This is a genomic window from Pseudomonas sp. (assembly GCF_030684895.1).
In the GTDB taxonomy this organism is placed as follows: domain Bacteria; phylum Pseudomonadota; class Gammaproteobacteria; order Pseudomonadales; family Pseudomonadaceae; genus Aquipseudomonas.
On sequence record NZ_JAUXXP010000010.1, the window covers coordinates 1 to 55,487 of the forward strand.

Here is a 55,487-nt window from a genome sequence, read left to right on the forward strand (position 1 = left end):
CCCGAACTCAGTAGTGAAACGATGCATCGCCGATGGTAGTGTGGGGTTTCCCCATGTGAGAGTAGGTCATCGTCAAGCACCTATACCAAAACCCCCGATCAGGAAACTGGTCGGGGGTTTTACTTTGTGCGCCGAAAACAAACCACGCACAGGTGAGCCTTTGATAGGCAACTAAACAGCGCGTGGCTATGATGCCTGGACGCACTTTTATCAGGGTTCTTCTATGGCTGGTCCGGCACTCTCGGAGCCAATTTCCGCACTTGAGCTTAAGCAGCTGATTGCTTGTCATGAGTGCGATCTGCTGTTGCGCAGACCTGATGCGGGCGCAGGTGAGCGGGTTGAGTGCCCACGCTGTGGCTATGAGCTGTACACCCATCGTACACAGGTTGTGCGCCGCAGCATGGCGTTGGTGGTTGCGGCGTTGTTGTTGTATGTGCCGGCCAATTTCTTGCCGATCATGCAGCTCAACCTGCTTGGGCAGGCGACTGAGGACACCGTCTGGACGGGCGTGCTCGGGCTGTATAACAGCGGTATGCAGAGTGTCGCCGTGGTGGTGTTCCTCTGCAGCATGGCGGTGCCGCTGCTCAAGCTGTTGTGCCAGTTCGCTGTGCTGTTGAGTATCCGTCTGGATATTGGCCGCAGTTATGGTCTGCTGCTCTATCGCATTTATCACCATATGCGTGAGTGGGGCATGCTTGAGGTCTACCTGATGGGCATCCTGGTGGCGATTGTGAAGCTGGTCGATCTCGCCGAGCTGAGCATCGGTCTGGGGCTGCTGTGCTTTGTTGCGCTGTTACTGGTTCAGGTCTGGCTGGAGGTGACGATGTCGCCGCATCAGATCTGGGAAGCCTTGTCGGGAGAGGATGCACATGCGGGCGATTGATGCCGGGTTGTTGATTTGCCATGAATGTCACCAGCTCAATCCGCAGCAGCCGGACAGCGACAAGCAGTTCTGCACGCGCTGCGGTGGGCATGTGCATGCACGCCGCCCCAATAGTCTGGTGCGCACCTGGGCGTTGTTGCTGACGGCTGCGGTGTTGTATATCCCGGCCAATCTACTGCCTATCATGACGGTCAATTCGTTAGGCAAGGGTCAGTCCGATACCATCATGTCGGGCGTTATCGAACTGGTGAATTACGGCATGCTGCCGATTGCGGCGGTGGTATTTGTTGCCAGCATCCTAGTGCCGACGTTCAAACTGGTCGGTATTGCTCTGCTGCTTTATTCGGTACAGCGCCATCAACCGATGTCGGCGCGTCAGCGGATACTGATGTACCGCTTTATTGAATGGATCGGGCGCTGGTCGATGCTGGATATTTTTGTCATCGCGATTCTGGTGGCTGTGGTCAATTTCGGCAGTTTGGCGAGCATTGTGCCCGGTTATGGTGCCATCGCTTTTGCCAGCGTAGTGGTGCTGACCATGCTGGCCGCTTTAACCTTTGACCCTCGCTTGATATGGGATAACACGGACTCGGATGAAGACCATGAATGATTTGCCGTTGGCCAAGGCGCGCCCTGCTTCAAACTGGTCGGCTATCTGGGTATTACCGTTGATCGCGTTACTTATCGGTGGCTGGCTGGGGTGGCGTGCCTACAGTGAAGCCGGTATCGAAGTGCAGGTGATGTTCGCCAGTGGTGACGGTATTCAGCCAGGCAAGACCGAGGTGATTTTCAAGGGTATGCCGATCGGCAAGGTCACCGCTTTAGAGCTGGATGACAGCGGTGAACGACGTGGTGTGCGCGCGACCCTGGAAATGGACAAGCGGGTTGAGCAGTACCTGCGTAGTAACACGCGCTTCTGGCTGGTTAAACCGAGTGTGTCACTGGCGGGCATCACCGGGTTGGAAACCCTGGTGTCGGGTAACTACATTACCGCCAGCCCCGGTGATGGTGAACCTACGCGTGAATTTACTGCGCTGAGTGAGCCGCCACCCTTGGCTGACAACGCGCCTGGTTTGCACCTGACCCTCAAGGCCGAGCGCCTGGGTTCACTCAATCGTGATAGCCCGGTGTTCTACAAGCAGATCCAGGTGGGCCGGGTGAAGAGTTATGCCTTGATTGACGATCAGACCTTGGTCGAGATTAAGCTATTTATCGAACCGCAGTTTGCCTCTCTGGTGCGTAAACACACACGTTTCTGGAATGCCAGCGGCGTCTCCATTGATGCGGGTTTATCTGGGGTGAAGGTACGTACCGAGTCCCTTGCGAGCATTGTTGCTGGTGGGATTGCCTTTGCCACGCCGGAGCATCGCAAGGACAGTCCGCCGACTGACCCGAGTTTGCCGTTTCGTCTGTACGAAGACTTCGATAGCGCCCAGGCGGGAATTCGCGTATCGCTCAAACTGCATGATTTCGATGGGCTGGAGCCGGGTCGTACGCCGGTGATGTACAAGGGTATCCAGGTCGGTCACATGAAAACCTTCAAAATCGATCAGGATCTCAGCGGGGCGCAGGTGGAGCTGATGCTCGACCCTCGTACGGAGGACTATCTGGTTGAAGGCACAGACTTCTGGGTGGTCAAACCGTCGATTTCTCTGGCCGGAATAACCGGTCTGGAGGCCCTGGTCAAGGGCAACTACATTGCCCTTAGACCTGGCGATAAGGGCAATGCGCCGATGCGTGATTTTGTTGCCAGAGCCAAGGCGCCACCTCTTGACCTGTCTGCCCCGGGTTTGCATCTCGTGTTGTTCAGCGACACCCGTGGCTCTCTGGAAGTGGACAGCCCGGTACTGTTCAAGCAAGTCAAGGTTGGCACGGTGCAGAGTTTCCAGCTGTCGCGTGATAACAAGCAGGTGGCCTTTGGCGTGCATATTGAGCCGGAGTACGCCCATCTGGTGAATAACAGCACACGTTTCTGGAATGCCAGCGGTATTACCTTGAAGGGTGGCTTGTCGGGTGTCGAGGTCAAAAGCGAGTCGTTGCAGACTCTGTTGGCTGGCGGGATTAGTTTCGAAACCCCTGATCCCACAGCACCCAAGGATGGTAAGCGGGTGCAACGCTTCAATCTTTACAGCAGCCAGGAAAGTGCATTGGAGAAGGGGGTTGCCCTGACCATTCGAGTTGCCAGAGGTGATGGCTTGAGCCCAGGTACGGCAATTCGCTACAAGGGGCTGGATGTGGGCAAGGTGGAGCGAATCGAGCTGACCGACGATCTGCAGGCGGTGATCCTCCACGCTCGGGTAACCCAGGCGACGCAGCAGATTGCCCGTGTGGGGACGCAGTTCTGGGTGGTCAAGCCGGAGGTCAGTCTGACTCGAGCGGCTAACCTGGAAACTCTGGTCACTGGTCAATATCTGGAGGTACAGCCCTCTATCCAGAAGGGGGCTGCGCAGTTGAGCTTTACCGCAGCCGAGGCGCAGCCGAAAGCCAATGTTCCTGAACAGGGGCTGCGCTTGGTATTGAGTGCGGCGCGGCGGGGTTCGATCAAGCCCGGTGTAGTGGTCAGTTACCGTGAAGTGCCGGTGGGTAAGGTGACGGATTTTGAACTTGGCCCGACCTCGGATCGGGTGCTGATTCATGTGCTGATCGAGCCGCGTTATGCGCCGCTGGTACGCAGCGGTAGCCGTTTCTGGAATGCCAGCGGCATTGGTGTGGATGCCGGTCTGTTCAGTGGCGTGAAGGTGCGCACCGAGTCGCTGGAAGCTCTGCTGGAGGGCGGCATCGCCTTCGCCTCGCCGAATAACCCGGAGATGGGTGGGCCGGCGCAGCCAGGGCAGACCTTTGCCTTGTACGATGAGGTGAAGGAAGAGTGGTTGCGCTGGGCACCGAAGATAGCGCTGGAGAAATAACCGACAAGGGCCGCAATTGCGGCCCTTGTGTTTTATGGCGGGTGAGCCGGCGTTAGGCTGGCTCGGTGGCTGCGGTTGTGGTTTCAGCCTTGCTTTTGGCGTTATCGCGACGCTGGATATATTTCCAATCCGCTTCATCGATATAGATGCCGTTCGGCCCGCTGCCGCCTTCCAGGTCGATGGCCACATGGGCCGAGACCTGCGGTTTGACTGACGCCAGGATCGGTACAAAGCCGAGCTGCAGACTGGTTTCGATCAGCGCCTGCTGGTTCTTCTCATCGATATCCGCCGCTTCGTCCAGGTAGTAAGGCAGACGCACCTTGCCGGCCTGATCGCGGTCCATCAGGTGCAGCAACAGGTACATGTTGGTCAGCGCCTTGATGGTCATGGTGGTGCCGTTGGACGCCGCGCCATCGATATCGGTGTGGATTACCGGTTGGCCGTGCACCTTGGTAATCTCGAAGGCCAGTTCAAACAGGTCCTTCAAGCCCAACTGGTTATGGTTGGCTGCCACCAGGCGTGAGAGGTAGTCCTTGGCTTCCTCGTTCTTGCTGTCCTGCTCGCTGCTTTGCTGCAGGTCGAACACCGAGAGGGTTTCGCCTTCTTCGTACTGGCCGGCGCTGTGGATAATCTGGTCGATATGCTTAAGCGCGTCCTTGTTCGGTGCGAGGACGATGCGGAAGCTTTCCAGGTTGGACACCTGACGTTTGTTGATCTCGCGGTTGAACAGCGCCAGCTGGTGTTCCAGGTTGTCGTAGTCGCTGCGGATATTGCGCAAGGTGCGGGCGATATCGGTAACCGCCGCGCGACGTGCCTTGGCCAGGGTGATGGCTTCGTCCTGGCGGTGGGCGTAGGCGTTGACCAGCAGATGCAGGCGGCGCTCGACGTCATCCTCGCTGTCGAACTTGGCCACGCCTTTCAGGCGCACTTGTGCGTAAAGCGCCTCGATCTGCCCGTCGACCCGTTGCAGGCCCTGCCAGGCGTCTTGATAGTCATTGAGCAGCGGCAGCAGGTTGTCCAGGCTGTCATCCACTGGGTCGGTAAACGGCGTGCCGAACGGCAGGTTGGCCGGCAGCAGCTGCCGGCGGCGCAGGGCGTCTTCCAGGGTGCGCTCCTTGGCTTCCAGGTCGGCGAGCTGACGGCCGACCAATTGCAGCTTGGCGGAAAGCTGCTGTACGCGCTCGGTAAAGGCATCGGAGGCGCGCTTGAGTTCGTCCTGGGCGGCTTCCAACTGGGCCAGCTGCTCCAGTTTCTGCGGCTCTTCTACGGCCAGGGTTTGGCTTTTGCGGAAGTCTTCCAGGGCTTTCTGCGCGTCCAGTACGGCCTGGTAGAACTGCTCGGCCTGGGCCTTGCTCGCGGCGCGGTCGGAGGCTACGGCCTGCTGGGTTTTTAGCTGTTTGTATTCTCGGTCGAGGCGGTCTTTCTGGTCGCGCAAAGCGGCGCGGTCGGCCAGGGCCTGCAGGGCTGGCGGCTCGATATGCGAGAGGTCGATAGTCAGGCCGGGCACTTCGAAGTGCTCGCCCTTGAAGCCGTCGAGGATGGCTTCAAGGGATTTGACCCAGGCGTCGCCCTCGGCGACCTGAATGCCTTTCTCACCCAGCGGCAGGCTGAACAACTGGCCGTTAAACAGGCGCATCAGGCGGTCGACATCGGCCTGGCTGAATTCTTCACGCAGGCGTGAGTAGCTGTTGTTGTCGGCGTGTTCGAGCTGCTGTTTGACTGATTTCAGGCGTTTTTCCAGATCGCGCAGGCGCTCATCCAAATCCTCGGCGGAGAACTGCCGGGATTGCGCCAGGGCTCCCGCCAGCTCGTCGTGGGCGTCCTTGGCAGCCAGCAGCTGCTCTTCCAGCACCTTGGCATCAGTGACCAGGGCGAAGCGGTTTTTCAGTACCGACAGCTCGCCGAGCCAGCGTTGGATTTCGCTGATTTCGCGCTCCATACGCATCAGCTCCTGGGTGCCGCCGCGTTGCTCCTGCTGCAGGCCGTCCTGCTCGCCACGGTAGTGTTCGGCCTGGATCACCAGTTCCTCGCGGCGCGCGCCGGCGTAGTCCTGCCAGGTGCCGAGCAGTGAGTCGAGCAGCGGCGAGAGGCGGTGCAGTTTGCCGCGTAGCAGCTCGCGCTGGGCCACACCGGCTGCCAGGGCTTCGATCAAGGGGCCGGCGGTGACCAGCGCTTGGTAGTCCTGCTCCATGCGCCGCACATCACGGAAGGCTTCTTCGGTGGCGGCGATATAGTCGACGCTGCCCGAGCGCAGGCTGTGCTCGAAGGCGTCGAGAAACAGCTGCTTAAGCTTGGCCGCAGTAATCTCGCGCATATGCAGCAGGTTGATAAACAGCGCGCGGAAGGTCTTCAGGCTCTGCTCGCTGGTGGAGCGCAGCGGGATCAGGGTCAGGTCCAGCGGAATCGAGGTATGCCCGCCGACCAGCAGACGGCGCAGTTCCTCGGGTTTCAGCTCGTAGGCCTTGATGCCGTCGCGTTCCAGTGCGTTGAACAGCTCGCGCTGACGCAGGCAGGTGCCATTCTTCTGGTAGTGCTCAAGGTTCAGGGTGCCCTGGTAGGCGAAGAACTGGTGGCCGAAGCCGCCGCCCGGGCCGCGCCCGGCCACGCCGATCACGTGAGGGCCGTGGGGCAGGACGACTTCGACGAGGATATAGCTGGTGTCGCTGGCGAAGTAGAACTTGCGCGACTGTTCCAGGCTGTACTTGCCGAAGCTCATATCGGACATGCGCGCCAGAATCGGAAACTGCAAGGCGTTGATCGAGGCGGATTTACCGAGGTTGTTGGCCCCGTACACCGACAGCGGGTTTTCCAGCGGGAACAGGCCGAGGCTGTAGCCGGCGGTATTCAGTAGGGCGAAGCGGCGGATGCCGTAGCGTTCCTGGCTCATGCGAGGGTCTCCTGGGCGTCACGTCCTTCGGCCATGGCGCGGGCCAGGGCGTCTTCTTCGGATTCGTCGGTATCCGTTTCGCTGAGGCTGATGATTTCCTCTTCGGCCTCCTCATCCAGCAGCACCGGCGTTGGCAGCGGCAGGCTGCTGTGCAGGGTGGCGGCCAGGTCACGGTCCTGCTGCACGGAGAGGCAGACATCGAGGAAGCGGTGCATCGGCGCGAGAAAGCGGTAGATGCCGTTGTCTTCGCTGGCAAAGCCCAGCTGGGTCAGACGGCGCATGATTTTTTCTTCTAGCTCCTCAACGGTAGTGACTTCGGCCTGCAGGAACAGGTCGCGGTACTTCTCCAGCAGCGCCGGCAGTTCATCACGGCCGAGGCTGCCGCCGTCGAGCACGGCCAGCGGGTCGCGGCCCTGATCGGCCAGGTGTTCCACCAGAATAAAGGTGAACAGCGCCAGGCGCTGGGCGGTCTTGTTGACCTGCGCACCCATCTGCTCGGGGACGAAGTAGTAAAAGCCGCGGCTGTCGCAGGTCAGTTCATAGCCCAGGGCCTTGAACAGACCGCGGTACTGGTCCTGCTGGCTGGCCAGCTGGGTGTAGAGCTCCGGGTTGCTGCGGCTGATGTGGTAGCCCTTGAACAGCTCACGGAAGATCGGGGCGAGCTGGGTCAGTTCTTTTAGATCGATATTCATGCAGAGGCTCGCAAATCGGTGGGGCTTTGCTCCCCTCTCCCATTTATGGGAGAGGGGCCGGGGGAGAGGGGCTTGAGGGTCGCGTTGCATGGCTCTCCCTCTCCCCAGCCCTCTCCCAGAGGGAGAGGGGGCTGATAGTTGTCTGCCGCAGCCCTCATGGCGTACTTCCTATCAGCGAAAAGGAGCTCAGGCTGACCTGATGCTCGCGGGTGAGGTAGTCGCGACGTTCGAGACGCTCGCGCTGGAAACGGCCATCGCGGGACAGGCGCGAGAACCAGTAGAGCAATTCGTCGGTGGCGCCTTCGGGCTCCTGTTCCAGCAGCCAGACCATCAGGTCCGGCAGCGGCAGGGCCTGCTCGCAGCGTTCGATCATCTCCCGCGCCGTGCGTGGCGCGCGGGGTGCTTCGCCCTTGCGGCTGGCATGCGCCTTGGGGAACTGCGCCGGCTTGGGCTCGAAACGGGCCAGGGCATAGACATAGGCCTCGACCTGCGAAGCGGTGCCGAGGAAGGTGCTTTGCGGGCGACTGAACAGCGGCAGTGACGCCTGCGGTACTGCGTCCAGGCCCTTCTTGCGGATTGCCGCGAGGGCCAGGGCTGCGCCACGGGTTACGGCGTTATGCCGGCGCGCTTCCTCGCGCAGCGGCAGCAGCAGTTCGCGGGCGCGGCGCAGGGTCAGCTGGGCGGTGGTCTGCATTTCCAGGATGCGCGCGTGGGTGCGCAGCAGCAGGTCGTCATCCACCAGTTGGCCGAGGCGCTGCTGTTCGCCCAGCAGGCGCAGCAATACATGCTCGACGCGATAGACGCCCTGCTCGAAGGCGCCGTCGGCGGCCACCAGCTGGATCATCGGTTCGACGTATTCATCCCAGGTGGCCAGCACTTCGGCGTAGCGCTGACGCAGCGGAATTTGCCTATCTGAGGTCTTGGCCCGGTCGGCCACGGCGACCAGGGCCTGCTCGTCGTTGGCAAGCTTCTTCAATACATCGCGCACGCGCATATCGAGCAAACGCAGCTGGCGCGCCAGATCGGCGGCGTCACGCACCTCGAAGGCATCCTTGATATAACCGGCCAGGCGCTCCAGATGTCGCAAATAGGCTTCGATCTCCAGGCACAGGCCCAGGCGGTGTTCGCGGCGCAGGTAGGCCAGAAAGTCGTGGATCTGCGCGTTCAGCTCGAAGCGATTCGGGCTCTTGGCCACCGGCACCAGGATATCCAGGCGAATCCACTGATCGAGCAGGGCGGTGACATCGGTGGGCGTGCCTTCGGGCAACTGCGCGGCCAGCTGATTGCGCAGCTCCACCAGGCTCAGGGTGCCGGCATCGAAGCGCTCGCACAGCGGCTCTAGCAACGTCCAGTGTTCAGCAAGGGCGCGCAGTACGCGCTTGGGATCAATCATCGGGGCATCCGCTCCGCGGGCTTTTCGCAAAAAACGCCGATTGTACTGCAAGCCGTGGCCAAGGCTTGAGTGTCAGTCATCGTCTGTTCGCAGTTGCCTGCGCGCGTGTAACCCAGGGTGTGGTGATGGGTAACAGCGTGGCGGCGCTTTGCTGTGCGGTTGGGGCAGATTTTCGAGGATTTCTCGACTATGGGTCGGCACGTTTAGCCAGCCGGCTTTTTATAGTGCTAATCAAGGCGTGGAGCCCCCAGGGCTCTGCCATTCAAATAAGAACGACAGGGAATCAGCCATGCGTCCGACCCTCGGCTTTGCCAACACTGCACTCGCCTTGCTCTGTGCCGGATTAATCTGCACCACTGCTCAGGCCAAGATGGTTGAACTGGCGGATAGCGAGTTGTCGGACGTGACCGGTCAGGCCTTTATCAATCTGACGACGGACAGCAATGCCGGGATCAACTACACCCGTATCAATTTCGGCATGAATGTCGAAACCCAGTTGAATATGAAAAAGTTGCAGCTTGGCCAGTACAACGATTCGGTGACTCGCCCAGGGGAGGCATTGGGCTCCTCTGACATCCTGATCAACAACTTTGCATTGGGTACGGTAAACGCCGACGACAGCATTAACCCGTTCAAGATCGCCAATCCTTTTCTGGAATTGGCGTATTCGGGTAACAAGGTAGTGGGCGTGCGTATTGGTTTTGGCGAGGCCAAAGGCATTCTGTCCGGGGATATTCAGAGTCTGACGGGCAATATCCCTGTTCACATCAAGGGTACGGCAGATGCTGTGTATAACAGCGCTAATGGTCTGCAGCAAACAGCATTGTTTCTGGGCGGGATTTACCGTTCCAGCGTGCTTGAGGCAGATGCTCAATTGGTGGCATCCAATGGCGCTGCAGACCCCGTTCGTGCCGGTCTGGCAGGGATCAAAAATGGCGACGGTCTAAACTGTACCAGCGGTTGTTTGCCGGGTATTTCTGATGCCGCGCTGGCCCTGCTTAAGTCCAATGGCTGTGCCTTGCTGGGTATTCAGACCTGTTTCTCGTTATCGCAATTCCAGTCTCTTCCTGTCGGTAATATGGCCGTCAATGACTCGGCCGCTACTGCCGCGATTGAGGGCGCAGCCAAAGGTTTCTTTATTTCCATGCAAACCCAAGATGTGGCCTGGCGTGACATGGATAGTAATGCGCTGATCAATACGTTGAAGGGGGCCTTTATGAACCTGCCCAAATACCGTGATGCCAACGGCAATATGGTGGCCCCGATCAATATCAACTTTGAGCAGGCTTTCAATGGTATTCCCCGGCAGGACACCTGCTTGGGCACAGCCACTGCGGGGTGCTGATGATGCGCGCGCTGATTGCTGCTGCTTCGTTGATGCTGATGTCTGGGGCTGCCCAGGCAGAATTACAGGCGCTGGATGATCAGGAACTCTCCGCCGTTCAGGGCGCCGGATTCGGCTTTGTGCTGGATGGTGTGTTGCTGGATGCCTCAGGTGCGGTGATCACCATCAATGACATCAACAATGCCTCGGGGCAGAACGTGCCGATTTCGGTGAAGGAGTTCTACCTAGGCGCCACCGGCAGTAATAAAGGTGCGAACTTGAACCCGGTGAGTATTGGTCGATTGGATCATCCGTTTGAGATCACTCTGGCCAAAGGCGAGAGCTTGCGCACGCTGCGCGATGACGGCCAATGGGTGCAGACCACGCCGAGCAATGTCAGCGTGCTGGAGTTCAAGTTTCCCGAACGCTTGACCGGTGCTGGTGGGCAGGCCTGTATCAGCGGCTATGCGGCTGCCGGGAGCAACTGCTCCAGCCGCGCTTCCGAGCGAGTCGATTTGGGTATTCGCTTTGACTTCCAGGTCGCCGCCGGGCGCACCGACATCATCAATCTTGATTTCAGCGAGCTGGTTATGGACGGCAGCTACCTGCGGCTATGGGGTGATGACCCAAGGGGGCAGCTGGTGGGCGAGGCACGGGTAAATCTCTTTGCCAAGAGCCTACAGCTGATGTCTTGCGCTGCAGGAACGGCCAATTGCACCACTGCGCAAGAACAGACCGCTCGCACCCTGACGCTGAGCAATGCCTACGCCAATATTTCGCTGGGTTACGGTAAGAGCCAGCCGTTGCTGTTTGATGTCAGCAGTAATGGTCAATTTGTGCTGGAACTGCCCAATCCGGTGACACGTGCCGCCAATGGCAGTGCGCGTCCGGTAGCTGAGCGTAATGCGATTGCCAGTGACTTCTATGCCAACGCCCCACGCACCAATATCGTGATCGACAACCTCAAAGCCGGCACAGGCAGCTTTTCTACCGGTGGCTACAACTTTGGCTACAACGCCATCCAGGGGCTCAGCATCAACTACCTGAAGGTGACCAGCCGTGATCTCTAAAGTCTGGTTAGTCATCATCGCGCTGCTCGCCATGCCGGCTTTTGCCGAGATGCAGGCATTGGACGATGACACCCTGAGCAGCATGAACGGCCAGGGTGGGGTTTACCTCTCCGGTGAGTTCAGTATCAACAAGGACGGTGGCGTGCTGTGGAGCAAGCCGGCCAGCAACAACCCCAGTACCTGGACGGCCGGCCAGCGCAGCTGCGCTACGGCGGGCGCCAGCACGGCGGAAAACTGCGGCATGCGCGTGGCGATTCGCTCCGAGGCCGATGGCGGCTGGTACGTGCTGGACAACCTCAAGGGCGTGTTCAGCTTTGAAGGCCTGACCCTGCGCACCCGTACCATCAACAGTGGTTTCAACGGTGATGGCGCAGCCTTTAACCAGGATGTGCTGGAGTTCGGTCTGCCCAACGAGGTGAAGTTCAAGGATGGCAGTTTTGCCTTTGGCGTGGCCAATCAGGGCGGCTGGCAGAACAAATCGCTGAGCGCGGCCAACGGCGGTAACCCGTCGTATCAGCAGACCAATATCTTCTCGGCGAAGATCGACGGCACCATCCGCATGCAGGGCAACGTGCTGATCTTTCCGCAGAATTGAGGAGCAGGGCCATGCACCGTCATTCGCTGTTATTGCTCGCGCTTCTGAGTCCACTGACGCAGGCCATGCAGGCGCTGGATGATCAGGCGCTGTCGTCCGTCAGCGGGCGCGATGGTATCAGCCTGCAAACCACTGGCGCTGGTTGGTCGGCCAGCAGTATTGATTACAAACAGGATGGCCAGACCCTTAGCCTCAAGGGTGTGCGTGGCACACCGCAAACGGCGGGCAGCAGCTCGACCACCACGCTGGATGTCGTGGGTAATCAGCTGCGGGTGCAGCACAGCGGCAGTGCCCAAGTGCTGAGTGTCGATAACATCGAACTGGCCGGCAGCAGCAAAAGCTTTGGTGCCTTTCGCGCGTTTTTCACCCTGGGCGCCAGCCTTAAACTGAGCGGCGGCGGGGCCAGTGGCGTCAGTGGCTTTCGCGTGGATGACAGCCAGCTGTCGCTGAGCGCGGCGACCTTTTATTACCGCGACAATGGCTTTGACCTGATCGTCAAAGGCCTGTCATTCGATACCTACCTGAACAACGCCTATCTGGATATTGTCAGCGGCGGCAGCGGCCAGGAGATCAAGCTGGATCTGGGCACTTCGCGCTTTGTCGGCTCGATTGCCGGTATCGGCCTCGATCTGGCCCATGGCGACCCAACTAGCGGTGTAGCGGTGACGCCGGGCACTCCCGATCTACGTGATGTCGATGCACAGCGCAGCTTCGGCAAACTGAATATGGATCTGCGCCTGGGTGGCAGCATCCGCATTGCTGGCGGCGGTGCCAGTGGCGAGGGCTTGCGGATCAAGCCGAATATCACCATCGCCAACAGTCTGTTCCAGTATCAGGATGAAGGCGTGCTGCGCGCCGAGAACTTCGCCGGCAGCTTGATCAGCAACGCCGGGCTGACCCTGGATCTGGAACAGGACGGCGCTGGCAGCTATGCCAAAATCGCCTTTCAGGACCTCAAGCTCAACGCCACCCTCGGCGGCCTGATCATGGGCAATCCGAGCAATCAGAAACTCGGTGGCCTGGCGCTGGATCTGAATTTTCTCGATCAGGGCGCGCGGCAGAACTGGTTGAAGCTGCGTCCAGGCGGCGACCCCAACTCCGGGCAGAAAGGCATCAGTGCCGATCTCAGCTGGAATATGCTCAACAGTTCCCTGGCCCTGACCGATAACGGCAACAGCATGTGGTTTAGCGGCTTGCGCACCCACGGCACCGGCCAGTTTACCTTCGATCTGAGCAAAAGCTGCGCGGCTGGTATCAGCGCGGGCTGCTATGCCGGTAGCAACAGCGATATGAACAGCGGTGGCTATAACGGTCACTTCGACGGTATGCGCTTGGGGCTGAAGAACATCGTCGGCAGCTACAGCTTTGATGGGCTGCGGGTTGGTACGCCCAACGCGCCACTGCAGGGCGGCACCGAGTTGCTGGTGTTGATGGAAATCTTCCCGGCCTATGATTTCACCCTCAATGGCCAGGTCACCCTGCGTGCCGGCGGCGCCGTGGGTGATGGCCTGCGTTATAACGCCGACTTCTATATCACCGAGGCCAATGCGGCGATCACCGTGGATGAAAACGGCCGCGGCTTGTGGCTGTCGGGCAGCAGCTATGAAATGCATTACCGCGAAGGCTCGCTGGATATCAGCAACAACGGTGTCGAACTGCGCAAAGGCACCTACTGGTCGAAGCTGGATGTCGGCAACGTGCGTTGGGGTGACCGTCTGACCGGCAGCAGCATTGGTCGCCTGGTGCTCAAGCGTTATGAGCAGGGTTCGACCCTGGCCATCAGCTCGGGCGGTGCCGGTGCGCTGTGCGTAGGCGGTAGTGGCAGCTCTTCGGCGGCGTGCGTGGCCAGTGGCGGGCGCTGGGAGGATCGTGGCGACGAAGGGATTTCGGTCAAACTGAAGAACGTCTTCGTGCGCGACGGCTCCGGCAATCCGGCCAACGCCGTATCGAGCAATGAGAAGCGTAACCAGATCATCATCGAAACAGGGCGGGTCAACGGAGTGAATGGCACGGGTAGCCAGCTGGTGGTGGATAACTTCCACACCGCCGACGGCAACCCGAGCAACCCGAACGCCAACGCCTATGGATTCAACGTCGATCTAAACCTTGATGTGGCACCGACCAAGGTATGCAACAAGACGGCCTCCGGTTGTACGCCGGTCAGCCCCGATCCGCTGGGCTTTGCGGTCAACGGCCGGGTGCATTTCAAGGAAGTGAATATCGACCGGATTCAGCACGTCCACCCCACCGGCGGTGCCGTGACTTCTATGTACGGGGTCAAGCTGCAGAACGCCGACATCCGCGCCAACCTGACGGCCACGCCGATCAACTGAGCCGCAGAATAAGCGCCGTGCTGGCGCTTATTACCGTCATGCCCCTGTCATCCTTGTTGGTCATTCTGCTGGCGCGCTGTAGGGCGCGTCGGTTGCTTCACGTTGGCCGCCCAGTCGTTGCCAATGGTCGCTGAATCGACGAAATATCCCCGTTGCTCTTTCGATATGTGCCGGTTGTCGGCACAATTCGCCTCCACTTTTTGGGGGGAGCAGCCTCTGCTCTCCGTTGGCCGACCTTGCACGGGGCACCGAAATGATCAAAACGCCTTACTACCTGATCGATAAACAGAAGCTCTTGGTTAACCTGGAGAAGATCGCCTATGTGCGCGAGCACTCCGGTGCCAAGGCGCTGCTGGCGCTCAAGTGCTTTGCCACCTGGTCGGTGTTCGACCTGATGCAGCAATACATGGATGGCACCACCTCGTCCTCGCTGTACGAGCTCAAGCTCGGTCGGCAGAAGTTCGCCGGTGAAACTCACGCCTATAGCGTGGCCTGGGCCGATGACGAAATCCCCGAGATGCTGGCCAACTGCGACAAGATCATCTTCAACTCCATCGGCCAGCTCGAACGCTTCGCCGAGGCCTCCGCTGGCAAGGTGCGCGGCCTGCGCGTCAACCCGCAGGTGAGCAGCTCCGACTACCTGCTGGCCGACCCGGCGCGGCCGTTCAGCCGCCTCGGCGAGTGGGACCCGGAAAAGATCGCGGGCGTGATGGATAAGGTCAGCGGCTTTATGTTCCACAACAACTGTGAGAACGGCAGTTTCGAGCTGTTCGATCAGATGTTAACCACCATCGAGGAGCGCTTCGGCCACCTGTTGGAGCAGGTCGAGTGGGTCAGCCTCGGTGGCGGCATTCACTTCACCGGCGACGACTACCCACTAGATCAGTTCTGCGCACGGCTCAAGGCGTTCTCCGAGCGCTTCGGCGTGCAGGTGTATCTGGAACCGGGCGAGGCGGCGATCACCCTGAGCTCCTCGCTGGAAGTCACTGTGCTCGACACCCTGTACAACGGCAAGCATCTGGCCGTGGTCGACAGCTCCATCGAAGCGCACATGCTTGATCTGCTGATCTACCGGCTCAACGCCAAGATGGAACCCTGCAGTGGCGAATTCAGCTACATGGTGTGCGGTAAGTCGTGCCTGGCGGGGGACATCTTTGGTGAGTACCAATTCGACAAGCCACTGGCCATCGGTGATCGCCTGTCGTTTATCGACGCAGCGGGTTACACCATGGTCAAGAAGAACTGGTTCAACGGCCTGAAAATGCCGTCCATCGTGGTCAAGCAGCTCGACGGCAGCGTCGAGGTGGTTCGCGAGTTTGGCTTTGACGATTACCTGTCCAGCCTGAGCTGATTCGTAGGGTGGACGGCGCTTTTCTCATCCACCGGCGCGATCGCCAAGTGGTGGGCGGAAAAAGCGCCGTCCACCCTAGCTGTTTGTAGTACCGCAACATCTGTCTCTTAAACGCAGTACCCAGGAGGTGAAACAATTGAAGAAGAATGTTCTGATCATTGGTGCAGGAGGTGTCGCCAAGGTGGTGGCCCACAAGTGCGCGCAGCACAACGACGAACTCGGTCGGATTGCTATCGCGTCGCGCAACATCTCCAAATGCCAGGCCATCATCGACAGCGTAAAGGCCAAAGGTAGCTTGAAGCAGCCGGCCGAAATCCAGGCTTATGCCCTGAATGCGCTGGATATTGAAGCAACCAAGATGCTGATTCGCGAAACCGAATCGCAGATCGTGATCAACGTGGGCTCGGCCTTTCTCAATATGTCGGTGCTGCGCGCCTGCATCGAGACCGGCGCCGCTTACCTCGATACCGCCATCCACGAAGAACCGGGCAAGGTCTGCGAAACGCCGCCTTGGTACGGTAACTACGAGTGGAAGCACCTGGCCGAATGCCAGGACAAGGGCGTGACAGCTATCCTCGGCGTCGGTTTCGACCCGGGCGTGGTCAATGCCTATGCCGCATTGGCGCAACAGCAGTACTTCGACAGCATCGAGTCGATCGACATCCTCGACGTCAACGCCGGTTCGCACGGCAAGTACTTCGCCACCAATTTCGACCCGGAAATCAATTTCCGTGAATTCACCGGCCAAGTCTGGAGCTGGCAGAACAGCCAGTGGACCAGCAACAGCATGTTTGAAGTCAAACGCACCGACGACCTGCCTGTAGTCGGCGAGCAGAATCTGTACCTGACCGGGCATGACGAAGTGCATTCCCTGTCCAAACACCTGAACGTACCCAATGTGCGTTTCTGGATGAGCTTCGGTGAGCACTACATCAATGTGTTTACCGTGCTGAAAAACCTCGGCCTGCTCTCCGAGCAACCGGTAACAACCGCTGAAGGCCTGCAAGTGGTGCCACTGAAAGTGGTCAAGGCCGTACTGCCGGACCCGGCCTCGCTGGCGCCGGGTTACAGCGGTAAGACCTGCATTGGTGACCTGGTCAAAGGCACCAAGGACGGCAAACCGGCCGAGCTGTTTATCTACAACGTCGCCGACCACAAAGATGCGTACGTCGAGACCGACAGCCAGGGCATCTCCTACACCGCTGGCGTACCGCCGGTTGCGGCAGCCCTGCTGGTGGCGCGTGGTGATTGGGATGTGGCGCGCATGGCCAACGTTGAACAGTTGCCGGCTGAACCGTTCCTCAAGCTGCTCGATGTAATGGGCCTGCCGACCCGGATTAAAGATGCCAACGGCGACCGTCCCTGGGATCAGGCCCTCTGATTGGCTGCGCGTCGGCCATGCGTCGTTGAAAGTGCGCTCGGACTGCTCATTTACAGCAGTAAACTCCGCGTCCTCGCGCACTTTCGCCTAGCCTGGCTCTAGCTCGCTCAATCAGCCTAACGCCCGCCATTTTGGTGGGCGTTTTGCTTTCTACAGCTTTAGCCGCGACGTGGTATGGATGTGCGCCGCGCTTCCCGCCCGTGGCATTTCACGCGACAATCAACCCTTATCGACACGCGCCCCAACGTCGGGCGTGTGCTACGGCGACTCCGTGAGGAAACCAGCATGAGCAGCAACGACCGCGTCATTATTTTCGATACCACCCTGCGTGACGGCGAGCAGAGCCCCGGCGCGTCGATGACCGGTGAAGAAAAGCTGCGCATCGCCAAGGCCCTGGAGCGCTTGCGCGTCGACGTGATCGAGGCCGGTTTCGCCATTGCCAGCCCCGGCGACTTCGCCGCGGTCAAGGCAATTGCCGACAGCATCAAGGACAGCACCGTGTGCAGCCTGTCGCGGGCACTGGACGCCGATATCGACCGCGCCGCCGAAGCGCTCAAGGGCGCCAACTCCGGGCGCATCCACACCTTTATCGCCACCAGCCCGATTCATATGCAGTACAAGCTGCGCATGCAGCCCGATCAGGTGGTCGAGCAGGCTGTGCACGCGGTCAAGCGCGCGCGCAACCTGTGCAGCGATGTCGAGTTCTCCTGCGAAGACGCCGGCCGTTCGGAAATCGATTTCCTCTGCCGCATCATCGAAGCGGCCATCGATGCGGGCGCGCGCACCATCAATATCCCCGATACCGTCGGCTATGCGATTCCGCACCAGTACGCTGAGACCATTCGTCAGCTGCTTAACCGCGTAGCCAACGCCGACAAGGCGGTGTTCTCCGTGCATTGCCACAACGACCTGGGCCTGGCCGTGGCCAACTCCCTGGCTGCTGTGGTTGCTGGCGCCCGTCAGGTCGAGTGCACCATCAACGGCCTCGGTGAGCGCGCCGGTAACGCCGCGCTGGAAGAGATCGTCATGGCGATCAAGACCCGCGAAGACCTGCTCGGCGTGCACACGCGCATCGACACCCCGCATATTCTCAGCACCTCGCGCATGGTCTCCGGCATCACCGGTTTCCCGGTGCAGCCGAACAAGGCCATTGTCGGCGCCAACGCCTTCGCCCACGAGTCGGGTATTCACCAGGATGGCGTGCTCAAACACCGCGAAACCTACGAGATCATGTCCGCGCAGTCGGTCGGCTGGAACGCCAACAAGATGGTCATGGGCAAGCACTCCGGGCGCGCCGCCTTCCGCGCCCGTCTGGATGAACTGGGCATCGCCCTGGCCGGCGAAGCCGAGCTGAACGCGGCCTTCGCCCGCTTCAAGGCGCTGGCGGACAAGAAACACGAAATCTTCGACGAAGACCTGCAGGCTCTGGTTTCCGACACCCTGGCCGAGGAAGCGCCCGAGCACTTCAAGCTGGTGACCCTGGACGTCGCCAGCAAGACCGGCGAGGTGCCGCAGGCCCAGGTGGTGGTCAGCGTCGACGGTGCCGAGCGTAGCGGTAACGCCCAGGGCTCGGGGCCGGTGGACGCGACCTTCAAGGCCATCGAGTCGATTGCCAGCTCGGAGGCCAACCTGCAGCTGTATTCGGTCAACGCCATCACCCAGGGCACCGATTCGCAAGGCGAGGTGACCGTGCGCCTGGAGAAGGGCGGGCGCATCGTCAACGGCAATGGCGCCGACACCGACATTCTGGTGGCGTCGGCCAAGGCCTATATCAATGCGCTGAACCTGATGCAGGCCGGACAAAAAGCCCATCCACAGGCGGCTGACGTTTGATTGCAGAACTGCGCCGGCGTGCTTACCTGAGTGCCATGCAGGTGGCCAGCTGGCTGCCGCGTGTCGAGCTGCCGTTTGCCGCGCCCTCGCGCCCGGAGTTGCTGCAACCGCTGGTTGAGTCAGAGCCTGAGCCGGAGGTGGCTGCTGCCGCGCCACAGGCGGTGGCTGAAGCGGCGCCAGCCTATGAGCCGCCACTTGCCGAAACGCCCGTAGCTGCGCCAGCCCCTCGGCCCAAGGTCGAAGTGCCACGCCTGGCGCCTCAGGGGCGCATGGCCAAGGTGGAACCGGCTACAGCCGACGCCGAAACGCAGGTTACTTCCCAACCAACGCCCGTTGCACCACCGCGCTTTGCCTTGCAATTGCTGCGCGCCGGCGCTTGTGCGGTGCTGGTCGAACTGCCGACCGGCGAGCCGTTGCAAGGCCGCGACCCGGCTTATCTGCTGCTCAAGGATTTGCTGCGCGCCGCCGGCCTGCCGGACAGCCCGCAACTGATTGGCGAACCAGTGCGCTGGCCGCTGCTGGTGCGCGGGCAGATCGACCAGGGCCCGCAAGCGGCGCTGGAATATGTGCAGAGCTTTGTCGGCGCACGGTTGGAAGAGCAGGAGCCCTGCAGCTGCCTGTGGCTGGTGGGCTTGCCCGCCATTCGCTTTGCCGGTGAGGCCATTGCCGACGCCTATAACCGTGAGCTGCAGGTCGAGGGGCTGAGCGCTGCCTGGGCGCTGCCTGGCCTGGAGTTGCTGATGGATGAGCCCGAGCGCAAGCGCGAACTGTGGCAGGCCATGCGCCGCGTCCGCCAGCGCTGGTTGGCCGACAATTGAATACATCTTCCCGGTCTGCGGACCGAGGTTTCTACTGCGTGCGAGTCAATCTGAATGAGTGATGCAATCAGCTTCCGCCCGATGACTGCGACGGATATCGATGCGGTGCTGAAAATCGAATACGCCGCCTTCAGCCATCCCTGGACGCGCGGCATCTTTACCGACAGCCTGACCTCCTACAACTGCTGGGTGATGTTCGAGGGCGAGCAGCAGGTCGGTCACGGCGTGATCCAGATCATCATGGATGAGGCGCACCTGCTCAATATCACCGTCAAGGCCGAAAGCCAGGGCCGTGGCCTGGGCCTCAAACTGCTCGAACACCTGATGCAGCAAGCCCAGCAGCAGGGCGCCAATGATTGCTTTCTGGAAGTACGGGCGAGCAATCAGGTGGCCTACCGCCTGTATGAGCGCTACGGCTTCAATGAGGTCGGCCGGCGCCGTGACTATTACCCGGCCGTCGGCGGCCGCGAAGATGCCCTGGTGATGGTCTGCCCGCTGTTCGATTAGGCCCTTGCCCGGCAGCGTGCTGACACGATTGGCTACCGCGCGCGGCGTTATTCGCCGCTGACCTGACTCGGGGCTTGTCGCATACTGGCGTGCGCTGCCCAGCGGCAGCAGTATTCGGCCCATTGCCCTAAGGATCTGTCATGCGCCTGTCTGCTTCGTTGCTTGCGGTGTTCTGCCTATTCACCGCCGCTCAGGCCTTCAGTGCCGAACGCAGCTTTACCATCCTGCACACCAACGACTGGCAATCACGCCTGCTCGGCTTTGGCCCGAACAACGAATACTCCCCCGCTACCATCGGCGATGACGATACGGTCGGCGGTGTCGCGCGCCTGGCTACCTTGCTTGAACAGCGCCGCGCCGCGGCTGGTGAGCAGCCGGTGCTGCTGCTCGATGGTGGCGACTTCAGCATGGGCACGCTGTTTCATACCGTGACCCGCGAAACCGGCGGTGAGCTGCGCCTGATGACCGAGCTGGGCTACGACGCTGCGACCCTGGGCAACCACGAGTTCGATTTTCGTCCGGCCGGCTTGGCCGCGATGATCAGCTCGGCGCACAAGATCAAGGGCGATGCGCTGATGCCTTTGCTGTCGAGTAACCTCGGCTTTGACCCCGCGCGCAAGGAAGATGACAGCCTGCAGGCCCACTATGAGGCCGGGCGCATTGCGCCATACAAGCTGATCGACAAGGGCGGTATCCGCTTTGGTCTGTTCGGCCTGCTCGGTAACAACGCCGTGGCGGTCAGTCCGATGATCAAGCCGGCGGTGTTTGCCGATCCGGTGGTGACCGCCCGGGCCATGGTTGCCAAGCTGCGCGAGGAGGGCGCCGAGGTGGTGATTCTGCTCTCGCACATGGGCGTGGTGCAGCAGGATGACGGCAGCTGGCGCGGTGAGGAGGTCGAGCTGGTCGAGCAGGTGCCGGGCATCGATATCGTCGTCGGTGGCCACTCGCATACGGCCTTGGCGCAACCTGTGCTGGTCAACGGGCGTACGCCAGTGATGCAGGCTGGCTCCGAGATTCAGCACCTGGGCGAGCTGCGCATGCGGTTGCCGGCAGACGGCAAACCGCAGGTTGTCGACTATCAACTGCACCCGATCAATGACCAGATTGCCGGCAGCGCCGCGATCACCGCCCAGGTCGAGGATTTCAAACAGGTGGTCAGCGCACAGATGCTGGCGCCCAAGGGCTATACCTTCGATCAACCGCTGGCCAAGGTCGACAAGACCCTGACGCGGGAGTACGACGATCCAATCCTCGGCAATCTGGTCACCGATGCCCTGCGCCAGGCGACGGGCAGCGATGTCTCGTTTACCGGCAACGGCACCATCCGCGACAACCTGATCATGGGCCGGCATGGCGTGCAGGCGGTGTCCGACCTGTTCCGCATCGCCCCGCTGGGTGTTGGCGAGCTGGATGATGCGCCGGGCTATCCGCTGATCAAGGTGTATGTCAGCGGTCAGGAGCTGAAGAACCTGCTCGAAGTGCTGCTATTGGCCTATCAGGTGCGTGAAAGCAAAAGCTACTACCCGCGTGTGTCGGGACTGCGCTTCAGCTACAACCCCTGGCGCGTGCCGTTTGACCGGGTCAGCCGGATTGAGCTGGGCGACCCGATCAAGGGCTATACACCGCTCGACTTGGCCGATCAGCGCCTCTACAGCATCGGCGCCACCAGTTATGTTGGCAGCTTTACCTGGCTGGTCAGCGACCTGACCAAGGGCTTGCTCAGCGTGCAGCCCAAGGATGCCCAGGGCCAGCCGCTGGCGGCGATCAAGGACGCAATCATCGATGCCGACCCGCAGCAGCCCGGCGTGCAGGAATATAAAGAGTGGCAGGGCCTGCTCGACCATATTCGCAGCCTGCCGGACCTGGACGGCGACGGTCTGGCCGATATCCCGACCCAGGGCGCGGCGACCGAGCAGCGCATGCTGCGCGCGCCTAGCCTGCAGCCGGCTGAGCTATACCGCTATGCCGGGCCGCTGCAGTGGGGCGTGAGCCTGGTGCTGTTGGCGGGCCTGCTGCTGATTCTCTGGTTGCTACGTCGCCGCCGCGCCTGAACAGGCGGCTGTGATTGAGAGCCGCGCGTGCTTGTCAAAAGCCGGTGGCGCTCCTATGGTGCGCATCGACGAACCTGGGAGTGAAGCATGAGCGATCTACAACATCTCTTCGATAACAACGCACGCTGGGCCGAGGCGATCAAAGAGGAAGATCCCGAGTTCTTCGCCAAACTGGCCACGCAGCAGGTGCCGGAATACCTGTGGATCGGTTGCTCCGATGCGCGGGTGCCGGCCAACGAAATTGTCGGCCTGCTGCCGGGCGATCTGTTCGTGCATCGCAATGTCGCCAACGTGGTGCTGCACACCGACCTCAACTGCCTGTCGGTGATCCAGTACGCGGTCGATGTGCTCAAGGTCAAACATATTCTGGTCACCGGCCACTATGGCTGCGGTGGTGTGCGCGCCTCGATGCAGGACGGCCAGCTCGGGCTGATTGATGGCTGGCTGCGCAGCATTCGTGACCTGTACTACGAGCACCGCGAGCACTTGGCGCAATTGCCCAGCGAGGAGGAGCAGGTCGACCGCCTCTGTGAACTCAACGTGATCCAGCAGGTGGCCAACGTCAGCCACACCACCATCGTGCAGAACGCCTGGCATCGCGGCCAGCCACTGGCGGTGCACGGTTGCATCTATGGCATCAAGGACGGCCGCTGGAAGAACCTCAACGTTACCGTCAGCGGCATGGAGCAGCTGCCACCGCAATACCGTCTGCGCCCCCTCGGTCAGAGCTAGGCTATGCAATCTTCCGTGCGTGTCGCGCTGGCCGGGCTGTTACTGGCGACGCTGTGCTGGTCCGGCAATGCCCTGGTGGCCCGGGCGTTTGCTGGCGAAATCCCGCCGTTCGCCCTGTCATTCTGGCGCTGGAGCCTGGCTCTGGTGCTGCTGTTGCCCTTCGTGGCCAAGCCGCTGTGGCAACACCGCGCGGCATTGCGCGCCGCCGGCTGGCGCTTGCTGGTGCTTGCCGGCATCGGTATAGCGGGCTACAACAGCCTGCTCTACGCCGCCGCGCAAACCACCGCGGCGATCAATATCACCTTGGTCAACACTTGCCTGCCGCTGATGACCTTTATCGGCGCCGGCCTGCTGCTCGGTGAGTGGCCGCATCGCCGTGCCTGGTGGGGTATGGCGGTGGCCGCAGGCGGACTGCTGGTGCTAATCAGTAAAGGCAGCTGGGCCAGCCTCAGTGGCCTGGCATTCAACAAGGGCGATCTGATCATGCTGCTAGCGGTGGCCGACTGGGCGCTCTATTCATTGCTGCTGCGACGCTGGGCCAGCTACCTGCTGCCGATCCCCCCGCTGGCCCTGCTTGGTGTGCTGATGCTGCTGGGCGTACCGCTGATTCTGCCGTTCTATCTTTACGAACTGGCCCAGGGCGCACATTTCAACCTGACGGCAGAGAACGTGGCCGCCATCAGCTACACCGCGATCTTCGCCTCACTGCTGGCCTACCTCGCCTGGAACCACGCCATCCGAGTACTCGGCGCTGCCAAAGCCGCTCTGAGCAACTACCTGATGCCGGTATTCACCGCCATATTGGGCTGGGTGCTGCTGGGCGAAGGCTTGCAGAGTTATCACTGGCTTGGCGCTGTGCTGATCTTTACGGGCTTGCTGCTGGGGACTCAGGGGCGGGCGCGAAGTCGGTGAGGGGCGTGACGGGGCGTTTGCAATCCTGTGAGTAGCAGGCTTTGCGGCGATCACTGTGTAGCTGGCGTAGTTACAGCGGTTGAGTTCATCACAAGCGCAAGCGTTGGGCGTCCGTGAAAAATCTACGCAGACAAAAAAGGGCTTAGCTTTCGCTAAACCCTTGTTTTGTTTGGTGGCTACGCAGGGACTTGAACCCCGGACCCCAGCATTATGAATGCTATGCTCTAACCAGCTGAGCTACGTAGCCGAGTGGCGCGCATTATTCGCGTCTTGGGGTTGGGTGTCAACCCTGTTGAGTGAAAATTTCTGCGCGCGATCAATCGCTTACACGTTAAAGCGGAAATGCATGACGTCGCCGTCTTTAACGATGTAGTCCTTGCCTTCCAGGCGCCATTTGCCGGCTTCTTTGGTTCCAGCTTCGCCTTTGTATTGGATGAAGTCGTTATAGGCGATGACTTCGGCGCGGATAAAGCCTTTTTCGAAATCGGTGTGGATTACGCCGGCTGCCTGTGGAGCGGTGGCGCCGACTTTTACGGTCCAGGCGCGGACTTCTTCGACACCTGCGGTGAAGTAGGTCTGCAGGTGCAGCATTTCGTAGCCGGCACGGATCACGCGGTTCAAGCCGGGTTCTTCGAGGCCCAGGGCTTCGAGGAACATGTCTTTCTCTTCACCGTCGTCGAGCTCGGCGATTTCCGCTTCGATCTTGTTGCACACCGGCACCACGATCGCGCCTTCTTCGTCGGCGATGGCGCGCACGACGTCGAGCAGTGGGTTGTTCTCAAAGCCGTCTTCGGCGACGTTGGCGATGTACATCACCGGCTTCGTAGTGAGCAGGTGGAAGCCGCGGATCACCGCTTTTTCATCGGCGCTCATGTTCTTCATTAGGCTGCGTGCTGGCTTGCCTTCGCTGAAGTGGGTGATCAGCTGCTCCAGCAGGCCTTTCTGTACGACTGCGTCCTTGTCACCGCCTTTGGCGTTGCGGGTGACTTTCTGCAGCTGCTTTTCGCAGCTGTCGAGGTCGGCAAAGATCAGTTCCAGGTCGATAATTTCGATATCGCGCTTGGGGTCGACGCTGTTGGCAACGTGAATAACGTTGTCGTCTTCGAAGCAGCGCACTACGTGGGCGATGGCATCGGTTTCGCGGATGTTGGCGAGGAATTTGTTGCCCAGGCCTTCACCTTTCGATGCGCCGGCAACCAGGCCGGCGATATCGACGAATTCCATGGTGGTCGGCAGGATGCGTTTGGGGTTGACGATGGCCGCCAGCGCCGCGAGGCGTGGGTCGGGCATCGGCACGATGCCGCTGTTTGGCTCGATGGTGCAGAACGGAAAGTTCTCGGCCGCAATACCGGATTTGGTGAGGGCGTTGAACAGGGTGGACTTGCCGACGTTGGGCAGGCCGACGATGCCGCAGTTGAATCCCATGGTGTGTCCCTCGCGCGAATGGCGGTAAAGAGTTAGGAGGTGGCTTTCTGGCTGTGCAGCTTGTGCATGGCCTTGCTCCAGTCGCCTGCGAGTATTTCCTGCAGGCTGCCCAGGGCAAAGTCGATGCTGGTATCCAGCAGTTCCTGCTCGCTGCGTGGGGCGCGGCCGAGGACGAAGTTGGAGACCATGCTGCTGTGCCCGGGATGGCCGATGCCAAGCCGCAGGCGGTAAAAATTATTCTGATTGCCGAGCTGGGCGATGATGTCGCGCAGTCCGTTATGCCCGCCGTGCCCACCACCTAATTTGAGTTTGGCGACGCCTGGCGGCATGTCGAGTTCGTCGTGGGCCACCAGAATGGCTTCCGGCGGGATGCGGAAGAAATTCGCTAAGGCCGCTACGGCTTGGCCGCTGCGGTTCATAAAGGTGGTGGGGATCAGCAGGCGAACATCGCGGCCTTGATGGCTGAATTTGCCAACCAGGCCAAAATACTTTTTGTCGAGGCTCAGGTTGATGCGCTGGCTGTCGGCCAGGCGCTCAACGAAAAGGGCCCCTGCATTATGCCGGGTCTGGTCGTATTCAGGGCCGGGGTTACCCAGGCCAACGATCAGTTGTACGGCAGTCATGTCAGGAGCCCTTTTGTGGAAATAGCTCGGCAGAATCGCATGCCGAGCTGGTTTCCGACGCTGCGAGGTTTACTCGGCAGCGCCTTCGTCTTTAGCAACGCGGGAGGCGTGGATGTTAGCCACTGCCAGGTCGTTACCGTGAGCCAGTGCAACCAGCTCAACGCCTTTCGGCAGTTTCAGGTCGGCCAGGTGAACGATCTGACCCACTTCAACGGCAGCCATGTCGACTTCGATGAATTCCGGCAGGTCTTTCGGCAGGCAGGAAACTTCTACTTCAGCCAGGACGTGGGAGACTTCGCCGCCTTGCTGCTTCACGCCAACCGAAGTTTCCTGGTTGGTGAAGTGCAGGGGAACGATAGCGGTCAGTTTCTGGCCAGCGACAACGCGAACGAAGTCAGCATGCAGGACAAAGCCTTTGGCTGGATGGCGCTGCAGGGCTTTGATGATCACGCTTTCGTTGCTGCCGGCTACGTTCAGGCTCAGCACGTGGCTGTAGGCTGCTTCGTTTTCCAGCAGCTTGGCCAGTTCTTTGGCCAGCAGGCTGATCGATTGTGGGGCTTTTTCGCCACCGTAAATTACGGCAGGAACCATGGCAACGTTACGACGCAGGCGGCGGCTCGCACCTTTCCCCAGGTCGGAACGCACTTCGGCATTCAGGGCAAATTCAGTCATTTCACTTCTCCAAAATAACCAAACCGTCCGTTACGCTTGCGACCAGCGACGGGACGGTTGGTTGAAAAGCCTTGCCATCAGGGCAGGGCGTTTGCGCTCAGGGCGTATTCCGAATTAACGGAACATCGCGCTGATCGATTCTTCATTGCTGATGCGGCGAACCGCTTCAGCGACTACCGGGGCGATGTCCAGTTGGCGAATACGCGAACAGGATTGCGCAGCGGCGGACAGCGGGATGGTGTTAGTCACCACCAGCTCGTCGAGTACGGATTTTTCGATGTTTTCGATCGCGCGGCCAGACAGTACAGCGTGCGTGGCGTAGGCGAAGACTTTCGAGGCGCCATGTTCTTTCAGCGCTTTGGCGGCGTGGCACAGCGTGCCGGCGGTATCCACCATGTCGTCGACCAGGATGCAGGTACGGCCTTCAACGTCACCGATGATGTGCATCACTTCGGAGTGGTTGGCTTTCTCGCGGCGCTTGTCGATGATCGCCAGGTCAACACCCAGGGACTTGGCTACAGCGCGTGCACGCACTACGCCGCCAATGTCTGGGGAGACGATCATCAGGTTTTCAAAGCGCTGGTCTTCGATATCGTCCACCAATACTGGGGAGCCGTAGATGTTATCTACCGGGATATCGAAGAAACCCTGGATCTGATCCGCGTGCAGGTCGACGGTGAGAACCCGGTCGATACCTACAACGGTGAGCATGTCAGCCACAACTTTGGCGCTGATGGCCACGCGAGCGGAGCGCGGACGGCGATCCTGGCGGGCATAACCAAAGTAGGGGATGACTGCAGTAATTCGGGTCGCTGAGGAGCGGCGGAAGGCGTCGGCCATCACTACCAGTTCCATCAGGTTATCGTTGGTTGGCGCGCACGTCGGTTGAATCAGGAAGACGTCTTTACCGCGGACGTTTTCGTTGATTTCAATCATGATTTCGCCGTCGGAAAACTTACCGACAGAAGCATCACCGAGGGGAATGTGCAGCTGACGTACGATACGTCGCGCCAGATCGGGGTTAGCGTTCCCCGTAAAAACCATCATCTTGGACACGCGCAGTACCTGCCGGCTGGGGGTATACCTGGATGAGTACAGAAATGGCAGGGGCGGCTGGATTCGAACCAACGCATGCCAGGATCAAAACCTGGTGCCTTACCGCTTGGCGACGCCCCTGTATCCTGTGTAACCGAATGCGTTGAGTTGTGTATCCGCTCCAGGGCGGAAATGGCAGGGGCGGCTGGATTCGAACCAACGCATGCCAGGATCAAAACCTGGTGCCTTACCGCTTGGCGACGCCCCTATTACCGTACAACTCTGTGCTCTTAATTACTAAGAGCGAACATTCACTTCCTGACCAATGTTTCGAGCTTGCGGTGCAACATCGAAATGTTACGGCCTTGGGCAATAAAACTTGGCAAAGTGGCTGGAAGTTGGCGGGCGACTTTATCAGCATCGTCCTGGTTTGGGAAGCTCCCAAACACACAAGCTCCAGTGCCGGTTAATCTGGTTGGAACAAATTTGTTCAACAAGATCAAAGCGTTACGTACTTCAGGATAACGCTTCTGGACTACCGGCTGGCAGTCATTACGACCACCCCCCTCAAGAAGGCTGCGAACTTTAATGGGCGGCGTATCCCGTGTCAACTCGGGGTCGGAGAAAATTTCCGCTGTGCTGACAAGTACTTGCGGAATCGCGACAAGAAACCAGGGTTCGCTCAGGGTCACCGGTTGCAGCTTTTCCCCCACGCCTTCGGCAAAGGCGGCGTGGCCGCGCACAAATACCGGCACGTCTGCGCCCAGGCTCAGGCCCAGGGTGGCCAGTTGATCTTCGCTACAGCCCAGCTGCCACAAATGGTTGAGGCCGAGTAGGGTGGTGGCGGCATCCGAGCTTCCGCCACCAATGCCGCCGCCCATGGGCAGGCGTTTGTCCAGCCAGATGTCGGCGCCCTGCGCACAGTTTGCGTGTTGTTGCAGCAGGCGCGCGGCGCGCACGATCAGGTTGCTGTCGTGGGGCACGCCGTCGATGGGGGTGTGCAGGTGAATCTCACCGTCGCTGCGCAAGGCAAAGCCCAGCTCATCGCCGAAGTCGAGAAACTGAAACAGGGTCTGTAGCTCGTGATAGCCATCGGCGCGGCGGCCGAGGATATGCAACATCAGGTTGAGCTTGGCCGGTGCCGGCAGAATCAGCTCGGCAGCGGCGGGTAGTGCCGGGGCGCTCATTGACCGAGCTGGCGTGGTTGCCAGTCCTTGATGACCAGGGTGACTTGCAGGTCAAAGCCGCTGAGCTTGATACGTTCCGGCAGCCAGAAACCATTCTGCTCGGCATAACTCAGGTACTCGACGTACCAACCGTCCTGGCTCAGTTGCGCCAGGTGGCTTTGGCTGTCGAGGTTCAGGCGGCTTTTGCTATTCGGGGAGGGGAGGCCGCGAATCCACCAGAGCAGGTGCGAGACAGGCAGGTTGAGCCCCAGCTGGTCTTGCAGCAGTTGTTCCGGCGACTCGGCCTGGTAACGGCCCTGATTGGCCACTTCCAGCTGAATGGCGCCGGGGCGGCCGGTCAGGCGTGCAGCACCGCGACCCAGTGGGCCGGATAGGCGGATGTCGTAGTAATCCTGGCGTTGCAGCCAGAACAGGGTGCCGCTGCCGGAGTCTTTCGGTGCACGGATGCCGACCTTGCCGTTGATCTGCCAGGCGTCCAGGCGGCTGATCTGCTGCTTGTGGGCTTGCCAGCTTTGCGCATCACCCTGGCCTTCGAGTGCTTCACGGGAGGTCAGGCCGGCGCAGCCTGCTAGTAATAAAATCAGGCTGAAAACTATCAGGTGGCGCGCAAGCATCAGAGTGTCTCTGCTCCGGTCAGGCGCAGCAGAGTGCTGCGCAGGATTGGGCTGTCGGGTTGCTGTTTCAGGGCTTCGTGCCAGAGTTTGCGCGCTTCTTTCTGTTTGCCTTGCGCCCACAGTACTTCGCCCAGGTGTGCGGCGACTTCATGATCGGGGAATGCCTGCAGTGCTTGGCGCAGCAGGCGTTCAGCCTCATCCAGGTTGCCCATGCGGTAATTTACCCAGCCAAGGCTGTCGAGAATCGCCGGGTCGTTTGGGTTGAGCTGGTGCGCTTGCTCGATCAGTGCTTTGGCTTCGGCGTAGCGTGTGGTGCGGTCGGCCAGGGTGTAGCCGAGGGCATTGAGCGCCATGGCGTTGTCTGGTTCGCGCTCGAGAATAAAGCGTAGGTCCTCTTCCAGTAGAGATAGATCATCACGCTTTTCCGCAAGCATGGCGCGGGTGTAGAGCAGGTTGAGGTCTTCCGGGAACTGCTCCAGGGCTTGCTGGATCAGCTGCCAGGCGCGCTCGGTATTGTTTCGCTTGGACCAGGCCTCGGCCTCGATCAGGTACAGCTGGATGGCGTAGTCGGGCTGGTATTCGCGGGCCTTGCGCAGGCGCTCAGCGGCTTCGTTGGCGCGTTTTTGCTTGAACAGCAGCTCGCTCTGCCGGGATTGGGCAGGCAGGTAGTCATTGCCGGGGCCGACCAAGGCGTATTCGATCAGTGCGCTGGGTATATCGCCGAGTTCTTCATAGGCGCGTGCCAGATTGTAATGCGCGGCGTCGCTGTGGCTGCCGCGTTCGACCAGTTCTTCCAGATAGACAATCGCCTCTTTCCAGGCTTTGGCTTCCAGGCAGACCAGGGCGAGAGAGAAACGCAGGTCGTCGTCATTGGGGTGTTGCTGCAGCAGCGAGGCAAATTCGCCCTTGGCTTCATCCAGGCGATCTTCGGCGACCAGCAGGCGGGCGTAGGTCAGGCGCAAGCGTTTGTCGTCCGGGTACTGCTTGATGCCTTTTTCCAGCAGCGGCAGGGCATCGTCATTGCGCTCAAGGCCCTGCAGCAGGCGAGCGTGCAGCAGGATCGAGGCAATGGGGCGGTTCTTGCTGGGTTGTTGCTCCAGCAGTTCCAGGGCTTCCTGCGGGCGGCCATCCTGTTGCAGCAACAGGGCTTTGCCAAATTGCAGCTGGCTGTTGTCCGGGTATTTGGCTTGCAGGCGATCAAAGCTTTGTAGCAGGCCAGCGCGGGTATCCGGGTCAGTTTCCGCGGCGGACAGGGCGAGGAAGTCGAAATGCGTATCGCCCTGACGTTGCAGCACCTGCTCCATAAAAGTCATGGACTCGTCGTAACGGCCGGCGCGTGCCAGTTGCACGGCGGCGGCGCGCTGAGCGTCGATATTCTCGGGGGCGGTCTTGGCCCACAGCAGGCTGGTTTCCAGCGCGGGTTGCTCGGCCCCTAGATACTCGGCTATACGAAAACCGCGCTCGGCGACGCCAGCATCCTGGGTGGCATTGGCCTGCTCTACATAATTTTCCAGGGCAATGTCGAAGCGGTTGCGTTGGCCCGCCAGTTCCGCGATCAGCAGCGACAGCAGGGTTTCCTGGCTGAAATTGCGGTAAACCTGCGGCTGAGTTTCTGCGGCAACAACCGCAGGATCTTCCACCGGTGGCGTGCCATCCGGGGCAGAGGGAGCAAAGGTCTGGCAGCCACTTAAAAAGGCAGCGGCAGTCAGCAAGGCGAAGGATCTATTCATAGGAAGAGTATGTGGCCAACCTGCGGTTTGGGCATCATGACACAAGCGCTGGGGCAAGCCCATGGGCTGCAATGATGCGGATTAAGAGATAAACCTGGCTATTGGGACAATAGGCCGCAGTGGTTGTTCTCGCTTTGCCGAAGTAGGACAATTGCCGGCTTCCACTCCCTGTCAGCGACGTGCATGGCCTTTATTGCCCTCGGTATCAACCACAAGACCGCCTCGGTGGACGTCCGCGAACGCGTGGCTTTCACTCCCGAGCAGTTGGTTGAGGCATTGCAGCAGCTGTGTCAGCGCACCAGCAGTCGTGAGGCGGCGATTCTCTCGACCTGCAATCGCAGTGAACTGTACCTCGAACAGGATGACCTGAGCGCCGATGAAGTGCTGGCCTGGTTGGCCGCCTATCACCGGCTAAGCCTCGAAGAACTGCGCGCTTGCGCCTATATCCATGCCGATGACGAAGCCGTGCGCCATATGATGCGCGTGGCCTCGGGGCTGGACTCTATGGTGTTGGGCGAGCCGCAGATTCTTGGCCAGATGAAGTCGGCATTTGCCGTGGCCCGTGAGGCCGGCACCCTCGGCCCACTGCTCGGGCGCTTGTTTCAGGCCACCTTCAGCACCGCTAAAACCGTGCGCACCGATACTGCGATTGGCGAAAACCCAGTCTCCGTGGCCTTCGCTGCCGTTAGCCTGGCCAAGCAGATTTTCGCCGACTTGCACCGCAGCCAGGCGCTGCTGATCGGCGCCGGTGAAACCATCAGCCTGGTCGCCCGTCATCTGCACGACCAGGGCATCAAGCGCATCGTCGTCGCCAATCGCACCCTGGAACGCGCCAGCAGTCTGGCCGAACAATTTGGCGCGCACGCCGTGCTGCTCTCGGAAATCCCCGATGAGCTGGTCAACAGCGATATCGTGATCAGCTCCACTGCGAGTCAATTGCCCATCTTGGGCAAAGGCGCGGTGGAGCGGGCGCTGAAGCAGCGCAAGCATAAGCCGATCTTTATGGTCGATATCGCCGTACCGCGCGATATTGAGCCGGAAGTCGGCGAGCTGGACGACGTCTACCTGTATACCGTCGATGACCTGCATGAGGTAATCGCCGAGAACCTCAAAAGCCGCCAGGGCGCCGCTCAGGCAGCCGAGGAGTTGGTTAGCGTTGGCGCCCAGGACTTTATGCAGCGCCTGCGCGAGCTGGCCGCAGTGGATGTGCTCAAGGCCTACCGTCAGCAGGCCGAACGCCTGCGTGACGAGGAGCTGAACAAGGCCCTGCGTCTGCTCAACAACGGCAGCTCGGCTGAGGATGTATTGGCGCTGCTGGCTCGCGGTCTGACTAACAAACTGCTGCATGCGCCCAGCGTGCAGCTGAAAAAATTCTCTGCTGACGGCCGCGTCGATGCGCTGGGCGTGGCTCAAGAACTGTTTGCCCTCGACGAGGGCGCGCCGCCTGCTTCTACCCATAGCAGCTCGGCCAATAAATAAAGGTCTGCAATGAAAGCGTCACTGATCAATAAACTCGACCTGTTGCAGGATCGTTTCGAAGAGCTGACTGCGCTGCTTGGCGATGCCGAAGTGATCAGCAACCAACCGCAGTTTCGCGCCTACTCCAAGGAGTACGCCGAGATTGAGCCGGTGTATCAGGCGTTCAGTGCCTTCCGCAAAGTCCAGTCCGACCTCGAAGGCGCGCAGGCGCTGCTCAAAGACAGCGACCCGGACATGCGCGAGATGGCCGAAGAGGAAGTCGCCGAGGCCAAGGAACAGCTGATCGAGCTGGAAGCCAGCCTGCAACGCATGCTGCTGCCCAAAGACCCCAACGACGGCCGTAACGTATTCCTCGAAGTGCGCGCCGGTACCGGTGGCGACGAGGCAGCGATCTTCTCCGGCGACCTGTTCCGCATGTATTCGCGCTATGCCGAGAAGCAGGGCTGGCGGGTGGAGGTGCTGTCGGCCAGCGAAGGCGAGCATGGTGGCTACAAGGAAGTGATTGCCCGAGTCGAGGGCGACAACGTTTACGGCAAGCTCAAGTTCGAGTCCGGTGCGCACCGCGTGCAGCGCGTGCCTGAGACCGAATCCCAGGGCCGCATCCACACCTCGGCTTGCACCGTCGCGGTGTTGCCCGAGCCGGATGAGCAGATGGCTATCGACATCAACCCGGCCGATTTACGTGTCGACACCTACCGCAGTTCCGGTGCGGGCGGCCAGCACGTTAACACCACCGACTCGGCGATCCGCATCACCCACATTCCTACCGGCACCGTGGTGGAATGTCAGGAAGAACGCTCGCAGCACAAGAACCGCGCCAAGGCCATGGCCTGGCTGGCGGCGAAACTCAAAGACCAGCAGGAAGCTGCCGCGCATAAGGAAATTTCCGACTCGCGCAAATTGCTGGTGGGTTCCGGTGACCGTTCCGAGCGCATTCGTACCTACAACTTCCCGCAAGGTCGGGTCACCGATCACCGCATCAACTTGACCCTGTATTCGCTCAATGAAGTGATTGCTGGCGGCGTTGAAGCGATCATCGAGCCGCTGCTGGTCGAGTATCAGGCCGATCAGCTGGCTGCGCTGGGCGATTGATTCGCGCTTTTCGTAGCCCGGATGCAATCCGGGAGCGACCTTTGACGCATGTCCCGGATTGCATCCGGGCTACGGAATAAATGCCATGGTCACCATCGAATCCCTGCTTAACACCGTCGATCTACCCGACTCGCCCACCCCGCGTTTGGACGCCGAGCTGTTGCTCGCCCATGCCCTGGGTAAGTCGCGCAGTTATCTGCACACCTGGCCGGAGCGTGAGCTTGAGGCCGAGCAGCTTGAGCGTTATCAGGCGATGCTGGTGCGGCGTCAGGCCGGCGAGCCGGTGGCGTACATCCTCGGTCAGCAGGGCTTCTGGAGCCTGGAGTTGGAGGTGGCGTCGCACACCCTGATTCCGCGTCCGGATACCGAGTTGCTGGTGGAGACAGTCCTCGCGCTGCTGCCGGCCACGCCCGCTGCGCTGCTGGACCTGGGCACCGGCACCGGTGCGATTGCCCTGGCGCTGGCCTGCGAGCGCCCAGCCTGGCGGCTAACCGCTGTGGACCGCGTGCCTGAGGCGGTGGCCCTGGCTGAGCGCAACCGCGCGAGGCTTAAACTGGACAATGCCACTTTTATTGAAAGCCACTGGTTTAGCGCCTTGGCCGGGCAGCGTTATCAGCTGATTGTCAGCAACCCGCCGTATATCGCCGCCGATGATCGGCATCTGGTCGAGGGCGATGTGCGCTTCGAGCCGAGCAGCGCCCTGGTAGCCGGTGCGGATGGTCTTGATGATATCCGCCTGATCATCCAACAGGCTCCGGACTATCTTGAAGCAGGCGGCTGGCTGCTGCTGGAACATGGTTTCGATCAGGCGGCTGCAGTGCGCGAGCTGCTTAGCGCGCGTGGTTTTAGCGCGGTAGAAAGCCGGCGTGACCTCGGCGGCCATGAGCGCATCAGTCTGGGACGCTTCAATAATGAGTGACGCCATGAGCTCGCAGGACATGCTGAATGACGAGGAACTGCTGCGTTACAGCCGGCAGATCCTCCTGCAACAGATCGATATCGCCGGCCAGCTGCGCCTGAAAAACAGTCGTGCGCTGATCATCGGCCTGGGTGGTCTGGGTTCGCCGGTGGCGTTGTATCTGGCGGCTGCGGGGGTCGGTGAATTGCATCTGGCGGATTTCGATACAGTTGATCTGACCAACCTGCAGCGGCAGATCGCCCACGACACTGCGAGCATCGGCCAGAGCAAGGTCGACTCGGCGAGCAAGCGTCTGCTGGCGATCAATCCGCAGCTGCGCCTGCATTGCCATCGCCAGGGCCTGGACAGCGATTCCCTGGCCGCAGCGGTTGCCGCCGTGGATCTGGTGCTGGATTGTTCGGACAACTTCAGCACCCGCGAGGCGGTCAACGCCGCCTGCGTAGCGGCCAAGGTGCCGCTGGTCAGCGGCGCGGCGATCCGCCTGGAAGGCCAGCTCTCGGTATTCGACCCACGGCGCGATGACAGCCCCTGTTATCACTGTATTTACGGCCACGGCAGCGAAGCCGAGCTGACCTGCAGCGAAGCCGGCGTAGTGGGCCCGTTGGTTGGCCTGGTCGGTAGTTTGCAGGCGTTGGAAGCCTTGAAGCTGCTGGCACAGTTTGGCGAACCGCTGGTAGGGCGCTTGTTGCTGATCGATGCGCTGGGCAGCCGTTTTCGCGAGCTGCGGGTCAAGCGTGATCCGGGCTGCAGCGTGTGTGGAGTGGCCGGCGGTGAGTAACGCGCCGATTGGCGTATTCGACTCCGGCGTCGGCGGCCTGTCGGTGCTGCGCGAGATTCGCGCGCTGCTGCCCAATGAGTCGCTGCTTTATGTCGCCGACAGCGGCCATGTGCCCTATGGCGAAAAAAGCCCGGAATTTATCCGCGAGCGCTGCCGGGTGTTGGCCGCGTTTCTTCTAGCCCAGGGCGCCAAGGCGCTAGTGCTGGCGTGTAACACCGCCACGGTGGCGGGGGTGGCCGAGCTGCGTGAGTTGTACCCGCAGCTGCCCTTGGTGGGCATGGAGCCGGCAGTCAAGCCCGCGGCAGCTGCTACTCAGAGCGGTGTGGTCGGCGTGCTTGCAACCACCGGCACGCTAAAAAGCGCCAAGTTCGCCGCCTTGCTCGACCGTTTTGCCAACGATGTGCGGGTGATTACTCAGCCTTGTCCAGGGTTGGTCGAGCGTATTGAAGCCGGTGAGTTGGATAGCCAGGCTACCCGCGAGTTGCTGCAGGGCTTTGTCGCGCCGCTATTGGCCGAGGGCTGTGACACGCTGATTCTCGGTTGTACCCATTACCCCTTTATCAAGCCGCTGCTGCGCAGCCTGGTGCCGGAGTCGATCAGCCTGATCGACACCGGCGCGGCGGTGGCGCGGCAAGTCCAGCGGCTGTTGGCAGGCCATGATCTACTGGCCTGCGGCCCGGCGCAGCCTGCGCAGTTCTGGTCGAGCGGCGATCCTTTGGCCATGCAGCGGGTGTTGCCGTTGCTGTGGGGCGAGGGGACAGTGGTGAGCGCGCTACCATAGCGTCTTGAAAAGAAAACAGGATATTGATCCGGGTTTTTGTGGCCAGCCACCCATGGCAGCCACCCCATAGCCCTCGTTGCTGTGCGACCACAAAGAAACGCTCCCGCCGATTTCTTGTGCCAGCAGTAAACCGCGCGCTCAGCGGTAGATGCTGCTCATGCCCTTGCGCTCGTCCAGACACTCGGGGGAGGCAGTCTCGAATTCGCGGCAGATCAGCGGGCGCACTTCGTAGATGGTGCAGCGCATGCTGTCGCGGTCCAGCGCGGCGCACCAGCCGTCGTCCAGGCGCAGCATCACTTCGCCACCCCAGTCATCGGTGTCGATATAGCGCGGCGGCACGCCGGTGTCGGTGATTAGCATGACTTCCAGCTGACAGCAGCAGGCCGCGCAGTTGCTGCAGCTGACGGCGGGTTCATCCGCGAGTTGGGTGTGGGGGATGGTCTGACTCATGCCGCGCAGTGTACGTCATCGGTGTTATTGCGGCGTCTGCCGCCGACGTAGGGTGGATGGCGTCTAACCCGCGTAGCCCGGATGCAATCCGGGGCATCGGTTGTGGCCATCGCATCGCGTTCCCGGATTTCATCCGGGCTACAACAGCGCTGTAGGGCGGAGCCTTGTCCACCGCTGGCTGCCCAAATGGCGTACAAGCCTTCGGTATGTACGCCCTACGCTGTTTTGCGCGCGCGCAGGCTCTGTTCATACTGGCTGCGGTAAAGCTTGGCGAAGCCATGCAGCACAGGCATCACCAACGCCCAGATTGCGCCGATCAGCAGCAGGCTTTGCCAGGTGCCGTAGGGCAGGCCGACGCCGGCGATCTGTGCGCCGCCGTAATAGGACAGCGGTGCGGCGATGGCGCCGAGCAAGCTGCCGCGCCACCAGGGTTGCGCGGTCCAGGCCAGGCAGTGGTTGAGTGTGGTGGCCAGCAGCAGCCACAGGCAGGCCAGCCATAGCGGGATCAGCGTGCGTGGCTCGCCGAAGTCGAACACGCCGAGGTTGAGCAGAAAACTGTCCAGCGCGCTGCCGGCGAGAAACAGCGTGATCAGCAGCTTGCCTTCCGCCGCCCAGCTGCTGGTCCACAACAGATGCACCGCCAGCACGCCTGCGACAACCAGCAGCCACAGGCTGTCGCCGCCGAAGACGCAGGCGAACCAGCCGAGCTGAAACAGCAGGGTGTTGACGATCAATTTAGGCATTGAGATTTCCTAATAGAGGAGCAGGACGTGCTTCTGGTTTCGCCAGCAGCAATTGCGCGGTGCCGATGGTGCGCTCGATAAAGCCGCCCTCGCAATAGCACAGGTAGAACTCCCACAGGCGGAAGAAGTAATCGTCGTAGCCCTGCTGCTCCAGCTTGTGCCGCGCGTGGCGCAGGTTGTCGTGCCAGATGCGCAGGGTGCGGGCGTAGTGCAGGCCGAAGTCCTCCATGTGGTGCAGGTTCATATCGGTCTTGGCGGTGATGATTTCCAGCATCTTGTTCACCGAGGGCAGCGCGCCGCCGGGGAAGATATAGCGCTGGATAAAGTCCACAGCGTTTTTCGCCTGCTCATAGCGCTGGTCGCGGATGGTGATTGCTTGCAGCAGCATCAGACCGTCGGGTTTGAGCAGGTTGGCGCATTGCTCGAAATAGGTGGGCAGAAAGCGATGGCCGACCGCTTCGATCATCTCGATCGATACCAGTTTGTCGTACTGCCCGGCCAGGTCGCGGTAGTCCTCCAGCAGCAGGGTGATCTGCCCCTGCAGGCCCTGTTCGGCAATGCGCTGCTGGGTGTAAGCGAACTGCTCGCGCGACAAGGTGGTGGTGGTGACCTTGCAGCCATAGTGGCTGGCGGCATAGATCGCCATGCTGCCCCAGCCGGTGCCGATTTCCAGCAGGTGGTCGCTGGGCTTGAGGGCAAGCTTCTGGCAGATGCGTTCGAGCTTGTTCAGCTGCGCTTGTTCCAGGCTGTCGTCGGCGCTGCGGAACATGGCGGCCGAGTACATCATGGTCGGGTCGAGAAACTGCTCGAACAGGTCGTTGCCCAGGTCGTAATGCGCCGAGATGTTCTTGCGTGAACCTTTACGGGTGTTGCGGTTGAGCCAGTGCAGGCCCTGGATAAGCGGGCGACCCAGCTGGGCCAGGCCGCTTTCCATGGCGTCCAACACATCGAGGTTGCTGACAAATACGCGGATCACCGCGGTCAGGTCCGGGGTGGTCCAGTAACCATGGATATAGGCCTCGCCCGAGCCGATTGAGCCGTTGCCCGCCACCAGGCCCCAGACCGCGCCATCCTGCACCTGGATCTCGGCGCTAAGGCTGGAGTGGGCATCGCCGAACTCCATGCGTTCGTCACCTTCGACGATCACCAGTTGGCCATGGCGCAGCTGTTTCAGCTGGCGCAGCACTGCACGGCGCAGCAGGCTGGCACCGATGCCGCTGCCGGCACGCACCACATGTTTGGCGGAGGTCAGGCTAGAGCTTTTCATGGGGGACTTCCTTTGATGCGGGGCGGGCGACGCGGAAATCACCTTCAGCGGCCCGATGGGTGAACAGGGGAATGCGTTTGAGTAGCAGGCGTAGGGCCTGCCAGTAGATGGCGGCAAGGGTTTTGCCGGTCATCCAGGGAAACTGCAGCAGGTAGCGATGCAGGCTGGCGCGGTTGAGTTCAGTGCGTTGCAGGCTGAGGCTGGCGTCGAAGAGCTTTTCCTCGCCCTGCCAGTCGGCCATATGAATACCTAAGCGCTCGCCAGCCGGGCTGAAGCTCATGCGGTACTCCAGCTCGCGCGGCAGAAACGGCGAAACGTGAAATGCCTTGGCCACAGCGACGTGCTGGTGCCCCTCGCCTTCTGCCGGCAGCACGTAGTGGTAGCGCTCGCGGAAAGGCGTGTTGCTCACCTCGCAGAGAACCGCCGCCAGGCTGCCATCGGCCTCATGGCAGTAGAAAAAGCTCGCCGGGTTAAACGCCAGGCCCCAACTGCGTGGCTGAGTCAGCAGGCAGATATGCCCCAGCGGCGTACGCCCCAGTGCTTCGGTGACACGCTGGCGCACGGCGTCGATCAGGCTGATACCTGCACCGGTGAACTGCGGCAGGTAATCAGTCTCGCGAAAGGCAAAGGGCGCGAAGCGTCCACGCCCGGCCAGCGGCGACAGTGCGAGCACCGCCTCCTGCTCGCTCAGATCGAGGTAGAGCAGGCCCATGCGATAGCGGAAGTTGTGCAGGCGCGGCGCAAAGCGCCGGTGCTGCACCCAACCGCTGTACAGGGCGCTGTTCAGTGCCGTTGTGCTGCCCACTACAGCGCCTCACCGAATTCGCGGGCCACGCGCAGCGCGCTGACCACGCCATCTTCATGGAAGCCATTGGCCCAGTACGCACCGCAGAAGTAGCTGTGGTTGGCGCCGAGCAGCTCTTCCCAGCGCGCTTGCGCGGCCATGCCGGCCAGGCTGTATTGCGGGTGGGCGTAGGTGTAGCGCGCGAGGATCTTGTTCGGGTCGATGGCGGCGGTCTGGTTCAGGCTGACGCAGAAGGTGGTGTCGCTCTGAATGCCCTGCAGGATATTCATGTCATAGGTCACGGCTGCCGGCTGATCCACCGGGCCGCCGAGGCGATAGTTCCAGCTGGCCCAGGCCAGTGGCCGTTGCGGCAGCAAACGGGTGTCGGTGTGCAGCACCACGTCGTTATCGGCATAGGGCAGCGCGCCGAGGATTTCCTTCTCGATGCGCGTGGGTTCGGCCAGCAGCGCCAGGGCCTGGTCGCTGTGGCAGGCGAAAATCACCTTGTCGAAGCGCTCGCTGCCGGCGGCGCTGTGCACAGTCACGCCATCGCCATCACGCTCGACCCGGATCACCGGGCAGTTCAGGCGAATATGCTGCTTGAAGGACTCGGTCAGCGGCGCGACATAGCTGCTGGAACCGCCCTCGACCACACACCACTGCGGCCGATCACTGACCGACAGCAAGCCGTGGTTTTTGAAGAAACGCACAAAGAACTGCAGCGGAAAACCGAGCATGTCGTTCAGTGACATCGACCAGATCGCCGCGCCCATGGGCACGATGTAATGCTGGATAAAGCGCTCGCTGTAACAATTGGCCTTGAGGTAGTCACCCAGGGTCATATCGCTGGCGATGCGCTGCAGATTAAGGTCGTTCAGCGCCTCGCGATTGAAGCGCAGGATGTCGCGCACCATGCCCCAGAATTTCGGCGACACCAGGTTACTGCGCTGGGCGAACAGGCTGTTAAGGCTGTGCCCGTTGTATTCCACGCCGCTGACTGGGTCGCTGACCGAGAAGCTCATCTCGGTGGCCTTAAAACCGACGCCGAGCTGGCTGAGCAAGCGGATAAAGTTCGGGTAGGTCCAGTCGTTGAACACGATAAAACCGGTGTCCACGGCGTAGTGCTGGCCAGCAACCTGTACCTCCACGGTGTGGGTGTGCCCGCCAATCCAGTCGCCGGCCTCGAATACTGTGATGTCGTGGTTGCGGTTGAGGAGATAGGCGCTGGTCAAGCCGGCGATACCGCTGCCGATAATGGCGATCTTCATGGGTTGTCCTTGGTCTTGGCGTCAGTGCGGGCCATACGGGCGCCAATGGCCACCTGCAAGCGCTTGGGCAGATGGCCGAGCAGCTTGAGCATGGCGATAAAGGGGCCGGGGAAGCTTATTTCAAAGGGCTGCTGCTGCAGGCGCTCGGCGATATAGCGGGCGGCTTTGTCCACCGGCCAGCGCATAGGCATGGGGAAGTCGTTTTTCTGCGTCAGCGGGGTGTCGACAAAGCCGGGGCTGATCAGGGTGACGGCAATGTTCTCGGCGTGCAGGTCGATGCGCAGGGCTTCCAGCAGGTAGCGCATGGCCGCCTTGGACGCGCCGTAGGCTTCGGCGCGGGGCAGCGGCATAAAGGTCACCGAGCTGCCGACGCCGACCAGATGCGCGCGGTTGCCCTGGCGCAGCAAGGGCAGGGCCGCTTCGATGCAGTAGCTTGCAGAGAGCACGTTGGCGCGCATGACCCGCTCAACCATCGCCGCCTCGAAGGCGCTGACCTCGACATACTCGCACGTGCCGGCATTGAGGATGGCGCAGTCCAGCGCGCCCCAAACCTGGCCGATATGCTCACCGATGGCACGCACCTGGGCGGCATCGCCGAGGTCGCCCGCAACCACCAGCACTTGCTGCGGATAGCGCTTGGCCAAAGCCTGCAGCGGTTCAAGGCTGCGGGCGCTGAGGGCTAGACGGTGGCCCTGCTCAAGCAGTTGTTCGGCCAGGGCGGCGCCGATGCCGCTGCTGGCACCGGTGAGCCAGATGCGCCGTGTGTTCGCGTTCATGCCAACCTCCGTTTCAGCCAGCGAATTGCCGGGCCAATTAAGGGCAGGTGCTCATAGAGCAGGCTGCCGGCGTCGAAATAGTCGCGGTGGCGATAGACCTTGCTGTGCCACAGCAAGTGCGAGCAGCCCTCCACACGGATCAGTTGGCCGCCGGCCAGTCGCGGATGGCGGTAACTCATGGTCCAGCGCAGGTAGCCTTCACCGTCACGCACCTGATCGAAGCCGTAGAAATCGAAGCGCAGTTCGCTGACATTGGCGTACATCTCGGCGAAGTAGCGCTGCATATTGGGCAGCCCGCGCACCTCGTGCATTGGGTCGCAAAACAGCGCGTCGTCGCTGTAGAGCTGGCCCAGGCGGTCGAGGTTGTCCTTGTTCAGCCCGGCAAAGTCCTGGGCGAACTGGCGCAGAAAGTCGCTCATAGCACCTCCTCGCCGGCAAAGTGCGGCAGGCTCTTGAACGCTGCCAGGGCGCGTGTGCGGCTCTTGCTCAGGTCAACAAGCGGCGCGGGGTAATCGGCGATACCGAACAGCCCGCCGATGGCCGCCGGGTTATGGATATTGGTTTTGTTCAGGCCGACCAGCTCCGGCAGCCATTGACGGATAAAGCGCCCATCCGGGTCGAATTTCTGCGACTGGCTCAGCGGGTTGAAGATGCGGAAGTACGGCGCCGAATCGGTGCCGGTAGAGGAACTCCACTGCCAGCCGCCATTGTTCGCCGCCAGGTCGCCATCGATCAGGTGGCGCATAAAAAAGCGCTCGCCTTCGCGCCAGTCGATCAGCAGGTTCTTGGTCAGAAACATCGCCACGATCATGCGCAGGCGGTTGTGCATCCAACCGGTGGCCAGCAACTGACGCATCGCGGCATCGATGATCGGAAAACCAGTGCGGCCTTCCTGCCAGGCTTTCAGCTCCAGCGGCGCATCACGCCAGGCCACTGCTTCGGTTTCCGCGCGGAATGCGCGGTGCATGGACACGCGCGGGTAGCCGACCAGAATATGTTTGTAGAACTCGCGCCAGAGCAGTTCGTTGATCCAGGTGATCACTCCGATATTGCCGCTGTCGAACTCGCCCTGGTTGGCCTGCAAGGCGGCATGCAGACATTGGCGCGGCGAGATCACCCCGGCGGCCAGGTAAGCGGACAGCTGGCTGGTGCCGGGCTGTGCGGGGAAGTCGCGGGCGCTCTGGTAGAAGTCGATCTGCTGCGCGGCAAAATCATCCAGGCGCCGCGCCGCCTCGGCTTCACCGGCGGGCCACAGTTCACGCAGGGCTGCCGGGGGCAGGGCGAAGCCTGCAACGTGCTCTGGAATGGCATCGCTTTGGATTGCCAGCGGGGCTTGCGCTTTAGGTGTGGCGACAAGCGCGGGCAGAGCGCTGTGCAGGCGCTGGTAACAGACCTTGCGGAACTGGCTGTAGACCTGAAAGTAGCTGCCGGATTTGGTCAGCACGCTGCCGGGCTTGAAGAACAGCTGATCCAGATGGCTGCGAAAATTTACCCCTAGGCCATCCAGCGCATCGGCTACGGCCTGATCGCGACGGCTTTCATGCACGCCGTACTCTTCGTTGACCTGCACCGTGCCGATTTGCAGCTGTTGGCACAGCTCGCCGATCACCTGCGGCGCGGCGCTCCAGTTATCGGCTTCACGCACCAGCAGCGGCACATTGAGTTTGCCCAGCTCAGTGGCCAGTTCCTTGAGGTTGCGCAGCCAGAAGTCGACCTTGCTCGGCGCATCATCGTGGCTCAGCCACTGACCGGGGCTGAGCAGGTACAGCGCCACGGTCGGGCCGCTGCTCATGGCGGCAGCGAGGGCGCTGTTGTCCTGCACGCGCAGGTCGGTACGAAACCAGATCAATTGCAGCATGTTCAATTCCGTCAGCTGTGCAGCAGGTTAAGGTCGGTCAGGCTGTGCAGCGCGGCCAGCGGGTCGGCGGCCAGGCTCAGTTCGGCGTTTTGCGCGGTGATGGCGACTAACTCTTCGGCGTGGATCTGCACCACCTGACCGACCAGCAGGCAGGGGCAGTCATAACCGCCGAGCAGGCGCTGCAGGTGGGTGCTGTTCAGCGCCTGGCTGGAATACAGCAGCACCGCACGCGGCTGGATATGCTCGACCGCCAGGGCCAGTTCGGTCGGCGGCAGCGGCCAGTCGAAGACGTCCACCGGGCAGCCGGCGCTGCTCGCCAGCCAGGCGGTCAGCCACAGGCCGGGGGCCATCGGCAGGTCGGAGACGTTGATCAGCAGCAGCGGCGCGCCGTTGCACTGGCGGTTGTTGTGGTACAGGCGCGCACCGAGCTTGCTGCGCAGCCAGGAATAGAAGAACACCCGCTCGGCCTGGGCGCCGAACTGGTTACGCCAGCGCAGCTCCAGATCACTCAGCAGCGGCAACAGCAATTGCTGGCACAGGGTGTGCGGCGGGTAGAGCGCCAGTTCGCTGTTGAAACACTCATCCACACGCCGCTCGTTGAGGTTGCAGATGGCTTCCTGCAGCTGCTGGCGTCGGGCTTCCCATTGCGAGTTGGCCTCGGCAAACGCCGGTTGATTGGAACGCAGCAGACCCTTGACCTGGCTGACCGAGACGCCGCGATTGAGCCAGGTGAGAATCGCCTGAATACGCAGCACATGCTCATCGGCATACAAGCGATGGCCCTTGGGCGTGCGGTGCGGCACGATCAGACCGTAACGGCGTTCCCAGGCGCGCAGGGTGACGGCGTTGACCCCGGTGATGCGCGCCACATCGCGGATCGGCATAAAACCCTGAGCGATGGCCGCCTGGTAATCGTCGGCGGCGCCTGTGCTGGTTGGCTGCAGGCTCATAGGGCGTTACGCAGGCTGAGGTTTTCCGGGTGCGGTTGCAGGTAGACCTGCTGCGCAATATAGGTGTCCGGGTGACGGCGGAAGTGATGCTTGAGCAGGGTCATGGGCACCACCAGCGGCACCACGCCGTGGCGATACTGGCCGATCAGCTGCTGCATTTCCTGTTTTTCGTCACTGCTCAGTGACTGCTTGAGGTAGCCGCTGAGGTGCTGCAGCACGTTGCTGTGGGTACGGCGGGTGGCGCAGCTTTTCAGTGCACTCATCAGCTCGCTGAAATAGCGCGGCGCCAGCTCGTTGATGTCGTGCTGGCCAAGGTTGCCGAGCATGCGCCCGAGCAGTTTGTACTGCATGGGGTTGGTGGCCATCAGTAGGTATTTGTAGCGCGAGTGAAAGTCGATCAGGCGCTTGCGGGTCAGGCCATCGCGCAGCAGTTGTTGCCATTCGGCGTAGGCAAAAACGCGGGTGATAAAGTTCTCGCGCAGAATCGGATCATTCAGGCGGCCGTCTTCTTCCACCGGCAGGTTGGGATGGCGGGCGCAGAAGGCCTGGGCAAAGATGCCACGGCCAGGCTCGCTGGGGCGGCCGTTGTCCTGATAGACCTTGACCCGGTGCAGCCCGCAGGACGGCGACTGCTGCATAAAGATGTAGCCGCAGATATCCGTCAGCTCGCCGGCCATGCGTTCGCCGTACTCGGCCAGCGGCGCGGTGACATCCACCTCGCGTCTTACTGTACCCACGGCGCGCGGCGCTTGCGGGTCGCCAACCAGGCGGATCGGTTCACGCGGGATGCCCATGCCGATGGCTACTTCCGGGCACAGCGGGGCGAAGTCGAAATATTCGCTGAGGGTGCGGCTGCACAGGCGCGATTCCTTGTGACCGCCGTTATAGCGCACTTCGGAACCCAGCAGGCAGGCACTGATGCCCAGTTTGGGTTTGCCGGTGGCGGTTTCGGATGGGCTCATGGGCAACCTCTGATGTACGACTTGTACAGATCCTGATGGATGTACAACTTGAGTTCATCATAGGTTTGTAATTGTACAAGTCAATATCTTTGTACAACTACTGTAGGGTTTTGTGTGTAGGCCTGTTACTTCCAGCCCATACGCCAGTGTTCGGGGTTTTCCAGCACACGCCAGTCCAGGCGTTGGCAGCGCTGGTTAAGCACGGCCTGCAATTCGATCTGCAGCACCGTGCCGTCTTCGTCGCAGAACAGTTCGGTGACGAGAAAATGCTTTTCACGGTTCTGCGGCTGCGCTGCTGTCCATTTCGACAGCAGCAGCTTGCGTGGGTTGAGCCGGTGCTTGCCTGGCGCAGTACGCTGTTGGGCGCTCATTGCAGGTGTTCGAGCAAGCGTCGCGCCGCTTCCTGGCCGCTCAGCCAGGCGCCTTCAACCCGGCCGGACAGGCACCAGTCGCCGCAGGCATAGATGCCCAGGTCGGCATCGGCCAGTACGCCCCACTGGTGTGCGCTGGCCGGACGGGCGTAGAGCCAACGGTGCGCCAGGCTGAACGCTGGGGCGGGCACGGCGCAGCCGATCAGTTCGGCGAAGGCTCCGAGCAGGTGTTCGATTACCGCTTCCTTGGGCAGATCCAGGTGCTGTTTGGTCCACTGGCTGGTGGCGTGCAGCACCCAGGTGTCGAGGCTGGTGTCGCGGCCGGGTTTGCTGCGGTTACGGGCCAGCCAGTCGAGCGGGCTGTCCTGGACAAAGCAGCCTTCGACACGGGTTTCCAGCGGGTTGGCAAAGGCCAGGGCCACTGCCCAGGTTGCGTCCATGGCCACGCTGGCGGCGGCGCCGGCGAGTTTCGGTGCGCTGGACAGCAGGGTGGTGGCCTGTGGCGCCGGGGTGGCGACGATTACGTGGCTGAACGGACCGTGGTTATTGCCCTCGGCATCTTGCAGGTGCCAGTGCTGTTCGCCGCGAAACACTTCGGTGATGCGGCAGGAGAAGCTTACCGGCAGTGCGCCGAGCATGGCGCGGGTGATCGCACTCATGCGCGGGCTGCCGACCCAGCGCACCTGCTCGTCCGGCGAGGCGCTGAGCTGGCCGTTATTGAAGTTGTACAGGCTGGGGGTCCATTCGGCGACCCAGCCACGGGCTTGCCACTGCTGCACCACCTCGACAAAACGACGGTCGCGGGCGGTGAAGTACTGCGCGCCAAGGTCCAGCGCGCCGGCATCGCTGCGCTTGCTGGCCATGCGGCCGCCACTGCCGCGGCTCTTGTCGAACAGCTGCACCAGGTGCCCGGCGGCATGCAGCGCCTGAGCGGCAGACAGCCCGGCGATGCCGGTGCCGATGATGGCGATGGGGTGTAGAGCGGTCATGGTCTACCTCGTGTTTTCAAGCGTTAGGCTACGCTTTAGACAAAAGCTATACAATATGGTTTTTGTGTATAAGCTGTGCCGGAGTCGATCCTGCCTTCCTATAGTTAAGACAACCTGCAGCCGGATTGAAGCCACAAACAGGCATAAATCAGTCGGCGGTTGTGAATTATGCAAAGGCCATGCGAGGACATTGTGATGCACATACTTCTGACTGGCGGGACCGGCTTGATAGGGCGAGCGCTATGCCGCCACTGGCTGCAACAAGGCCATCAGCTGACGGTGTGGAGCCGCCGTCCCGAGCAGGTTGCTGCCCTTTGTGGCGAGGCGGTGCGTGGCATTGGCCAGCTTGATGAGCTGGGTGAAGAGCCGCTGGATGCCGTGGTCAACCTGGCTGGTGCGCCGATTGCCGACCGGCCCTGGACGCGCAAGCGCAAGGCGTTGCTGTGGGCCAGCCGAATTGGTCTGACCGAACAACTGCTGGCCTGGTTGGAGTGTCGCGCGCACAAGCCGCAGGTGCTGTTGTCCGGTTCAGCCGTAGGTTGGTATGGCGATGGTGGCGAGCGCGAGCTGCATGAGGATTCGCCGCCAGTGAGCGAGGATTTCGCCGCGCAGCTGTGTGGCGCTTGGGAAGAAACTGCCCAGCGCGCCGAGGATTTGGATATCCGTGTGGTGCTGCTGCGCACCGGGCTGGTGCTGGCCAGTGACGGCGGTTTCCTCAAGCGCCTGCTATTGCCCTTTAAGCTCGGCTTGGGAGGCCCTTTGGGCAATGGTCGGCAGTGGATGCCGTGGATTCATCTGGCTGATCAAATCGCCCTGATTGATTTTCTCCTGCAGCAGGACTCGGCCAGTGGTCCTTATAATGCCTGCGCGCCGACGCCTGAGCGCAACCGTGCCTTCAGCCAGGCCTTGGGCCGCGAGCTGCACCGCCCGGCCTTTATGCCGGCCCCGGCCATTGCCCTGCGCATGCTGCTGGGTGAGCTGTCGGTGCTGCTGCTCGGTGGCCAGCGCGCGATGCCGACGCGCTTGCAGGAGGCTGGCTTCAGTTTTCGTTTTACTCATTTGGATGTGGCCCTGGCGGATTTGCTGGGCCATCACTGATTAGGACTTTGCATGACCGATCACGCCTTGTTACTGGTAAATCTGGGCTCGCCGGCCTCCACTTCCGTGGCTGATGTGCGCCGCTATCTCAACCAGTTCCTTATGGATCCTTATGTCATTGATGTGCCATGGCCGCTGCGCCGGCTGATCGTTTCGCTGATATTGATCAAGCGTCCGGCGGCTTCGGCGCATGCCTATGCCTCGATCTGGTGGGACGAAGGCTCGCCGCTGGTGGTGCTGAGCAAGCGTCTGCATCAAGCGATGAAGGCGTCCTGGAGTCACGGCCCGGTGGAGCTGGCCATGCGCTATGGCGAGCCGTCGCTGCAAACCGTGCTGACCCGTCTGGCCGAGCAGGGCATCAAGCAGGTCACCCTGGCGCCGCTTTACCCGCAGTTTGCCGACAGCACCACCACCACGGTGATCGAAGAAGCCAAGCGGGTAGTGCGTGAGCAGCAGCTGCCAATCCGCTTTTCCATCCTGCCGCCATTCTTCGATCAGCCGGAATACCTGGACGCCCTGGTCGACAGCGCCAAGCCTTATCTGGAACAGGATTTCGACCATCTGCTGCTGAGTTTCCACGGCCTGCCGGAACGGCATCTGCACAAGCTAGACCCCAGTAATCACTGCCTGAAAGGCGCCGATTGCTGCCGTACGGCCGCGCCCGAAGTGCTTGCCAGCTGTTACCGCGCACAATGTTTACGAAGCGCCGAGCTGTTTGCCCAGCGCATGGGGCTTAAGCCCGAGCAATGGTCGGTGTCGTTCCAATCGCGCCTGGGCCGCGCCAAGTGGATCGAGCCCTACACCGAAGCGCGTCTCGACGAGCTGGCCAAACAGGGCGTGAAGAAGCTCTTGGTGATGTGCCCGGCCTTTGTCGCCGATTGCATCGAAACCCTGGAAGAAATCGGCGACCGTGGCCGCGAGCAGTTTGTTGAAGCCGGCGGCGAGAGTCTGCAGCTGGTGCCGTGTCTGAATGATCACCCAAGCTGGGTGGCCGCATTAAAAACGCTGAGCGAGCGCGCACCGCTGATGCTCTAACCGAATAAGGCGCGGCTGTCATTCGCTCGAAGGGATGCCGCGCATTCGCCTCACTGATAACACCTAAGGGCGATACTCATCGCTCTGTATATCGGCCTAAGCTGGCAGCTCTTTCAACCGTCGTGCACCGCACCAACGGTGCCGAGGAGACTGCCAGTGCCCAACAACAATAACGGCTATCCCTCTTCCACCCGCGCCTGGGTAACGGTCGCCATCCTGATGGTGGCGTACGTGCTGTCGTTTATCGACCGGCAGATTCTCAATCTGCTGGTTGGCCCGATCCGCCGCGACCTGATGATCAGTGACACGCAGATGAGCCTGTTGATGGGCCTGTCCTTTGCGCTGTTCTACACCGTATGCGGCATCCCTCTGGGCCGACTGGCCGATACCAAAAGCCGCCGCGGGCTGATCGCCATCGGCGTGCTGTTCTGGAGTGCGGCCACCGCTGCCTGCGGTATGGCCAAGCTGTACTGGCAATTTCTGCTCTGCCGCATTGGCGTGGGCGTCGGCGAGGCGGCGTTGTCGCCGGCGGCCTATTCGCTGATTGCCGACAGCTTTCCGGCCGAACGCCGCGCCACCGCCATCAGCGTGTATTCCATGGGGGTTTACCTCGGCTCCGGTCTGGCCTTTCTGCTTGGCGGCCTGGTGATCCAGTTCGCCTCGGCGCAGGGCGATGTGACGCTACCGGTGTTTGGTGAAGTGCGCCCCTGGCAGCTGATTTTTCTGATTCTCGGTGCGGCAGGGATTCTCTTTACTCTGCTTCTGCTGGCGGTCAAGGAGCCCGTGCGGCGCGGCGTTGGTGCCGGTATCGCGGTGCCGCTGGCGGATGTTGGCCGGTATATCCGTGCCAACCGGCGTACCGTGCTGTGCCATAACTTCGGTTTTGCCGGCCTGGCGTTTGCCGGTTACGGCAGCGCGGCCTGGATTCCGACCTTCTTTATCCGCACCTACGGCTGGGACGCCGGCCAGGTCGGCATCGTCTATGGCAGCATTGTTGCGGTGTTCGGTTGTCTGGGTATCGTCTTTGGCGGCCGTCTGGCGGACTGGATGGCCAAGCGCGGCAGCAGCGATGCCAATATGCGCGTCGGTCTGTATGCAGCCATCGGTGCGGTGCCATGTGTGCTGGCCTTCCCGCTGATGGAAACTGCGCTATGGGCGGCGATTCTCACCGCGCCGGCGGTGTTTTTTCTGAGCATGCCATTTGGTGTCGCACCGGCGGCGATTCAGGAAATCATGCCCAACTCGATGCGCGGCCAGGCCTCGGCGATCTACCTATTTGTGATCACCCTGATCGGCCTGGGCATCGGTCCGACGGCGGTGGCGCTGGTGACTGACTATGTGTTTGCCGATGACATGGCGCTGCGTTATTCGCTGCTGATCGTCACCAGCATCGCCGTGTTCAGCTCCATCGTGCTGCTGAGCATGAGTCTCAAGCCCTACCGCGAAAGTGTGGTGCGCTTGCAGCAGTGGTCGGCTAATCCGGCCTGAGTCGGGCTAGCAATCGCGTAATACTGTTCACTTAAGAAAAATGCCGCTTCCCTGTTACAGGCAAGCGGCATTCTTTTGCGCTTAGAACCGTAGGATGGGTGATAACCCATCAGCCAATTGATGGGTTATCACCTAGGCGGCTCCACCGATCCTACGTCTTGGCTCACCAACCAAGGCTCTCTAATACAGTTAACCGCTTAAACGGTTGCGAGCTACAAATCCGGCTCTTCCAGCACGGTCTTGCTGCGCCAGCCTTGGCCACCCGGCAACACCAGGTTAAGTACCAGGGCGCAGATGGCGCACAGGGAAATGCCGGAGAGGGCGAAGTCGCTGTTGCCAATCATCATGCCGCCGATGCCGAACACCAGGGTCACCGAAACAATGATCAGGTTACGTGCTTCGGACAGATCGACTTGGTGACGGATCAGGGTATTCAAACCGACCACCGCGATGGAGCCGAACAGCAGGCAGAGAATGCCGCCCATCACCGGTACCGGAATGCTCTGCAGCGCGGTGCCGAACTTGCCGACAAAGGCCAGACCGATGGCGAAGCAGGCCGCCCAGGTCATGATCTTCGGGTTGTAGTTCTTGGTCAGCATCACCGCGCCGGTGACTTCCGCGTAAGTGGTGTTGGGTGGGCCGCCGAACAGGCCAGCGGCCGAGGTGGCCAGGCCGTCGCCAAGCAGGGTGCGGTGCAGGCCGGGCTTCTTGATAAAGTTCTTGCCGGTCACGCTGCCGATCGCTACCACGCCGCCGATATGCTCGATAGCCGGAGCCAGGGCGACCGGGACGATGTAGAGAATCGCACCCCAATGCAGCTCGGGTGTCACGAATGCCGGAATCGCCAGCCAGGGTGCGGCCGCGACATTGCTGGTGTCGATCACCCCGCAGAACGCAGCGACGATGCAGCCAACGATAATCCCCGCGAGGATCGGCACCAGGCGCAGCAGGCCACGGCCCATGGCGGCAACCAGCACGGTGGTGAGCAGCGCTGACATGGAAATCAGCATGGCGGTTTCATACGGCACCAGCTGCGCGCTGCCATCGCCGGCCTTGCCCATGGCCATGTTCACCGCCACTGGCGACAGCGCCAGGCCGATGGAAATGATCACCGGGGCAATCACCACGGGCGGCAGTAGGCGGTCGATAAAGCCCGCGCCTTTAACCCGCACCACGGCGCTGAGCAGGATATACACCAGGCCCGAGGCGACGATGCCGCCGAGCACGGCCGGCAGGCCGAACTCACCTTTGGCGGCGAGAATCGGTGCGATAAAAGCAAAGCTGGAGGCCAGAAACACCGGAACCTGGCGACCGGTCACCAGTTGGAACAGCAGGGTGCCGATACCAGCGGTGAACAGCGCGACGTTGGGGTCCATGCCGGTGATCAGCGGCATCAGCACCAGTGCGCCGAAGGCCACAAACAGCATCTGCGCGCCGGAAATGCCCTGGCGCCAGAGTGGATCGTTGTATTCGTCCTGCATGCTTAGGCGTCCTTCTGCTTGGTGCCGAAGATCTTGTCGCCGGCATCACCGAGGCCGGGAATGATGTAGCCGTGTTCGTTCAGGCGCTCGTCGATGGAGGCGGTGAAGATCAGCACATCCGGGTGTGCGTCGTTGACCACCTTGATGCCTTCAGGAGCGGCGACCAGCACCATGGCGCGAATATCCTTGCAGCCGGCTTTTTTCAGCAGGTCGATGGTGGCGACCATCGAGCCGCCGGTGGCCAGCATCGGGTCGATGATCATCGCCAGACGCTCGTCGATTTCCGGCACCAGCTTTTCCAGGTAGGTATGTGCCTGCAGCGTCTCCTCATTGCGCGCCACGCCCACGGCGCTGACTTTGGCCCCGGGAATCAGGCTGAGTACGCCTTCGAGCATGCCGATGCCTGCACGCAGGATGGGTACGACGGTGATTTTCTTGCCGGAGATTTTTTCCACCTGCACGGTGCCGCACCAGCCTTCGATCTCGCAGTTTTCCAGCGGCAGATCCTTGGTTGCCTCGTAGGTCAGCAGCGCGCCAACTTCCTGGGCCAGCTCGCGAAAGTTCTTCGTGCTGATATCGGCGCGGCGCATCAGGCCGAGTTTGTGGCGGATCAGCGGGTGGCGGATCTCGAGGATGGGCATGGCGGGGTCTCCGGCAGGACGGGCGAAAAATTGCGTTAGATTAAAGCATTGGCTATGCCAAGTGCTGGGCCAAGATGGCCTAATGTCGCTAAATAGCGGCTAACGTGTCGCCGCTTGCGGGCAATTGCCGCAGTTGGTCTGCCGGGGCTTGCTCTGCATGGCGCAGATGCGTACCTTTGCCGGCTTTTATTTTGACGCATTGATCAGCTTTCTGGTCTGGCGTCCCGCTCCCAAGAGGAAACAGCATGTCCGTCGATCTCGCGCATATCCGCCAAGTTATGGCTGAAGCCGATTGCCTGCACAGCAATGCCGAGGTTGAGGTGGCCATCGACAGCATGGCGGCCGCCATCAACAACGAGATGGCCGACAGCAATCCTGTAGTGTTCTGCGTGATGAACGGCGGGCTGATCTTCTCCGGCAAGCTGCTGCCCAAGCTCAACTTCCCGCTGGAATTGTCCTATCTGCACGCCACTCGCTACCGCAATGAAACCAGCGGCGGCGAGCTGTTCTGGAAGGCCAAACCGGAAATCTCCTTTATCGACCGCGACGTGCTGATCATCGACGACATCCTCGATGAAGGGCACACCCTCGGTGCAATCATCGATTTTTGCCGGCACGCCGGCGCCAAGAACGTGCGCATCGCTGTGCTGGTAGACAAGACCCACGACCGCAAGGCACGCCCCGACCTCAAGGCTGATTACGTTGGCATGGCCTGCGTTGATCGTTACGTGTTTGGCTATGGTATGGACTACAAGGGCTACTGGCGCAATGCGCCGGGTATCTATGCAGTTAAAGGGTTGTAAGACGCATGACTGAGCCACGCTTTCTCGATCAGACCCTGTTTGGCGCACTGGCCGAGCAAGCGGCGGCCAGCTCACGGCAACGCCAGCACCATAACTTCCACCAGATGGAAGAGCCCTGCCATCGCATGGCGGTGGGGCTGCAGCCGGACACCTATATCCCGCCGCATCGCCATCTTTCGGCGGATAAGGCCGAAGCGCTGCTGGTGCTGAAAGGTCGCCTGGGCTTGCTGATCTTTAATGACAGCGGTGAGGTGCTGGATAAGCGCGTGCTGGAGGCGGGTGGCGCCTGTGTCGGCGTCGACCTGCCGCCAGGAGTGTTTCACGCCCTGGTGGTATTGGAAGCCGACAGCATTCTGTTCGAGTGCAAAGCCGGGCCCTACAAACCGGTGGGCGAGGGCGAGCAGGCCAGCTGGGCGCCGCGTGAAGGCGAGCCTGGGGTTGCCGACTACCAAGCCTGGATGCGCGCGCAATTTAGGTAGCCCGGATGCAATCCGGGAGCGGTTTATGCTGCGTTAGATTTCCCCGGATTGCATCCGGGCTACACGAGCTCTGCTTCTCCATCGGCCTTTGGCGCTAGCCAACGCAACGCTTTCTCCCTGGCTTGGGCCAGGTCGCGCACATAGGCCAGCTGTCCTTCCACTCGTACTATCCCTGCGCGGCGCAATTGCAGGCGCACCTGGGCCGTCGGCCCGCTCAATATCAGTCCGACCTGCTGCTCGCGGTAGTCGCGCAGTACGTTGTCCAGTGCGGCGATGGCGGTCATATCCAGCAGCGGCACCGCGCTGATATCGACGATCACCACCTTCACCCCAGGGGTAAAGCGTCTGAGCACGCTTAGGGCCTTTTCCGCTGCGCCGAAGAACAGCGGCCCGCGAATCGCGTAGGCCAGCACATGCTCGGGCAGGTCATTCAGCGCCTGGTGAAAGTGCTTGGGCAGCGCTTCGGTATCGGTCAGGTCGCTCATGCGTTTGATAAACAATCCGGCGGCCAGCAGCAGGCCGACGCCCACGGCCAGCACCATATCGAACAGCACGGTAAGAATCAGGCAGGTCAGCAGCACCAGCACATCACTGCGCGGGGCGATGCGCAGGGTGTGGCGCACATGTCGCGGCTCGCTCATGTTCCACGCCACTATCAGCAGCAAGGCTGCCAGCGCCGCCATCGGCAGGTAGCTGAACAGGGGCGCGAGAAACAGGATAGCGATCAGCACCACGCCGGCGTGGGCGATAGCGGCCATCGGCGAGTAAGCCCCGGCGCGCACGTTGGCGGCGCTGCGGGCAATCGCGGCGGTGGCGGTGATGCCGCCGAACAGCGGCGCGACCAGGTTGCCGATGCCCTGGCCGATCAGCTCGCCATTGGGGTCATGCTTGCTGCCGGTCATGCCATCGGCGACCACCGCGCAGAGCAGCGATTCAATCGCCCCGAGCATGGCGATGGCAAAGGCCGGGGCGAGCAGTTGGCGAAACAGCTCGAAACTCACCACCAGCGGTTGGCCATCTGCGCCAGGTAGCTGCCAGGGCCAGATAAAGCTTGGCAGAAATGGCGGAATACCGGGGTGCTCAACGCCATCCAGGCTGTAGCTGAAACGCTCGCCAATAGTCGCCACGGGAATCTGCAGGCTTTCCAGTAGCAGCCCGAGCAAGGCGCCGACCATCAGCGCCACCAGATGCCCCGGTACTTTCGGCACCCAGCGCGGCCAGATCAGCAGAGTCGCCAGGCACACCAGCGCCACCAGGCAGTCGCCCAATTGCAGGCTGGGCAGGGCGTGCAGCAGGCCGTTGAGTTGTTCGATGTAGTTGTTCGGCTCAGTGATCAGGTGCAGGCCCAGCAGATCCTTGATCTGCAGGGTGGCGATGACGATGCCGATGCCGGCGGTAAAACCCAGCGTCACCGGGTAGGGGATAAATTCGATCAAGCGGCCGGCGCGCATCAGCCCGAGGGCAATCAGGATCACCCCGGCCATCAGGGTGCACAGCAGCAGGCCGCCGAGGCCGAATTGCTGGGTGATCGGCAACAGAATCACCACAAAGGCGGCGGTCGGCCCGGAAACATTGAAGCGCGAGCCACCAAACAGGGCGATCAGCGTACCGGCCACCAGCACCGTATACAGGCCGTGCTGCGGTGCTACACCGACGGCAATCGCCAGGGCCATGGCCAGCGGAATGGCGATGATGCCCACCGTGACCCCGGCGCTCAGGTCGCTGCGCAGGTTTTTCCAGCCGTAGCCGGCGCGCAAGGTCTGGCGCCAGGCGGAGAACAGCGGCGGTAAGGGCAGCGACATAATGACTCCCTAGGGTCTGTTCCCGTTTCGTTCGCGGCCGCGCCGGAGCCTGTTTTAGCGCGAGGCAAGGCACGAGACACGAAGTTTGGTTGTTCCAAATGAGTGTCGAGAAACGCAGTATCGCGCTAAAACAGGCCCGTCCCTGCGGGTTGCGCGCAAAATCTCGCCATGCGGTGTTGGAGGACTTGGCAAGGGGGCGACCATTACCTGCGTCCTCCGCCTAGCCTGGCGAGATTTTG

At 61.3% G+C, this 55,487-nt stretch carries 49 protein-coding genes, 3 tRNA genes and 1 pseudogene; 25 read left to right on the plus strand and 28 right to left on the minus strand.

Going from position 1 to position 55,487, the window contains the following annotated elements:
- Positions 1-223 precede the first annotated feature (223 nt).
- From Q8M42_RS01165 to Q8M42_RS01175, 3 genes are read left to right on the plus strand one after another with little or no spacing between them, the layout of a single operon-like run.
- A complete protein-coding gene (locus tag Q8M42_RS01165) occupies positions 224-883 on the plus strand; it encodes a paraquat-inducible protein A (RefSeq protein WP_304869876.1) in 660 nt (219 codons plus the stop codon).
- Positions 870-1,493 carry a paraquat-inducible protein A gene (locus Q8M42_RS01170; RefSeq protein WP_304869878.1) on the plus strand — a complete coding sequence of 208 codons (624 nt, stop codon included), beginning with the start codon at positions 870-872 and terminating at the stop codon, positions 1,491-1,493. The genes Q8M42_RS01165 and Q8M42_RS01170 overlap by 14 nt, the downstream gene beginning before the upstream one ends.
- Complete coding sequence (locus Q8M42_RS01175) at positions 1,486-3,789, plus strand: PqiB family protein (RefSeq protein WP_304869880.1); 2,304 nt, start codon at positions 1,486-1,488, stop codon at positions 3,787-3,789. The genes Q8M42_RS01170 and Q8M42_RS01175 overlap by 8 nt, the downstream gene beginning before the upstream one ends.
- A gap of 36 nt (positions 3,790-3,825) precedes the next feature.
- Here the strand turns inward: Q8M42_RS01175 and mksF are convergent.
- The 3 genes and pseudogenes from mksF to mksB all read right to left on the minus strand — a co-directional run.
- Positions 3,826-6,676: pseudogene (mksF, locus tag Q8M42_RS01180) on the minus strand (Mks condensin complex protein MksF); the annotation flags it as partial.
- Positions 6,673-7,368: an Mks condensin complex protein MksE gene (gene mksE, locus Q8M42_RS01185; RefSeq protein ID WP_304869884.1), complete on the minus strand. Its 696-nt coding sequence runs from the start codon at positions 7,366-7,368 to the stop codon at positions 6,673-6,675. The gene mksE and the pseudogene mksF, both read right to left, overlap by 4 nt.
- A 154-nt stretch (positions 7,369-7,522) precedes the next feature.
- Positions 7,523-8,761, minus strand: coding sequence for an Mks condensin complex protein MksB (gene mksB / locus Q8M42_RS01190; protein ID WP_304869886.1), 1,239 nt, complete (start codon positions 8,759-8,761; stop codon positions 7,523-7,525).
- A 289-nt stretch (positions 8,762-9,050) separates the two neighbouring features.
- On the opposite strand from mksB, the gene Q8M42_RS01195 reads away from it, so the two are divergent.
- The 12 genes from Q8M42_RS01195 (at position 9,051) to Q8M42_RS01250 (ending at position 23,668) form a co-directional block, all read left to right on the plus strand.
- Positions 9,051-10,106, plus strand: a complete 1,056-nt coding sequence (locus Q8M42_RS01195; RefSeq protein ID WP_304869888.1) for a DUF6160 family protein — start codon at positions 9,051-9,053, stop codon at positions 10,104-10,106.
- Positions 10,106-11,155: a hypothetical protein gene (locus Q8M42_RS01200; RefSeq protein ID WP_304869890.1), complete on the plus strand. Its 1,050-nt coding sequence runs from the start codon at positions 10,106-10,108 to the stop codon at positions 11,153-11,155. The genes Q8M42_RS01195 and Q8M42_RS01200 overlap by 1 nt, the downstream gene beginning before the upstream one ends.
- Positions 11,145-11,750, plus strand: coding sequence for a DUF6160 family protein (locus Q8M42_RS01205; protein WP_370692751.1), 606 nt, complete (start codon positions 11,145-11,147; stop codon positions 11,748-11,750). Before Q8M42_RS01200 ends, Q8M42_RS01205 begins: the two co-directional genes overlap by 11 nt.
- A gap of 11 nt (positions 11,751-11,761) precedes the next feature.
- On the plus strand, positions 11,762-14,083 hold the full coding sequence (locus tag Q8M42_RS01210; RefSeq protein WP_304869892.1) for a DUF6160 family protein: 2,322 nt from the start codon (positions 11,762-11,764) through the stop codon (positions 14,081-14,083).
- Positions 14,084-14,336: 253 nt separating this feature from the next.
- A complete protein-coding gene (locus Q8M42_RS01215) occupies positions 14,337-15,434 on the plus strand; it encodes a carboxynorspermidine decarboxylase (RefSeq protein WP_304869893.1) in 1,098 nt (365 codons plus the stop codon).
- Between the two features lie 136 nt (positions 15,435-15,570).
- Positions 15,571-16,815, plus strand: coding sequence for a saccharopine dehydrogenase family protein (locus tag Q8M42_RS01220; RefSeq protein ID WP_305283013.1), 1,245 nt, complete (start codon positions 15,571-15,573; stop codon positions 16,813-16,815).
- A gap of 285 nt (positions 16,816-17,100) precedes the next feature.
- Positions 17,101-18,648 carry a 2-isopropylmalate synthase gene (locus tag Q8M42_RS01225; RefSeq protein ID WP_304866536.1) on the plus strand — a complete coding sequence of 516 codons (1,548 nt, stop codon included), beginning with the start codon at positions 17,101-17,103 and terminating at the stop codon, positions 18,646-18,648.
- Positions 18,645-19,466 (plus strand): energy transducer TonB, encoded by an 822-nt coding sequence (locus Q8M42_RS01230; protein ID WP_304866534.1) that lies wholly within the window; start codon positions 18,645-18,647, stop codon positions 19,464-19,466. The genes Q8M42_RS01225 and Q8M42_RS01230 overlap by 4 nt, the downstream gene beginning before the upstream one ends.
- A gap of 54 nt (positions 19,467-19,520) precedes the next feature.
- Positions 19,521-19,973: a ribosomal protein S18-alanine N-acetyltransferase gene (gene rimI, locus Q8M42_RS01235; protein WP_304866532.1), complete on the plus strand. Its 453-nt coding sequence runs from the start codon at positions 19,521-19,523 to the stop codon at positions 19,971-19,973.
- Between the two features lie 140 nt (positions 19,974-20,113).
- A complete protein-coding gene (locus Q8M42_RS01240; protein ID WP_304866529.1) occupies positions 20,114-22,024 on the plus strand; it encodes a bifunctional UDP-sugar hydrolase/5'-nucleotidase in 1,911 nt (636 codons plus the stop codon).
- Between the two features lie 87 nt (positions 22,025-22,111).
- Positions 22,112-22,756: a carbonate dehydratase gene (gene can, locus Q8M42_RS01245; RefSeq protein WP_304866526.1), complete on the plus strand. Its 645-nt coding sequence runs from the start codon at positions 22,112-22,114 to the stop codon at positions 22,754-22,756.
- 3 nt (positions 22,757-22,759) lie between these two features.
- Positions 22,760-23,668 carry a DMT family transporter gene (locus tag Q8M42_RS01250; protein WP_304866524.1) on the plus strand — a complete coding sequence of 303 codons (909 nt, stop codon included), beginning with the start codon at positions 22,760-22,762 and terminating at the stop codon, positions 23,666-23,668.
- Positions 23,669-23,838: 170 nt separating this feature from the next.
- On the opposite strand, the gene Q8M42_RS01255 is transcribed toward Q8M42_RS01250, so the two are convergent.
- The 10 genes from Q8M42_RS01255 to Q8M42_RS01300 form a co-directional block, all read right to left on the minus strand.
- Positions 23,839-23,915 (minus strand) — tRNA-Met (locus Q8M42_RS01255).
- Between the two features lie 77 nt (positions 23,916-23,992).
- Entirely contained in the window at positions 23,993-25,093 is a 1,101-nt protein-coding gene (gene ychF, locus Q8M42_RS01260; RefSeq protein WP_304866522.1) for a redox-regulated ATPase YchF, read from the minus strand.
- A 32-nt stretch (positions 25,094-25,125) separates the two neighbouring features.
- Positions 25,126-25,716: an aminoacyl-tRNA hydrolase gene (pth, locus tag Q8M42_RS01265; protein WP_304866519.1), complete on the minus strand. Its 591-nt coding sequence runs from the start codon at positions 25,714-25,716 to the stop codon at positions 25,126-25,128.
- 69 nt (positions 25,717-25,785) lie between these two features.
- Positions 25,786-26,388 carry a 50S ribosomal protein L25/general stress protein Ctc gene (locus tag Q8M42_RS01270; protein WP_304866517.1) on the minus strand — a complete coding sequence of 201 codons (603 nt, stop codon included), beginning with the start codon at positions 26,386-26,388 and terminating at the stop codon, positions 25,786-25,788.
- Between the two features lie 114 nt (positions 26,389-26,502).
- The gene (locus Q8M42_RS01275) at positions 26,503-27,444 is read right to left on the minus strand and encodes a ribose-phosphate pyrophosphokinase (protein WP_090251437.1); all 942 of its coding nucleotides are present in this window, start codon (positions 27,442-27,444) and stop codon (positions 26,503-26,505) included.
- A 45-nt stretch (positions 27,445-27,489) separates the two neighbouring features.
- Positions 27,490-27,564 (minus strand) — tRNA-Gln (locus tag Q8M42_RS01280).
- Between the two features lie 52 nt (positions 27,565-27,616).
- Positions 27,617-27,691, minus strand: a tRNA-Gln gene (locus tag Q8M42_RS01285).
- 43 nt (positions 27,692-27,734) lie between these two features.
- The gene (ispE, locus tag Q8M42_RS01290) at positions 27,735-28,610 is read right to left on the minus strand and encodes a 4-(cytidine 5'-diphospho)-2-C-methyl-D-erythritol kinase (RefSeq protein ID WP_304866510.1); all 876 of its coding nucleotides are present in this window, start codon (positions 28,608-28,610) and stop codon (positions 27,735-27,737) included.
- Positions 28,607-29,224: a lipoprotein insertase outer membrane protein LolB gene (gene lolB / locus Q8M42_RS01295; RefSeq protein ID WP_304866507.1), complete on the minus strand. Its 618-nt coding sequence runs from the start codon at positions 29,222-29,224 to the stop codon at positions 28,607-28,609. The genes ispE and lolB overlap by 4 nt, the downstream gene beginning before the upstream one ends.
- Positions 29,224-30,954 carry a tetratricopeptide repeat protein gene (locus Q8M42_RS01300; protein WP_304866504.1) on the minus strand — a complete coding sequence of 577 codons (1,731 nt, stop codon included), beginning with the start codon at positions 30,952-30,954 and terminating at the stop codon, positions 29,224-29,226. The genes lolB and Q8M42_RS01300 overlap by 1 nt, the downstream gene beginning before the upstream one ends.
- Positions 30,955-31,137: 183 nt before the next feature.
- Here Q8M42_RS01300 and hemA point away from each other — a divergent pair, with 183 nt between their 5' ends.
- The 5 genes from hemA (at position 31,138) to murI (ending at position 36,003) form a co-directional block, all read left to right on the plus strand.
- Complete coding sequence (hemA, locus tag Q8M42_RS01305; RefSeq protein WP_304866501.1) at positions 31,138-32,433, plus strand: glutamyl-tRNA reductase; 1,296 nt, start codon at positions 31,138-31,140, stop codon at positions 32,431-32,433.
- A gap of 9 nt (positions 32,434-32,442) precedes the next feature.
- Entirely contained in the window at positions 32,443-33,525 is a 1,083-nt protein-coding gene (gene prfA / locus Q8M42_RS01310) for a peptide chain release factor 1 (protein WP_304866499.1), read from the plus strand.
- 85 nt (positions 33,526-33,610) lie between these two features.
- Positions 33,611-34,444, plus strand: coding sequence for a peptide chain release factor N(5)-glutamine methyltransferase (prmC, locus tag Q8M42_RS01315; protein WP_304866496.1), 834 nt, complete (start codon positions 33,611-33,613; stop codon positions 34,442-34,444).
- 19 nt (positions 34,445-34,463) lie between these two features.
- The gene (locus tag Q8M42_RS01320; RefSeq protein ID WP_304866548.1) at positions 34,464-35,222 is read left to right on the plus strand and encodes a molybdopterin-synthase adenylyltransferase MoeB; all 759 of its coding nucleotides are present in this window, start codon (positions 34,464-34,466) and stop codon (positions 35,220-35,222) included.
- Entirely contained in the window at positions 35,215-36,003 is a 789-nt protein-coding gene (gene murI / locus Q8M42_RS01325) for a glutamate racemase (protein ID WP_304866493.1), read from the plus strand. Before Q8M42_RS01320 ends, murI begins: the two co-directional genes overlap by 8 nt.
- Before the next feature lie 138 nt (positions 36,004-36,141).
- Here the strand turns inward: murI and Q8M42_RS01330 are convergent, their stop codons facing one another.
- The 12 genes from Q8M42_RS01330 to Q8M42_RS01385 form a co-directional block, all read right to left on the minus strand.
- Positions 36,142-36,453, minus strand: a complete 312-nt coding sequence (locus tag Q8M42_RS01330) for a YkgJ family cysteine cluster protein (RefSeq protein WP_304866489.1) — start codon at positions 36,451-36,453, stop codon at positions 36,142-36,144.
- A 215-nt stretch (positions 36,454-36,668) separates the two neighbouring features.
- On the minus strand, positions 36,669-37,196 hold the full coding sequence (locus tag Q8M42_RS01335) for a DUF2878 domain-containing protein (RefSeq protein WP_304866486.1): 528 nt from the start codon (positions 37,194-37,196) through the stop codon (positions 36,669-36,671).
- Positions 37,189-38,463: a cyclopropane-fatty-acyl-phospholipid synthase family protein gene (locus Q8M42_RS01340; protein ID WP_304866483.1), complete on the minus strand. Its 1,275-nt coding sequence runs from the start codon at positions 38,461-38,463 to the stop codon at positions 37,189-37,191. The genes Q8M42_RS01335 and Q8M42_RS01340 overlap by 8 nt, the downstream gene beginning before the upstream one ends.
- Positions 38,450-39,250 (minus strand): DUF1365 domain-containing protein, encoded by an 801-nt coding sequence (locus Q8M42_RS01345; RefSeq protein ID WP_304866546.1) that lies wholly within the window; start codon positions 39,248-39,250, stop codon positions 38,450-38,452. Before Q8M42_RS01345 ends, Q8M42_RS01340 begins: the two co-directional genes overlap by 14 nt.
- Before the next feature lie 17 nt (positions 39,251-39,267).
- Entirely contained in the window at positions 39,268-40,515 is a 1,248-nt protein-coding gene (locus tag Q8M42_RS01350; RefSeq protein ID WP_304866480.1) for an NAD(P)/FAD-dependent oxidoreductase, read from the minus strand.
- The gene (locus tag Q8M42_RS01355; RefSeq protein WP_304866477.1) at positions 40,512-41,291 is read right to left on the minus strand and encodes an SDR family oxidoreductase; all 780 of its coding nucleotides are present in this window, start codon (positions 41,289-41,291) and stop codon (positions 40,512-40,514) included. Before Q8M42_RS01355 ends, Q8M42_RS01350 begins: the two co-directional genes overlap by 4 nt.
- The gene (locus tag Q8M42_RS01360) at positions 41,288-41,710 is read right to left on the minus strand and encodes a nuclear transport factor 2 family protein (protein WP_304866475.1); all 423 of its coding nucleotides are present in this window, start codon (positions 41,708-41,710) and stop codon (positions 41,288-41,290) included. The genes Q8M42_RS01355 and Q8M42_RS01360 overlap by 4 nt, the downstream gene beginning before the upstream one ends.
- Entirely contained in the window at positions 41,707-43,146 is a 1,440-nt protein-coding gene (gene phrB / locus Q8M42_RS01365) for a deoxyribodipyrimidine photo-lyase (RefSeq protein ID WP_304866544.1), read from the minus strand. The genes Q8M42_RS01360 and phrB overlap by 4 nt, the downstream gene beginning before the upstream one ends.
- Positions 43,147-43,160: 14 nt before the next feature.
- A complete protein-coding gene (locus tag Q8M42_RS01370; RefSeq protein WP_304866472.1) occupies positions 43,161-44,099 on the minus strand; it encodes a MerR family transcriptional regulator in 939 nt (312 codons plus the stop codon).
- Positions 44,096-45,061 (minus strand): 2-thiouracil desulfurase family protein, encoded by a 966-nt coding sequence (locus Q8M42_RS01375; protein ID WP_304866469.1) that lies wholly within the window; start codon positions 45,059-45,061, stop codon positions 44,096-44,098. The genes Q8M42_RS01370 and Q8M42_RS01375 overlap by 4 nt, the downstream gene beginning before the upstream one ends.
- A 125-nt stretch (positions 45,062-45,186) precedes the next feature.
- Positions 45,187-45,432, minus strand: coding sequence for a TIGR02450 family Trp-rich protein (locus tag Q8M42_RS01380; RefSeq protein WP_304866466.1), 246 nt, complete (start codon positions 45,430-45,432; stop codon positions 45,187-45,189).
- Positions 45,429-46,421 carry an NAD(P)/FAD-dependent oxidoreductase gene (locus tag Q8M42_RS01385; protein WP_304866464.1) on the minus strand — a complete coding sequence of 331 codons (993 nt, stop codon included), beginning with the start codon at positions 46,419-46,421 and terminating at the stop codon, positions 45,429-45,431. The genes Q8M42_RS01380 and Q8M42_RS01385 overlap by 4 nt, the downstream gene beginning before the upstream one ends.
- A 195-nt stretch (positions 46,422-46,616) precedes the next feature.
- Here Q8M42_RS01385 and Q8M42_RS01390 point away from each other — a divergent pair, with 195 nt between their 5' ends.
- The 3 genes from Q8M42_RS01390 (at position 46,617) to Q8M42_RS01400 (ending at position 50,042) form a co-directional block, all read left to right on the plus strand.
- Positions 46,617-47,519 (plus strand): TIGR01777 family oxidoreductase, encoded by a 903-nt coding sequence (locus Q8M42_RS01390; protein ID WP_304866461.1) that lies wholly within the window; start codon positions 46,617-46,619, stop codon positions 47,517-47,519.
- A 12-nt stretch (positions 47,520-47,531) separates the two neighbouring features.
- On the plus strand, positions 47,532-48,554 hold the full coding sequence (hemH, locus tag Q8M42_RS01395; RefSeq protein WP_304866457.1) for a ferrochelatase: 1,023 nt from the start codon (positions 47,532-47,534) through the stop codon (positions 48,552-48,554).
- A 156-nt stretch (positions 48,555-48,710) separates the two neighbouring features.
- Positions 48,711-50,042 carry an MFS transporter gene (locus Q8M42_RS01400; RefSeq protein ID WP_304866456.1) on the plus strand — a complete coding sequence of 444 codons (1,332 nt, stop codon included), beginning with the start codon at positions 48,711-48,713 and terminating at the stop codon, positions 50,040-50,042.
- Positions 50,043-50,254: 212 nt separating this feature from the next.
- Here the strand turns inward: Q8M42_RS01400 and Q8M42_RS01405 are convergent, their stop codons facing one another.
- Together Q8M42_RS01405 and upp are read right to left on the minus strand one after the other, a co-directional pair.
- Positions 50,255-51,523: a uracil-xanthine permease family protein gene (locus Q8M42_RS01405; protein ID WP_304866454.1), complete on the minus strand. Its 1,269-nt coding sequence runs from the start codon at positions 51,521-51,523 to the stop codon at positions 50,255-50,257.
- A gap of 2 nt (positions 51,524-51,525) precedes the next feature.
- Positions 51,526-52,164 (minus strand): uracil phosphoribosyltransferase, encoded by a 639-nt coding sequence (gene upp, locus Q8M42_RS01410; RefSeq protein WP_304866451.1) that lies wholly within the window; start codon positions 52,162-52,164, stop codon positions 51,526-51,528.
- A 245-nt stretch (positions 52,165-52,409) separates the two neighbouring features.
- On the opposite strand from upp, the gene Q8M42_RS01415 reads away from it, so the two are divergent.
- Together Q8M42_RS01415 and Q8M42_RS01420 are read left to right on the plus strand one after the other, a co-directional pair.
- Positions 52,410-52,967 (plus strand): hypoxanthine-guanine phosphoribosyltransferase, encoded by a 558-nt coding sequence (locus Q8M42_RS01415; RefSeq protein ID WP_275963408.1) that lies wholly within the window; start codon positions 52,410-52,412, stop codon positions 52,965-52,967.
- Between the two features lie 5 nt (positions 52,968-52,972).
- Entirely contained in the window at positions 52,973-53,446 is a 474-nt protein-coding gene (locus Q8M42_RS01420) for a WbuC family cupin fold metalloprotein (RefSeq protein WP_275963407.1), read from the plus strand.
- Positions 53,447-53,505: 59 nt separating this feature from the next.
- Here Q8M42_RS01420 and dauA read toward each other — a convergent pair whose 3' ends face one another.
- Entirely contained in the window at positions 53,506-55,248 is a 1,743-nt protein-coding gene (gene dauA / locus Q8M42_RS01425; RefSeq protein WP_275963406.1) for a C4-dicarboxylic acid transporter DauA, read from the minus strand.
- Between the last annotated feature and the right edge of the window lie 239 nt (positions 55,249-55,487).

Excerpts from the sequence above, each read along its gene's own strand:
- Q8M42_RS01370 (WP_304866472.1), bottom strand. The coding sequence starts at position 44,099 with ATGAGCCTGCAGCCAACCAGCACAGGCGCCGCCGACGATTACCAGGCG.
- Q8M42_RS01300 (WP_304866504.1), bottom strand. The coding sequence starts at position 30,954 with ATGAATAGATCCTTCGCCTTGCTGACTGCCGCTGCCTTTTTAAGTGGC.
- prmC (WP_304866496.1), top strand. The coding sequence starts at position 33,611 with ATGGTCACCATCGAATCCCTGCTTAACACCGTCGATCTACCCGACTCG.
- Q8M42_RS01405 (WP_304866454.1), bottom strand. The coding sequence starts at position 51,523 with ATGCAGGACGAATACAACGATCCACTCTGGCGCCAGGGCATTTCCGGC.
- Q8M42_RS01165 (WP_304869876.1), top strand. The coding sequence starts at position 224 with ATGGCTGGTCCGGCACTCTCGGAGCCAATTTCCGCACTTGAGCTTAAG.
- Q8M42_RS01340 (WP_304866483.1), bottom strand. The coding sequence starts at position 38,463 with ATGAAAAGCTCTAGCCTGACCTCCGCCAAACATGTGGTGCGTGCCGGC.
- Q8M42_RS01215 (WP_304869893.1), top strand. The coding sequence starts at position 14,337 with ATGATCAAAACGCCTTACTACCTGATCGATAAACAGAAGCTCTTGGTT.
- Q8M42_RS01170 (WP_304869878.1), top strand. The coding sequence starts at position 870 with ATGCGGGCGATTGATGCCGGGTTGTTGATTTGCCATGAATGTCACCAG.
- Q8M42_RS01240 (WP_304866529.1), top strand. The coding sequence starts at position 20,114 with ATGCGCCTGTCTGCTTCGTTGCTTGCGGTGTTCTGCCTATTCACCGCC.
- Q8M42_RS01360 (WP_304866475.1), bottom strand. The coding sequence starts at position 41,710 with ATGAGCGACTTTCTGCGCCAGTTCGCCCAGGACTTTGCCGGGCTGAAC.
- pth (WP_304866519.1), bottom strand. The coding sequence starts at position 25,716 with ATGACTGCCGTACAACTGATCGTTGGCCTGGGTAACCCCGGCCCTGAA.
- mksB (WP_304869886.1), bottom strand. The coding sequence starts at position 8,761 with ATGATTGATCCCAAGCGCGTACTGCGCGCCCTTGCTGAACACTGGACG.
- mksE (WP_304869884.1), bottom strand. The coding sequence starts at position 7,368 with ATGAATATCGATCTAAAAGAACTGACCCAGCTCGCCCCGATCTTCCGT.
- Q8M42_RS01390 (WP_304866461.1), top strand. The coding sequence starts at position 46,617 with ATGCACATACTTCTGACTGGCGGGACCGGCTTGATAGGGCGAGCGCTA.
- Q8M42_RS01210 (WP_304869892.1), top strand. The coding sequence starts at position 11,762 with ATGCACCGTCATTCGCTGTTATTGCTCGCGCTTCTGAGTCCACTGACG.
- Q8M42_RS01380 (WP_304866466.1), bottom strand. The coding sequence starts at position 45,432 with ATGAGCGCCCAACAGCGTACTGCGCCAGGCAAGCACCGGCTCAACCCA.
- Q8M42_RS01330 (WP_304866489.1), bottom strand. The coding sequence starts at position 36,453 with ATGAGTCAGACCATCCCCCACACCCAACTCGCGGATGAACCCGCCGTC.
- Q8M42_RS01200 (WP_304869890.1), top strand. The coding sequence starts at position 10,106 with ATGATGCGCGCGCTGATTGCTGCTGCTTCGTTGATGCTGATGTCTGGG.
- Q8M42_RS01250 (WP_304866524.1), top strand. The coding sequence starts at position 22,760 with ATGCAATCTTCCGTGCGTGTCGCGCTGGCCGGGCTGTTACTGGCGACG.
- Q8M42_RS01385 (WP_304866464.1), bottom strand. The coding sequence starts at position 46,421 with ATGACCGCTCTACACCCCATCGCCATCATCGGCACCGGCATCGCCGGG.
- hemA (WP_304866501.1), top strand. The coding sequence starts at position 31,138 with ATGGCCTTTATTGCCCTCGGTATCAACCACAAGACCGCCTCGGTGGAC.
- ychF (WP_304866522.1), bottom strand. The coding sequence starts at position 25,093 with ATGGGATTCAACTGCGGCATCGTCGGCCTGCCCAACGTCGGCAAGTCC.
- Q8M42_RS01415 (WP_275963408.1), top strand. The coding sequence starts at position 52,410 with ATGTCCGTCGATCTCGCGCATATCCGCCAAGTTATGGCTGAAGCCGAT.
- Q8M42_RS01335 (WP_304866486.1), bottom strand. The coding sequence starts at position 37,196 with ATGCCTAAATTGATCGTCAACACCCTGCTGTTTCAGCTCGGCTGGTTC.
- Q8M42_RS01225 (WP_304866536.1), top strand. The coding sequence starts at position 17,101 with ATGAGCAGCAACGACCGCGTCATTATTTTCGATACCACCCTGCGTGAC.
- upp (WP_304866451.1), bottom strand. The coding sequence starts at position 52,164 with ATGCCCATCCTCGAGATCCGCCACCCGCTGATCCGCCACAAACTCGGC.
- hemH (WP_304866457.1), top strand. The coding sequence starts at position 47,532 with ATGACCGATCACGCCTTGTTACTGGTAAATCTGGGCTCGCCGGCCTCC.
- dauA (WP_275963406.1), bottom strand. The coding sequence starts at position 55,248 with ATGTCGCTGCCCTTACCGCCGCTGTTCTCCGCCTGGCGCCAGACCTTG.
- Q8M42_RS01350 (WP_304866480.1), bottom strand. The coding sequence starts at position 40,515 with ATGAAGATCGCCATTATCGGCAGCGGTATCGCCGGCTTGACCAGCGCC.
- Q8M42_RS01270 (WP_304866517.1), bottom strand. The coding sequence starts at position 26,388 with ATGACTGAATTTGCCCTGAATGCCGAAGTGCGTTCCGACCTGGGGAAA.
- prfA (WP_304866499.1), top strand. The coding sequence starts at position 32,443 with ATGAAAGCGTCACTGATCAATAAACTCGACCTGTTGCAGGATCGTTTC.
- Q8M42_RS01195 (WP_304869888.1), top strand. The coding sequence starts at position 9,051 with ATGCGTCCGACCCTCGGCTTTGCCAACACTGCACTCGCCTTGCTCTGT.
- lolB (WP_304866507.1), bottom strand. The coding sequence starts at position 29,224 with ATGCTTGCGCGCCACCTGATAGTTTTCAGCCTGATTTTATTACTAGCA.
- Q8M42_RS01375 (WP_304866469.1), bottom strand. The coding sequence starts at position 45,061 with ATGAGCCCATCCGAAACCGCCACCGGCAAACCCAAACTGGGCATCAGT.
- Q8M42_RS01355 (WP_304866477.1), bottom strand. The coding sequence starts at position 41,291 with ATGAACGCGAACACACGGCGCATCTGGCTCACCGGTGCCAGCAGCGGC.
- ispE (WP_304866510.1), bottom strand. The coding sequence starts at position 28,610 with ATGAGCGCCCCGGCACTACCCGCCGCTGCCGAGCTGATTCTGCCGGCA.
- Q8M42_RS01320 (WP_304866548.1), top strand. The coding sequence starts at position 34,464 with ATGCTGAATGACGAGGAACTGCTGCGTTACAGCCGGCAGATCCTCCTG.
- Q8M42_RS01420 (WP_275963407.1), top strand. The coding sequence starts at position 52,973 with ATGACTGAGCCACGCTTTCTCGATCAGACCCTGTTTGGCGCACTGGCC.
- Q8M42_RS01175 (WP_304869880.1), top strand. The coding sequence starts at position 1,486 with ATGAATGATTTGCCGTTGGCCAAGGCGCGCCCTGCTTCAAACTGGTCG.
- rimI (WP_304866532.1), top strand. The coding sequence starts at position 19,521 with ATGAGTGATGCAATCAGCTTCCGCCCGATGACTGCGACGGATATCGAT.
- can (WP_304866526.1), top strand. The coding sequence starts at position 22,112 with ATGAGCGATCTACAACATCTCTTCGATAACAACGCACGCTGGGCCGAG.